We start from the raw sequence: 57,671 nt of genomic DNA, 5'->3' as shown, positions 1-57,671 counted from the left end.
CTTTAGGGGGAGCATATCATCGGATCTTGGGCTTTTTTTGTTTGAAATGGGTGGCTGGAATATTTGGACGACAATGAGAGGGTTTGAGTGATGCGGCCGGTGCGAGGAACTGACAGTGTCGTTTCCACATAGTCAGTCAAAGCCACTTGAGTGACAGTGTCGTTTCCACATAGTCAGTCAAACCCATTTGAGTGACAGTGTCACACCAATCTTCTCTCAAAACCTCTACCCAGACTCCGTTAACAGCACAAAAAAAGCACCTCCGCAAGCGGAGGTGCTTTTTCTTATTCAATTAATCGTCGTCATCATCATCAGATTTACTTGATGACTTACTCGATGATTTGCTTGATGAACGGCCGCCTACTGTATATCGGTCGTCATACGTACGCGTGACACGTCCTCTTAAGTCGCTGTTGGATAGTCCGCTGTCAATCCTTGATCCCATACGGGATTGAATTGCAGTGTCGTTTAACGAGCTCTTATTGGAGAACTGTGTATCTTCTGCGATTAATCCGTTAACTGCTTTGTCCATACTGCTTGAGCAGTCGTCATCCAGTTCCATAGTCAGTGCACAGAATTTTTCTGTTCTGACTGAAGCAGGCTGCTGGAATTCCTCGTAAGCACCAAGCTGCTCCGGAGCGGCGTTTGATAATGCCTGCGCCATATTTCTCCAGTTGTACAGGTGGTAATATTGTTCTGCATCTGTGTCGTATACCTGCGGAATGTTACGGTCATAACCCATCCATATACCTAATGTAACTTTAGGATTAAATGCAACCATCCATGAGTCGACGAAGTTTTCAGATGTACCGGTCTTAGCTGACCAGTCATATACACCCTGAACTGATGCGTAGTAATCTTTAATGTGATAAACAGAGCCGGTAACAAATGATTCTTTAAGCATATCAGCCATCAGGAATGATGTTGATTCTTTAAATATCTGTATCGGATCCTGCTGATGTTCGTAAACCACCTCACCGCTCGGGTCGGTAATTGATTCAATCATATAGCTTTCTGTCATTTGTCCGTCGTTTCCGAATGTAGAGAATGCATCAACGTTCTGTGTAACAGAGATATCATTGGAACCAAGCGGTAATGATAAGTAGCTTAACTGTTCCTGTGATACGTTGAGATTCATCTTATCCAGATACTGTCCCGGATTATGATTTTGTACTTCAGACCACAGTCTTAATGTACTTAAGTTATATGAGTTACTTAGTGCGTGTTTCGCTGAAACCATACCGTACTCTTCAGTAGAGTAGTTCTTCGGCGCATAGCCGTTGTAATCAAACTCTTTATCCAGCAGTACCGTGTCCGGTGCAATTAATCCCTGATCGATTGCCGGAGCAAACGTTGTCAGTGGTTTCATCGTTGAACCTGCCTGGCGTTTAGTCTGTGTTGCGTGGTTAATTTCAGATTCTTCGTAATCGCGTCCGCCGACGAAGCCGAGTATTTTACCGGTAGCATTGTCTTTTAGGACCATGCCGACTTCGTGGTCGAGCATTTCTTCTTCTTCACCTTCAACTGCGTTCAATGCATCAAGACTGCTGCGCTGGCCGTAGTAGCTGAAGCTGTTGTCTTTCGTTTCCTGCATCGTATCGTAAATGTTCTTATCAATCGTTGTCTCAATCCGGTACCCCTCATTACGCATTGCTTCATTCGCTTTTTGAGTGTACTCCTGATTAATTAACGGTGTTGAATCGACGTCTTCACGGCTGATGCCTTCTTCTTCCGCGAGAATGTATTTAATAATTTCCACACCGCGGCGTTCGATTTCATCTGTCAGGAACGGATAGTTCTGATTTGGAACAACAACACTTGAAGCCATCGTTTCATAAATATTGTATTCCATTGCCTGATCGTATTCTTCCTGAGTAATGGCACCTTCAGTCAGCATTCTTGAAAGAACGAATTCCTGGCGGTTTTTACCGGCTTCAAGTAATTCAGCTTCCTTCATTGTACCGTCCTGGTTGAATGGTGTGTAAGCGTACGGGTTTTGCGGGAGTCCTGCCAAAAATGCACTTTCTGCAATGTTCAGCTCTGCAGCGGGTTTGTTAAATACACCTTGTGCGGCAGCTTCGATACCTGCGATATTCTGACCGTTGGCATTACGTCCAAATGATACTGCGTTTAAGTATGCTTCAAGAATTTCTTCTTTAGACAGTATGTTTTCAACTCTGAAAGCAAGCAGTAATTCTGTTGCTTTACGGTCGAATGTCGGATCGTTTGTCAGCATTTGGTTTTTAACAAGCTGCTGGGTGATCGTACTGCCTCCGGAACTTTCTTCTCCGCCTGCAACCTGCTGCAGTGTTGCACGGAGGAATGCTTTCGGAACAACGCCGTTATGTTCGTAGAAGTGTTCGTCTTCGGTTGAAATTAATGCACTTGTTACGTTTTCCGAGATGTTTTCATAATCGACAGTTTCGCGGAGTAAGTCGGATCTCAATGTTCCGAGCTCTTCGCCGGAGCCGAATGATACAGTCGTACTTTCAGTCATTTCGGTAAGGTCGCTGAAAATTTCTTCCTGTGCAAGCACATCCTCATCCGAGACGAGTGCTGCAAAGTAACCGAGACCGATGCTGAAAAGGAATATACCGAGCAGGGTGAATGCTAATAGTAAGAATAAAAATACATTCCATATAGTGTCATATGCTGTGAAGAACGACACCCTGAGCGGAGACCCTGCTTTTTTAAAGCGGGCGACTGTATTATGATATTTGTCCTTCGCTGTTTTTCCATGAACTTTGTCTTTCTTTTTGTCAGGATCTTTGCGCGAGAACATCTTTTTTATATTATCAATAAAGTCATTTTTCTTATTCATGCCAACCTCCTATTAAAAAGATTATATCATATGTTCTTCTTACACTCATAGTGATAAAAGCCGGTGTAAACATATTGTAATTCAATCATATAATCGTATATCAAAATGCCGGAAAGTCAAAACAATATGGATGGGATGATTGCAGGGAACTTGACTTTTTATCATGCTGATAATATACTAGGTTAAAATTTAATGAATAATTTGAACGGTGAGAGAAGTAGTATTGTTGTTTGATTCAGAGAGTCTGCGGGCGGTGCGAGCAGATGATAATAATTTTACGAATACACTCATCATAAAAGTTCAAATCGTAATAGATGACGTATATTCTAATTTAGAGATAAATTGTTTGGTGGTACCGTGTAACGCACCCATACTGTATAAGTATGGGTGTTTTTTTATTCATTAAAATAATATTATTGGAGGAAATTATGACTACATTATTGGAAGACTTACAATACCGCGGTATTGTTTATCAGATGACTGACGAAGAAAAGATTAACGACATGCTCGAACAGGAAAAAATTTCGCTGTACTGCGGTGCGGACCCGACAGCAGACAGTCTTCATATCGGTCACTTAGTACCATTCTTAACAATGCGCCGTTTCCAGCAGTACGGTCATCGTCCGGTAGTATTAATCGGCGGAGGGACGGGAATGATTGGAGACCCTTCATTTAAAGCAGACGAGCGCAAATTGCTGACAGAAGCGGAAGTTGACGCCAACGTTGATTCAATTAAAGGACAGATGGAAAGAATTTTTGATTTCAGCGACGATAACGCAGCAGTTCTTGTAAACAACAAAGACTGGCTTAAAGATATCAGCTTAATTTCATTCCTGCGCGATTACGGTAAACACGTTGGACTGAATTACATGCTGTCAAAAGATGCGATTCAATCACGTCTTGAAACAGGTATTTCGTATACGGAATTCACGTACACAATTTTACAGGCGATTGACTTCGGTCACTTAAACAAAGAGTTCGGTGTTAGAATTCAAATCGGCGGCTCCGATCAGTGGGGCAACATCACAAGCGGTCTTGATCTGATGCGCAGAATGTACGGTACAACAAACTCTGAAGGATTAACGATTCCGTTAATCACTAAAGCAGACGGCAAAAAATTCGGTAAAACTGAATCGGGTAATATCTGGCTGGACAGAAAACGTACATCACCGTACGAATTTTACCAGTTCTGGCTGAACCAGCGCGACGAAGATGTAATCAAGTTCCTTAAACTGTTTACATTCGTTGAGCGTGAAGAAATTGAAAAGCTTGCAGTATCTGTAGCTGAAGAGCCGCACTTAAGAGAAGCCCAGAAACGTCTTGCTGATGAGATTACTGAGTTCATCCACGGCGCTGAAGGACTTGAAGAAGCGAAGAAAGTAACAGATGCATTATTCAGCGGAGACATTAAATCACTTGATGCGGTACAAATTAAAGATGCACTGAAAGACGCACCGTCAGCAGAAGTGGACGGCGGAGACAACAGTCTGGTTAACGTACTTGTAAACGCCGGGGTGTCACCATCAAGACGCCAGGCACGTGAAGATATTCAAAATGGTGCCATTTACGTTAACGGTGAAAGAATACAGGATGTAAATCACGAAATCACTGAAGAAGATAAAATTAACGGTGAGTTCACTGTGTTCAGACGCGGTAAAAAGAAATATACGATTGTCAGCTATAAATAAAAAAAGTCAGCATCCAGACGGATGCTGACTTTTTGCTTATTAGAAAATAAGGAATGCTGCAACGATAATGATTGGTAAAGTGATTACTGTTCTTAATAAGAAAATCATAAACAGTTTGCCGATTCCGAGCGGAATCTTGGAACCGAGAATAACTCCGCCGACTTCAGACAGGTAAATGAGCTGTGTAATACTCATTGCACCAACGATAAAGCGGGTCATATCACTTTGTACGCCTTCAATCAGAATTGCCGGCAGGAACATATCGGTGAAGCCGATAAAGAGTGTTTCACTCATTGCCTGTGCTTCAGGAATTCCGATCATCTCAAGGAGCGGAACGAAAGGCATTCCAAGCCATGAGAAGATTGGTGTGTATTCTGCAAGAATGGTACCAAGTGTACCGATAGCCATAACGACCGGAAGGACACCGAACCATGTATCGAATACTGTCTTGACACCTTCTTTAATTAAAGAAATGACACCCGGTGACTTTTCAGCTTTTTCCATAGCCTGTTTATAGCCCCATGAGAATGGGTTGTGGCCTTCGGGAATTGTTTCTTCAAGTGCCGAGCCGTCATTGTAATACGTATCTTCAATTCTTGATAAAGGCGGAATGCGCGGCATAATAAATGCTGCTGCAACACCTGCAACGATAATTGTTAAGTAGAACTGGCCGAACATGTTCATCAGGCCGATTAAGTCGAGAATTACAATTGTAAATGTAATAGATACAACTGAGAATGTTGAAGCGATAACACTCGCTTCACGTTTTGAGTAAAAACCGTCTTCATACTGCTTACTTGTTAAAATAACACCGACAGTACCATCGCCGACCCATGATGCAAGGTTATCGACTGTAGAACGTCCCGGAAGTGTGAACAGCGGACGCATAATTTTAGCGAAAAGCGTTCCGACGAATTCAAGCAGTCCGTAATTTAACAGAAGCGGCAGGAAGAAACCTGCAATAATGAATACTGTGAATAATGTAGGCTGCAGATCATTTAGGATCATCGCACCTGTATTACCGGAAATAATCATCTCCGGACCGACCTGAGTATACGCCAGAACTGCGAAAACAGCACCGACTGTTCTTAAAATAACCCAGAAATTTGAAGTGTTAAATACATCGTGCATAAAACCTGAACCGGATTTTAAAATCCAACTGTATATAATACTGAAAATAGCCGAGACCACAATCGTGATGACAGTTAACAGCGTAATGACTTCAATTGTGACGAAATTTATAATCGTGTCAGCGAGAAAGGCAACGGGAACAGTAGTTTCTCCATCGATATTCAAGGGTACAAGGAACATGAATATACCGATGACAGAAGGGATGAAGAACTTTAAAAATGTAGAAAAACGCGACATAATATACCTCTTTTTTATTGTTAATTTAATTATTTAATACGATTGTACTAAATAATTATACAAGATGATGAATAATAGTAAAGTAGAAAACGTTTTCATATGTATTAATTTCTATTATAATGGAATCAGAGAGAAAAGGGGAGATATTTATGAATATTATTGATACACATTGTGATGCTTTATTGAAGCTGCAGGGTGATGCACGCGGAACACATGGTTACTTCGGGCAGGAGCGCAGGCTGAATTATTTGAATTCTGATGAACTGGACATGAATATGGAACGGAGAATTGCAGGAAATGTAAAAGTGCAGTTCTATGCAGTGTTTATCTCTCCTGGTATTCCCGATAATGAAAAGTGGCAGCATGCACTGGAACAGATTGATGCATTTTACGAAGAAGTGCTGACGATGGATAATATGGTGCATATCAAACAGCTGTCGGATATTAAAAAATTAAAAGAACATGAATACGGTGCAGTACTGACATTGGAAGGGGCCGATGCATTCGGCAACGACTTAATGAAACTCCGCACACTATTCAGACTTGGAATGCTGTCGCTTGGGCTGGTATGGAATAACGGTAATCTCGCAGCAGATGGTGTCGGGGAGACACGGGGCACAGGATTAAGTGAGTTCGGCTTGAAAGTGGTGGAAGAGTGTAACAAAAATAATGTACTGATAGATGTCAGTCATTTAAACACTGAAGGTTTTAAAGATGTAATAGAACACGGGAAATATGTATTCGCGAGTCATTCGAATGCGCGCAGTATACATGACCATGCCCGCAATCTGCATGATGAACAAATTAAAGAGCTGATTGCAAAAGGCGGGATGATTAATATTGTTTTCTGTCCGCCGTTTATCGGAGAAGGAAAAGTAACTATTGATGACCTGCTGAAACATGTTGATAAAATTATTGAGCTGGGCGGAGAAAAGCATATCGGACTCGGTTCCGACTTCGACGGAATCAATGTATTTGTTGAAGATTTGGAAGACGCTTCGAAATACCCTAATTTAATAGAAGCTTTACGTTCAAAATACGGTGAAGAATTAACAGAAGGTATTGCCTCACACAACTTCATAGAACGGTTTTGTTAAAACGATCCCCGCAGATTATAAAAAATCTGCGGGGATCTTAATTTATTCTGTCTGATTATCGCCAATCAGCTGATTCACTTTTACCTTTGCTGCACTCACATCTTCTTCCTGAGCATTGATATCTTCAAGTGCACTGCTTAATTTCTCATCGATTGAATCGTCTCCTAATGGATTAACGAAAAAGAACTCTTCATTAAAATCGCTGTACAGTTCCATCAGGTCTTCAACCTCATTTAAATAATCAATCATCGCATCCTGCACTGTCACATGATTTTCATCTGTCAGCGTGTAGTTGTTAATCGTCTGGCGAAAGTCGCCGACGCCCGGGATGATATCTTCATTGATCGACTTCAGTGCTTTGTCACGGTTCGCTTCACTGCTGATGTTTTTCGCCGTATCATCGAGCTTCGTATTCAGTTCCGTATCGTTCCGCTCAAAAGCACCGAGCATCTGTGTATAGTTTTCCTGGGATTCACTGCTGCATGCACCGAGGAACAGTAAGATAAAGGGCGCTAAAAACATTATTCTCCTCATAATTACACCTCATATATAAATTAGACACAAAAAGTCATTTGAAACACATCTGTATTAATTGTATAATAATCAAGTTGCCTTTTTAAACTAAATAATCTTAAATGTGGGGAATACATATGAATAAAAAATTAATTATCACCTTTACAGTGGGGATTTTCCTGCTTGGAATGATGGAATTGATTGTCTCCGGAATACTTGAGTTAATGAGTAATGATCTTGGAATCAGTCATGCTTTAACAGGTCAGCTGATTACTGTTTACGCAGTGAGTTTTGCGTTGTTTGGTCCGATACTGATCCGCCTGACTGAAAACATGCCGCCGAAACTGGTCGTGCTGCTTTCACTGGCAGTGTTTATTGTCGGTAACGTAGTGTTCGGTCTTGCCGACACATTCTTAATGCTGTCACTCGGCCGTGTAATTACGGCGATGGCGGCAGCGGTGTTTATCGTTAAGATTCTTGATATGACAGTCGTGCTGTCGGAACCGCATGTCCGCGGTAAAATGCTTGCACTTGTCTATATGGGATTCAGTGCAGCAAACGTGTTCGGTATTCCAATTGGAACAATTATCGGCGCACAGTTCGGCTGGAGAATAATCTTCGGACTTGTAATTATACTTGCCGTTTTAGTCGGAATTGGTGTATTAATGTTCGTCCGTTCGGAAGCACTTGTTGATCAGACACCTGAAGGCGTGCAGAAAAGCAGAATTAAATCGAGAAAGAACGTTGCATTATATATTGGTGTAACACTTGCAGTGTTAATCGGTAACTATATTATTCTCGGTTATATTTCACCGTTAATGACATCACACGGATTCACGCTCGAAAACGTGTCGTTCGCATTATTAATTACAGGAGTCGGCGGTATGACAGGAACGTATCTCGGCGGTAACTTAATCGATAAAATCGGTCCAAAGAAGACTCTTATGGTGAGTATGTCGATGTTCCTTGTAAGTCTTGCAGTAATGCCGTTCCTTTACGATACACCGGTACTGTTCTACATTAATATGTTTGTATGGAGCTTGTTCCAGTGGGCAACATCACCTGCAGTGCAGGGCGGACTTGTAGAAAACGTTGAAGGTTCAAGCTCGAACGTGTTCAGCTGGAACATGTCGGCACTTAACCTTGGAATCGGAGTCGGTGCTGTAATCGGGGGGCTGTTTATCAGCAACTTCGATATCAGCTACGGTCCGTGGTTAGGCTTTGCATTCGTACTTTGCGGCCTGATTGCTGCAACACAAATCAAACCGCAGACTGTGTAAATTCTTGAATAATCCGGTGAATGAATTATAATTAAATGACGATAAGAGGGAGCGGTTAATGTGTTAATGCGTTTAGTAATGATAGTTTTAGCCAGCGTCGCGTCAATATTTGTAATTAACTACACCGGATTTTATATTCTGGATTATACATGGCAGAACATATTGTATGGCGGACTGATTATAATTGCCATCATGATTTTATATAAAATACTGACAAAGTTTTTAAAACTGTTTTTATTTGTAGTTATCGTAATACCTGTACTTGGTATTTGTTTCTACTATTTATATTCATATATTACAGGTGAACCGCCAGCGTTTATGCAGTTCTAATAAGGGAGTCCGGATATCTAAAAAAGATATCCGGGCTTTTTTATTTTGTTGTGCGGGGCTCATGCGGTCGAAAACAGATTATCGACCGCATGTGGCTGGTTCATCGGGTCGAAAGTGACTTACCGGCCGGATGAGACAACTTCATACGGCTTTAGACAATTTATCGGCCGTATGTGGCTCATTCATCGGGTCGAAAGTGATTTATCGACCGCATGTGGCTGTCCAATTGAATCATCAGTTTTAATTTTTCTTCCTTACAAGTATACTTATTGTAAATGGAGGGTGAGTTATGGGAGAGAATAATCCGATAGAGTTTAACAAAAGAGTTTTTGAGATTGACGGCATCCGCGGATTTGCATTACTCGGTATATTGATGATGAATATCATGTCATTTGCCGGCCCGGATCTCGATGACAGTTTTTCAGGTACACGGAGTGAGATTTATACCGGTTTCTGGAATGAGTTATCATTATTTTTTATAAACACGTTTGTCACGACGAATTTTTACACGATGTTTTCATTTTTATTCGGTCTTGGGTTCTTTATATTTTTATCGCGTGCTGAAAAGAAAACACAGTCGACATCTGCTTTGTTTTTAAGAAGGCTCGGACTGCTTCTCGTGTTTGGTTTAGTGCACGGGATTTTGCTGTGGTATGGAGATATACTGTGGACGTACGCAGTTACAGGACTGTTCCTGCTGATCGCGTATAAATTTAAACCGAAAACGAATTTAATCATTGCAGGAGCTCTTTTGATTATTACATCAATCATGGTCATTTTCGCTTCAGCGGCAGTATACATGATGAATGCAGTGGCTGCAGGAAGCGGCCTTGAATCGGAAGGTTTTTACTTTTCACTGAATATGACAGAAACAATTTTAAACGGTACATATGCCGACATTATTAATATGAACGCAACTGTTTTGGGAATGTCTGTTGCAGGTGCTGTGTTTGTAGTGCCGAATGTACTCGCCATGTTTTTAATCGGACTGTATGCGGGACAGAAAGGCTACTTTACAAATTTAAGACAGCATACAAACCTGCTGAGAAAAACAGCGGTTATCGGCATCGGCATCGGTCTGCCGGTAAAAATATTTACAGGATACTTAACAACGTACCAGTCACATGATGATGTGTATGTTCAGCTTTCACAGCTGTCCAGTACAATTGGCGGACCGCTGATGTCACTGGGTTATGTTGCAGCATTTGCATTACTTTTACTGAAACTTCCTAAACTGGTGAGCCTCCTTCAGCCGGTGGGCCAGATGGCGCTGACGAACTATATCGGCCAGACAGTCATTATGCTCGGGATTTTTTACGTCGGCGGACTCTTTAATAGTATTGAAGCAATATGGTTTATCCCGATTGCGCTCGGAGTATTTGCCATCCAGCTGATTTTAAGCCGCATCTGGATGAAGTTTTTTGCATACGGACCGCTGGAATGGATATGGCGCTGCTTTACGTATTTAAAAGTAATGCCGATCAGAAAACGATAGGAGTTTTTTAGATGAAGTTACTTATAATTGAAGATGATCCGGTACTGATGGATGAACTGGCTGCGCGTTTTAAAGAGTGGGATATTGATGCGTACGGTGTGACGGATTTTAACGATGTCATGAATGATTTTATAAAGTACAATCCGGAACTTGTTATCGTTGATATAACATTGCCGAAGTACGACGGTTTTTACTGGTGCCGGATGATCAGAAACGTCTCCAGTGTGCCGATAATCTTCTTATCATCGAGAGACCATCCAGCAGACATGGTGATGAGCATGCAGATGGGGGCTGATGATTACGTGCAGAAGCCGTTTAACTTCGAAGTGCTGAATGCAAAAGTGCAGGCGCTGCTGAGAAGAACGTATGAGTATCAGCATAAGGAAATCGATGTTTTTAAATTCAGGAATGCGGTATTCGATTTTAAAAAGCTGACGGTAACGATAAAAGACGAGAGCCTTGAACTGACAAAAAATGAATCATATATTCTGTCGATATTATCCCAGAACACGGGGGACACGGTGTCCAGAACAGAAATTATTGAATCCCTGTGGGATGATTCGAAATTTATAAGCGACAATACACTCACAGTGAACGTGAACAGACTGCGTAAAAAGCTTGAGTCAATCGGGCTGACTGATGCGATTGTTACGAAGACAGGTATCGGCTATATCTTAAAGGAGTAGATGAATATGTATATAAAAGAAAATATTCCTGTATTCCTGCTGTTTTCAGTCTTTAACCTGGTAATATTATTAATCGGTTTTATCGATAACAGCATTCCGAATATTGCTGTACTGTATATATTTATTTTTAATCTGCTGATTTTTATTATTTATATCGTCTGGGACCTTATCAGAAGAAAACAATTCACAAGTGATCTTGCACACCTGGAATCACTGGATGATGTTGTCGGCATGTCATCAGGCAGCACGCCGGAGCAGCGTATGATTTACGATAAACTCGATGAACTGCGCCGGACTCATCAGAATGAACTGGACCGGGAATCACAGCGCACACGTGAGAATCTGGATGAACTGACACGCTTTATACATGATATGAAGATGCCGGTCACGACGATGAAACTGATGATCGATGATCTTGACGGCGAACCGAAAACGAAACTCGGTGCTGAATGGTCGCGTCTCAACAGCATGCTGAACGAAGTGCTGTATTTAAAACGTCTGCCGAATATTAAGAATGACTTATATATAGAAGAGATTAATCTTGCAGAACTTTTGAATATTTCCATTAAAAAGCTGAGAGATATCTGCATGCAGAAAAACATCGGATTTGATATTGAACTCAGTGAACCGCTTGTTCATACGGACAGAAAGTGGATGCAGTTTGTACTGGATCAGATTATTACAAACAGCGTGAAGTACTCCCGGAACAACGATATTGTCATTAACGGCAATATTATTAATGACCAGGCACAACTGACAATTACCGATTACGGCAGAGGTATTAAGCAGAAAGATATTAATCGGATATTCGAATCCGGGTTTACTTCGACGAGCGATCACGACGATGCTCAGTCGACAGGTATGGGTCTGTATTTAACGAAGGAAGTATGCGATGTGCTCGGTATAAATATCGAAGCAGCTTCACAGTACGGTGAATATACGACTGTAACTTTAACGTTCAATCTGGCGAATGAGTTTACTAGAATCACTATGAAGTGACAAAAATGTCACTTCATAGTGTTTTTTGTTCGCTGAATCAAACGATACCGCATCTAAAACGGTATAAACTGTAGTTAATAAGAAAAACAGGAGGAATCAATTATGCTGTTAAAAGCGACAGATATTAAAAAAAGTTACGGTAATAAATTCAACCGCACAGAAGTGCTTAAAGGGATAGATATTAATTTAAACAAAGGTGAGTTCGTTTCAATTATGGGTGCTTCAGGCTCCGGCAAGACAACGCTTCTGAACGTGCTCAGCTCAATCGACAATGTGACCGGCGGTCACATATACATCGATGGTGTGGATTTTACGACATTAAAAGATAAAAAGCTCGCGGACTTCAGAAAGAACGATCTCGGATTTATTTTCCAGGACTACAATCTGCTCGATACGCTGACAGTAAAAGAAAACATTATGCTGCCGCTGTCAATTCGTTCAATGTCTAAAAGGGAAGCGGAAGCGCAGTTTGACAGCGTAGCAGGACAGCTCGGCATCAGTAATCTTGCAGCAAAATACCCGGGCCAGATTTCAGGCGGACAGGCACAGCGTACAAGTGCGGCACGGGCGTTTATCCATCAGCCAAAAATTATTTTTGCAGATGAACCGACCGGAGCACTGGACTCGAAATCGGCAAGCGACTTACTTAAGAAACTGCAGCAGCTGAACGAAACGCTGAACACCAGTATTTTAATGGTGACGCACGATGCGACCGCAGCGAGTTTCTCACATCGTGTAATTTTCTTAAAAGACGGACAGATTTATACGAGTCTTACACGCGGTGAAATGTCACAGGATGCGTATTACAGAGAAATACTGGATACACAGCGTGTGTTGGGCGGTGTCGTCGATGAAGCTGAATAATTTAGTTCTAAAAAACTTCGTCAGAAACTTAAATAACTACGGCTTATATATCTTTGCACTGATCTTCAGTGTGGCGCTGTTTTTCTCACTGTTAACACTGACAATTGATGAAGCGGCAATGGAAGAAATCACTACGAGCACACCGATGACTGCTCTGTTTTCAGTCGGTTCGGTCACGGTAGTCATTATCATTATTCTGTTTGTAATGTTTGCGAACATGATTTTCATTAAAAGACGTCATAAAGAACTGGCATTGTTCCAGCTGATCGGCATGAACCGCAGAAAAATATTCGGTATACTTCTGCTTGAAAACTTTATTATTTATTTCGGAAGTTTAATCGGCGGTATATTACTCGGATTCTTTATTTCAAGACTGCTGTTAATGCTTCTTCTGCAGATTATGCGCGTTGATATGATGGTCGAGATGCAGTTTTCTCCAACGGCTGCACTGATTACAGCTGCGGTGTTTGTGTTTATCTTTATCGTGCTGATGATTCAGAACTACGTGTTCCTGAAACGTTCATCACTGATAAAAATGCTGAAACTGAATAAAACATCTGAAAGCACAGGGAAACCGATTGGCAAACTGACGATTGTTTTCGGCATTGCCGGGATTCTGATGATTGCACTTGGATACTATATGTCGCAGACGATGTTCGACCGTGCGATGGAAAATCCGGTTATGCTGCCTATTTATATGGTTTCTATTTTATTCCTGACGATTCTCGGTACCTACATTACATTTAAATGTTCAGTCGCATTTGTGTTAAATATGGTCCGTAAAAGTAAAAACGGCCACGTCAATGTAAATGACGTATTATCGGTAACGAGTGTCATGTTTAAAATGCGCTCGAATGCATTTCTGTTAACGGCGATTGCTGTTATTACGGCAATCAGTATTACAGCGATGTCGCTGTCGTATATTACGTATTACTCAACGGATAAAATGCTCGACAGCAGAACACCTTATGATTACACGGTGAACAGCACAGAAGAAATTGATTTCTACGAAGAGCTGCTTAATGAAGAGGGCTATGAAATCGACAGAATGGAAAAATCATTCATGCATTACAATGTCGCCACTACAGAAGAAAATACCAAAGTAGAACTCGACAATTTGGAATCAATTGGACTCGTCATCGCAAGTGATGCGGAATTTGACGGCTTTGATGTTTCGGAAAATGAGACGCACGTTACCGGTACCATGGCAATCCTCGATATGTTTGTATCATTTAAAGAAGGAGACCCGGTCACATTTACAGACGATAAAGGCTTTGAAAGAACTGTAGAAGTGACAAAAACGATGGAAGAAGGAATCCTGCCTGCGTATCTGTCATTCGGAATGCCTGTACTTGTTGTCGATGACGCGGTGTATCAGCAGCTTGCTGAACACCAGCCGGAATCAAATGCTGAATATGAAATGCCTTCTGAACTGTATGCATTTAATATAGCCGGCGGGGATAATCAGGAAGTCTTTGAGCTGATGGATGATGAAGAAAATCCAGAATTTACTTCAAGGATTCAGGAATACAACGAGACGATTCAAATGTCAGGAATGATGGCGTTTATCGTCGGATTCTTAGGATTCGCATTCCTGTTAACATCAGGATGTATACTGTACTTCAAACAGATCGATGAATGTGAAGACGAGAAGGGCAGCTATAAAGTGCTGCGTAAACTTGGATTCTCACAGGGAGAAATATTAAAAGGACTTGCACTGAAAATGATAATTTCATTCGGTATTCCTTTAATAATCGGACTGCTGCACTCACTGTTTGCAGTCAAATCCGGATGGTTTATCTTCGGAATTGAAATGTGGACACCGACGCTGATCGTAATGGGAGCATACACAGTGCTGTACTCAATATTTGCACTGATGTCACTTGGATATTACAGAAAAGTAGTCAGAAACAGTATATAAAATTAGAAAAATCCCGTACGTCTCCAGTGTAGAGCTAACGTACGGGATTTATTTATTTCTACTGTGCCATTGAGGTTGCCTCATTGTCACAGTAACCACGCTACCGTGCCATTGAGTGTGTTTCATTGTCACAGTAACCACGCTACTGTGACAATGAGCGTGTTTCATTGTCACAGTAACCACGCTACTGTGCCATTAAGTGTGTTTCATTGTCACACTAACCCGGCAAACCTATCAACTCAGCTGCTGTGTCACGCTCATCAGCAGTGCGCGTTCTTTGTCGAGCTGTTTACGTGCAATTCCAACCAGCAGATAGACAATCGGTGTGTCCAGCAGTACGATTATTATTTTCGCGATATACTGCATAAAAATCATGCTGATCAGCACGTTCGTCGGAACTGTACCGATAAATGCGATAACAATAAATATACTCGTATCAACAAATTGTGTAATTACTGCCGAGAAATTATTGCGGAGCCATAAATGGCGTCTGCCGTGACGTTCTTTTAATTTATGGAAGATGAATACATCCAGATTCTGACTGACGAGGTAAGATACCAGGCTGGCAATAATTACCTGGAAGCTTCCGCCTAAAATCATTTCGTACTCCGTCTGCATTTCAAAGAACGGTGCAGCGGGTACTTCAATTGCTATGTATATAAAAAATAATACGATAATCTGCGTTACAAATCCTGCTCGTATTGCACGGGCAGCCATTTTCTTGCCGTATACTTCCCCGATAACATCGGTAATTAAAAATGTAGCCATATAAACGATAACGGCGGCAGGCAGGTCAAATCCCAAAACCGTAAACACTTTCACTGCCAGTATGTTGGAAACAACAAGCAGTCCCGCAAAGAGTGCGGTCAAATAAAATATCAATATATTCCCTCCAATTTAAAATGGAAGAAATTCTTAGCCGTCCCCGTTAATCAATTATCTGTTGTCTATTTTCTCCGGGTACATGTCGTGGTTCATCATCCGGTGGTCAGCCATCGCTTCGTATTTAGTTCCCGGTCTGCCGTAGTTCACGTAAGGATCAATTGAAATTCCGCCGCGCGGTGTGAACTTGCCCCATACTTCTATGTATTTAGGATCCATTAATTCAACCAGGTCATCGACAATCATGTTGATGCTGTTTTCGTGGAATCCGCCGTGATTGCGGAAGCTGAATAAGTATAATTTTAATGATTTGCTTTCAACCATTTTCACATCCGGAATGTAGCTGATGTAAATTGTTGCAAAGTCCGGCTGACCCGTCATCGGGCACAGCGTCGTAAATTCCGGGCAGTTGAATTTAACGAAGTAGTCGCGGCCGATATGTCCGTTTTCAAATGTTTCCAGAATTTCCGGATTGTAATCAAATTTATAATCAACATTTTGGTTACCGAGTAAACTTAAATCTTTTGAGTAATCTTCTGTCATGATAAAATCCTCCTTAAAATAAAAAAACACGCGCCAACGAAGGCACGTGTCAGTGTGTCTTAGTTTTTTTAAGAGGGTAGGGCTAAGAACCTCTTCGTAATTTTATTTGCACAGCTCATTATACATCTCCCCCGTATGAATATCCAGATTCTTTATCCTTCATAAAAGTACTGAATATTTGGTACTATTAAAGTAACAAGAGTACGGAGGCAGAGTCGATGGAAATCAAAAAGTTTAAAGTTGGTAATTATCATGCAGAAGTTACAGCACTGTTAGGGGACTCCGGCGTGAAGTTTGAAGCGAAGCCGGCAGTGGTCATTTGCCCCGGCGGCAGCTACATGTACGTATCAAAACGGGAAGCGGAACCGATGGCATACGAATTCCTTGCACAGGGCTATCAGGTGTTTATCCTGCGCTACTCAACGATTGGTTCGATGATTGAAGCAGAAGGCAGAACGGCGGAAAGAGATGAGATGTACAAAATCGCATCGATGGTTGAGCCTGATAAAGTTCTCGGTTCCGAGTTTCCGAACCCTTTAATCGAACTGGCGTTAACGCTGTCGCATATCAGAGAGAACATTCATGAATACAACGTTGATTCTGATAATATCGGCGTGCTCGGTTTTTCTGCAGGCGGTCATCTCGCAGCAAGTCTCGGTGTCCACTGGAATCAGGAGTGGCTGAGCGACTTAACTGGCAGAGAATCAAGGTGGTACCGTCCGAACTTCCAGGTGCTCGGTTATCCGATACTGGATTACGATTTGAACAGAATTATTGCAGAAGAAAGAGGTATCGGCGACCCGCAGTACATGTCGATGGCCAGCCGTATGGTATTCGGCGGCACGATTGAAGACGATGTACTCGATAAAGCAACGGTTAAAAACTATGTATCGGAAAATACTCCGCCGACATTTTTATGGCACACGGGGGAAGATAAACTCGTCTTTATAAAAAACTCACTGGATTTTGCCAATGTACTGGAAACGCACAATGTCCCATGGGAACTGCACACATTCCATAAAGGCGATCACGGCTTAAGCGTTGCTACGAATATTACAGGTAAAGTAAACCCGCACGTCCAGAAGTGGGTACCGTTAATGTTCGAATGGCTGGAAGATATTAAATAAAAAAAACAGCCGTCAATTAACGGCTGTAATCTAAATTGAATTCTAAATATAATTCTGTGTGGTCCGGATATATCAGCTCCACCAATAAATTATCCTCATCAAAGTCACTGGTTTTTCTCATGCAGTTATATATAAAGTTATCAACGGATGTACTTTTTACATCCTTGTCACTTATCAATTTAAAGAACGTTTTATTATTGCTGGAGTTCTGACATTTCACTAATATATTCATTTTACAACAACTCCTCAGTATATTAATAGCCGGACAGCGCACAATCTAAACATCAAATTCAAACAGGAAGGGCGGCATTACAATGAATTTTGTAAAACTTAACTTAAATGATATCGGGGAAATAATGGGTCTGCAGGATTCCGTTTATGAACACCTTGAACAAAAGGAAGTGCTGGAGAAACTTACGAAAGAAGAGTTCGAAAAGTGTCTCGAACAGGGATACGTTGCGGGCGTGTACTTCGAAGATGAACTGATCGCACTCCGCATGATGTACATTCCTTCAATGGACGAGGAGGAACATCTGGCTGACGATGTCGGCGTTTCAAGAGAACGTTCAATTTACTCTGAAATTTCACTGGTTAATCCCGAACACCGCGGACAGAAACTGCAGATGAAAATGGGTGAGTATTTAATAGATCAGGTACGTGAGAGCGGGGACTTCGATTATATTTTCTCAACTGTGATGCCGGTAAATCTTGCGAGCTTAAAAGATAAATTCAAGCTCGGCTTTAAAATTATGAGAACGAGATTGAAATACGGGGGCAAACGCCGCCACGTTTTATATCTGCCTTTAAACGAAGAAGTGGAATGTAAAGGTGAAGTGTTAAATGTGAAATATGATAACTACGACTGGATGATGAACGCCGGCCAGGGCTATATCGGCGATTCGCTGCAGGATGAATTTATCGCTTACTATAAAAAGTAACCATGCACAAAATCTATCACGGGGTGACTGACAATGGAAATCAGTAAAGATATTATTAATGATGCGGTTGAGTTCAGAAGAAAGCTCCATCTTCATCCGGAGTTAAGCACAGAAGAATTTGAAACATCAAAACGCATCCAGGAAAAACTGGACGAATTTAATATTCCGTACCAGAAGGGATTTGCTGAGACAGGTGTACTCGGTATTATTAAAGGTGAACAGGAAGGTAAAGTCATCGGTATCAGAGCAGATATCGATGCATTGCCTATTAAGGAAACTTCCGGAGAAGAGTTTACTTCATTAAATGACGGTGTCATGCATGCATGCGGTCACGATGCTCATACTTCGATGCTGCTTCATGCCGGAAAAATTCTGAACGATAACAAAGACAAGATTAAAGGAACGATACTGCTGATATTTCAGCCGGCTGAAGAGCTGTCGCCGGTCGGCGGAGCGAAACGCATGCTGGAAGATGGTGTATTTAACGAGTATAAACCGGATATGCTGCTGGCGCAGCACGTCTGGCCGGACCTTGAAGTCGGTAAATTCGGTGTAATGGCCGGTCCGATTATGGGGAACTCTGACCGTTTTAAAATTAAAATTACCGGTTCCGGCGGGCATGCCTCAATGCCGCACAGTACAACGGACGCGATTATTGCGGGGAACCAGGTCGTCAGTGCACTGCAGACTATCGTCAGCCGAAACGCTGATCCGATGAAGCCGGCAGTCGTTACGGTCGGAAGATTTGATGCAGGAACAAAGCACAACGTTATTGCTGAAACTGCTGAACTGGAAGGAACAATCCGTACCCAGTCTGATGATACGAAAGAACTGACTAAAAAACGTTTCTTCGAAATCGTCGAACAGGTGACTGCAGCAATGGGGGCAACTGTGGAAATAGAGTTTTACGACGGCTATCCTGCAACAGTGAACGATACGGAGTGGGCAGCACAGCTGAAGAAATCCGTTAATAATCTGTACGGTGAAGAGGCAACGCCTGCACTGCTGCCAAGTCTTGCAGGAGAAGACTTCAGCAGATTTCTTAAGGAATACCCGGGAGTATATTATTGGCTCGGCACTTCTGTCGGCGAAGGACAGAAACCGCTCCATAATCCGGGATTCAGACTGAATGAAGATGCATTTGAATACGGTATTACTGCGATGGTTCATATGGCAATGGATTCGTTAGAAAAGCTGGCGGAGGAATAATATGACGACGATTAAAGAAAATCTGGTTGAAATGCGACGCAGATTCCACCGCTTGCCGGAAGTCGGATTTACTGAATTTATAACAACTTATGAAATTTATAAATTGCTTGAACAGATGGATTACAAGCTCTATCTCGGGGATGATGTGCTTTTAAGAAGTGCGCGGGCCGGAGTTCCTGCAAAAGAGAAGTTTACGAAAAGTTATGAACGAGCAATTAATTACGGTGTACCGGAAGATTTTCTTGAATATGTTAAAGAAGGAACAACCGGAGTTATTGCGACACTCGATACAGGTAATCCCGGACCGCACTTTGCAGCTCGTTTTGATATCGACGGCCTGCCGATTACAGAGTCTGAAGATGAGGATCATATTCCGGGCGAAGAGCAGTTTATCTCACTGCACAAAGGTGAAATGCACGCATGCGGTCATGACGGGCACATTACAACCGGATTATTTTTAGCGGACTATATAAATGCCAGCAAAGATTCTCTTAAAGGCAAGTTCACAATTATTTTCCAGCCGGCAGAAGAGAATGTGCGCGGTGCGAAATCAATCGTAGAAAAAGGCTGGCTCGATGACGTTGATTATTTCTTCTCAGGACACGTCGGTATCAGAAATATGCCGGTTGGTACAGTCAGTGCAGGAACGACTGATTTTCTCGCAAGTTCAAAGTTCGATGTGAAATTCACAGGGAAATCGGCGCATGCCGGAGTGGAACCCGACGCAGGAAATAACTCTCTCCTTGCAGCTTCAAGTGCAGCATTGAATTTAAATGCGATTGCACGCCACGGCGACGGCTCAACAAGAATTAACGTCGGCACGATGAGAGCGGGAAGCGGCAGAAATGTTATTGCCGATACTGCTTTTATGGAAATAGAAACACGCGGCGAGACGACGGAGCTTAATCATTATATGTATGAAAAAGCAAAAACCGTTATTCAGGCTGCCGCCGATATGTATGAAAACGAAGTAGAAATTATCGACATGGGCGAAGCGCCGAATGCAGTCTGTTCGGATGAGCTTATAACAGCTGTAAAACAATCTGTAAAAAACAATCAGCTGATTACAGATTTAAAAGATACCCTGCCGCTCGGAGCATCGGAAGATGTCACGATGATGATGGAAAGAGTGCTTGAAAAAAATGGTAAAGCAACATATATGCTGTTTCCATTTGAGCTGAAATACGGCCATCACCATCCGAAATTCGATTTGGATGAGAGCGTTTTACAGGTTGCTGTATCAACATATATAGATATTGTGAACTCGCTGATGAAAAGGGACTAAATATTTAAAAAATTAACCTGATTTAGTTGGACAATTTAGTAAATAATGTTATCTTAAAAATGCGGAAACAATTTAATAAGTTTTATATATTATTAAAAAACAAAGGAGAATTTATTTTATGATACCGTACAAACACGAACCATTTACAGATTTTTCGTTAGACGAGAATAAAGATGCGTTAAACAAGGGGTTTGAAACAATTAAAAAAGACTTCGGATCGGATTATCCGTTAATTATTAACGGTGAACGTATCCATACTGATAAAAAGCTTGAGTCGTATAACCCGGCTAAGAAATCAGAAATCATCGGTAACATGTCACAGGCTGGTGAAAAAGAAGCATTACAGGCAATGGATGCTGCTAAAGACGCATTCAAAGATTGGAGAAAAACTACATTTGAATTCCGTTCAGATGTTCTTTTCAAAGCGGCTGCAATCGTCCGCAAAAGAAAATTCGAATTCACAGCTATGCTTGTAAAAGAAGCAGGTAAACCTTGGAAAGAAGCGGATGCAGATACTGCAGAAGCAATTGACTTCCTTGAGTACTATGCAAGACAGAACCTTGAATTAAAAGACGGACGCAAAGTTGAATCACGTCCGGGCGAATATAACAGATTCGATTATATTCCTTTAGGTGTCGGCCTTGTTATTTCTCCATGGAACTTCGCATTTGCGATTATGGCTGGAACAACAGCAGCTGCACTTGTTACAGGAAATACAGTACTACTAAAACCATCATCTAAAGCATCAGTAATTGCTTACAAATTTATAGAAGTGCTTGAAGAAGCAGGCATGCCTAAAGGTGTTGTTAACTTCATTCCGGGCTCAAGCCGTGAAATCGGTGACCTGTTAGTTGAACACAAAGATACAGCATTTGTATCGTTCACAGGTTCAAGAGACGTTGGTGTCAGCATCTACGAAAAAGCTGCAATCGTACAGGACGGCCAGGTTAACCTTAAACGTGTTATCGCTGAAATGGGCGGTAAAGATACTATCGTTGTTGACAGCAGTGCAGACCTTGATCTTGCAGCGGACTCAATCGTTAAATCAGCATTCGCGTTCAGCGGACAGAAATGTTCAGCATGTTCACGTGTAATCGCTCTCGATGACATTCACGATGAATTACTTGAAAAAGTAGTTTCAAGAACGAAAGAATTAACAATCGGTGACCCTGAAGAAGATATCTACATGGGGCCGGTAATCGATAACGCTTCAGTTGAAAAAATTGAGAAATACATTGAAATCGGTAAAGAAGAAGGTAAACTTGAAGTTGGCGGCACAGTCGACAATGAAACAGGACACTTCGTCAACCCTACAGTATTCTCAGGACTTAAGCACGATGACCGCTTAATGCAGGAAGAAATCTTCGGTCCTGTAGTCGGCTTTGCGAAAGCATCGAACTTCACAGAAGCAATCGAATTCGCAAACGATACAGACTACGGTCTGACAGGCGCAGTAATTACGAAAAACAGAGAGCACATTGAAGAAGCACGCCGTGACTTCATGGTAGGTAACTTATACTTCAACCGTGACTGTACAGGTGCAATCGTTGGATACCACCCATTCGGCGGATTCAAGATGTCAGGTACAGACTCTAAAGCGGGCGGACCGGATTACCTGCAGTTACACATGCAGGGCAGAACGTCTTCAGAAATGCTTTAAGATTATAAATTCAAAGGATAATCAGTTCTTTATTGGACTGATTATCCTTTTTTCTTTGCAGATTTTGGGATGGTTCTCAGGCAGGTTGAGGCTTAGACTCATATGAACGGGAGTCATCTGAATCCTGACAGGCTTAGACTCATATGAGCGGGAGTCATCTGAATCCTGACAAGCTGGGACTCATATGAGCGGGTGTCATCTGAATCCTGACAAGCTTGGACTCATATGAGCGGGAGTCATCTGAACCCTGACAGGTTTGGACTCATATGAGCGGGTGTCATCTGAATCCTGACAGGTTTGGACTCATATGAACGGGAATCATCTGAACCCTGACAGGTTTGGAGTCAGATGAACACCTGTCATACCAGCCCGGTAAATGAGATAACAAATAAAATTAATTAGTATCCATAGGTTTATCCAATTTTTTTTGCATTAGTCATAAGGGGATTTATGTTCTTTGGAATTATGCAGGATACAGGGATGTTTAATCCGCTTATAACAAGAATGGTTAAGCTGTCAAAAGGAAATGTTATCCTTGTATGCGATGGCTACAGTTATTATTGGCGCAATTGCTCACCTGGACGGTTCAGGAGCATCAACTTTCCTGATTACTATTCCCGCATTGCTTCCTCTATATAAAAAGTTAAATATGAGCCCGTATATGCTCGTCATGCTCGTTGGTATGAGTGCAAGTATTATGAACATGGTACCTTGGGGCGGACCGCTCGGCCGTACTGCAGCTGTATTAGGCGTGGACTCGTCAGAACTGTGGCAGCCGCTTATTCCGCTGCAGGGAGTACAGCTCGTACTGCTTATTGCATCGGCAGCGTTAATCGGCAGTCTTGAGAAAAAGAGACTGCAGAAGAAAGATATGCTGATAGAAGGTGTTAATTTTGATAACTTTAATCTGGATTAGCAAATCGATGCTGAAACAGAAGCATTAAAACGTCCGAAAATGTTATGGTTTAACCTGCTCTTAACACTTGTTGTTGTGGGGACATTGATGTCAGGATTACTGCCGGCAGTAAGTATCGCATTGCCGCTTAACTGCAGAAGGATGGATGTTCAGATGGCCAGAATTAAAGCACACGCACCAAGTGCCTTAATGATGGCATCGATAATTCTCGCAGCAGGGTCATTCCTTGGGATACTTGAAAACACAGGGATGCTTAATTCACTGGCAGAGGATATCGTAGTCATACTGCCTGCATTCCTTATTCCGTATCTGCACTACATTATCGGATTCTTCGGTGCACCGCTTGAACTTGTGCTGAACACTGATGCATACTACTTTGCACTGCTACCTGTAGTGGATCAGATTGTCACAGCACACGGTGTTGACAGTATTACTGCAGCATACTCAATTATGATTGGTAATATTATCGGAACATTCATCAGTCCGTTTGCACCGGCATTATGGCTCGCTGTAGGACTTGCAGGCATCGAAATGGGACGTTATATCCGCTATGCATTCTGGTGGGTATGGGCATTCAGTATACTTGCAATGGCCGTCGCATTCATTATGGGAATCATTTAATAGATAAAAATCAGACCGGTATTGAACAGATTAATGTTCAATGCCGATTTTTATTTTTATAAAATTCCCTTAGTTTTAAAGACAGTATAAATTAGCGAAAGAAAACTAATAAAATATCAAAATCCGGATAAGTACCAACTTGGTCAAAGTTTCCATTAATTGTTTATTCACAGATACTTTTTATCACGTATAATAAACAGACATGATTATTTAATGGAGAGTTGACTAAATGGGTATTATGTTCGGTTTTTTAATTTTTATTGGAACGATTTCCACAGCAGTTTTATTCGGTCTGGCAATGCACGGACACTGGACTGATAAGGAAGATAGCGCATCTTTCTGGAAGCCGGTATTTGTACTGTTAACTGTATCTGGTATTCTGATGATCAATCGCGCATTGATTATAGAAGGTGCCACAATCAATGAAGCATTCTTAATTTTATGGGTCATGGTGTCGATTGGAATGTTCATATCGATGGCATCCAGCCGTTTTTATAATTTAAAGTACAAGCAAAAAGGTAAATTCAGTAAAATTTCACGCAATGGATTTATTATTGGATTTATACTGTTTCTGTTATTTGCATTTACTCTTCCCGGAACTAACGTAGAAGAGGATGCAGCAGCAAAAGTAGAATCAGAGTCTGTACAGACAGCGAAAGAAATTTCTGAAGCGAACGAAGCAGACTCCGAAGTTGAAAAACAGGCGGAGAAAGAGCAGTTGACTGTCGAGAAAGAAAAAGAAGACGCAGCAGTTCAGAAGAAAGCTGAAGAAGAACAGGCTCAGGCTGACAAAGAAAAACAGGAAAAAGTGGAGCGTGAGACAAAAGAGCAGCAGGAAAAAGAAGAAAAACTTGCAGCGGAAAAAGCGGCTAAAGAGAGAGCTGAAAAAGAAAAACAGGCTCAGAAAGAGAAAGAAGAAGAGGAAAAGTTATCTTCACAAATGGACGGTTTGACGGCAGTAGAACTTTATCGTGTGGTGGATGGTGATACTGTTCATGTTATAGACAGTGATAATAATCTGTTGAAATTGCGTCTTTTATTAATCGATACACCGGAAACAGTGCATCCGAATAAACCTGTGGAACCGTTTGGTCCCGAAGCTTCAGCGAGAATGACTGAGCTGATGAACAATGCTGATATTTTGCATATTGAGTATGATGAAGGTGAACAGACGGATCACTATGGCAGACATTTAGTCTATTTATATGCTGACGGTGAGAGTGTTCATGAAGTGCTGCTTGAAGAAGGGCTTGCGAGAGTGGGTTACATATATGAGCAGCAGCGCTACCTTGTTGAATTCCGTGAAAAAGAACAGTATGCCAAAGATAATCAGCTTGGCATCTGGTCAATTCCAGGCTATGTGAACGAAACTGGCGAAGGGTTTAACAGTGAAACGGAAGAAGAAGCAGTTGTTGAAACTGTGCCTGAAACTAATCTGAATCAAAGCAGTGATGCGGGTTCAGGTGCTTCTTATAACTTTGCAAACTGTACTGAATTACGCACTGAATTCCCTGACGGCGTTGCCAGCGACCATCCTGCATATCAGTCTAAAATGGACGGAGATAAAGATAATTGGGCGTGTGAAAGTTAAAATAATTTGATAATTGGGTTGGCTTATTGGTCAGACCATGGTATATTAAGAGTGTAGTTTTTAAGTCAAAGTTTAAATAGTTTCTATTCATATTACTGAAAAAACTCTTTTAAATGTTTAAAACTGCAAAAATAACACGTGCATAAGCACAAGGAGGTTTTTTCAATGAATGAAGGAACTGTGAAATGGTTTAATGGAGAAAAAGGTTTTGGTTTCATCGAGCAAGAAGCAGGAGACGACGTGTTCGTACACTTCTCAGCTATCCAAGGTGAAGGATACAAAACTTTAGAAGAAGGTCAAAAAGTTACTTTTGAAATCGAAGAAGGACAACGCGGACCACAAGCTGTCAACGTTGAAACTGTTTAATAAATAGTTTAATTTTTAAGAGGCACCTCCGGGTGTCTCTTTTTTTGTCTTCTAACTGGAAAAATTACATTTAATTAGTGTATATTAAAAAAAGATAAATATATACATAAAAGGAGCATATCGATGAAAAATTTTAAATTTATTCTAATCGCCGGACTATCTTTTGCTGCACTAAGCGGGTGTTCTTCTGAAGAAGGTATCACCGAAGAAAACAGCGGAAGTATTGAGGCAGCATTCGAAAATGACACAGGAAACGGGAAACTGGAAATACTGACATCAAATATTACAGCTGACAGTAATGAAATTGAAATTAAAATGCAGGATATCGATGAGAGTAAACCTGCATTTATTACTATCGCAAATGAAACTGTTCATGAAGGAGCTGTAGAAAATAATACTGTCTATACATTTTCAATCGATGATATAGAAGATGCAAAAAGAACAGATTATGATCCAAAAGTTCAATTAATACAAACTGATAATGATAAACTTGATGGTGATATTGCTACTTTTAAAGAAGTAAGATACAGCGTAGAAGATTAACCTATTGTTGCAGATGAATTTATTATAAAAGCTGATAAAAAGAATAGAATATTGTTTGTTGGGCACGGCTGGAGATCCCTGTATGGGATTTTGGGCCGTGTTATAGTATGTGGGTGTTGTGAGGACTGAGAAGATGATAACGCCGTTGTCCCGTTGTTATTCCAGCAGCTTCGGTTCACAACGGCGCTGTCCTGTTGTCATTCAACCATGTCCGGATGACACTTTTCACTCGATAAAGCTCAAAAACCACAAAAAAAGACCCGAAACCATTTAATAATGATTTCGGATCTTCCAAAGTTATTATCTTGAGTAGTACTCAACGATTAACTGTTCGTTAATGTCAGCGTGTAATTCGCTGCGTTCTGGCATTCTGTCGAAAGTAACTTCCAGGTTATCTTTGTTGAATGTCAGGTACTCAGGAGTGAAGTTGCTTAATTCAACAGCTTCTGCAATGATATCAAGTTTACGTGATTTTTCACGAACTCCGATAACTTGTCCTGGTTTAACGATGAATGAAGGAATGTCTACACGTTTGCCATCCACAGTGATGTGACCGTGGTTAACTAACTGACGTGCTTGACGTTGTGTGCGGGCAAGACCTGATGCACGAACTACTGCGTCTAATCTAGTCGCAAGTAAGATCATGAAGTTCTCACCGTGAACACCTTTCATTTTACCTGAACGGTTAAATAGTGTGCGGAATTGACGTTCGTTAACGCCGTACATGTAACGAAGTTTTTGTTTCTCCTGTAACTGCATTCCGTACTCTGATAATTTAATTCTTTGTGTTGGACCGTGCTGACCTGGTGCGTACGGACGACGCTCCAATTCTTTACCTGTGCCAGTTAGGGAAATTCCTAAGCGACGTGATTTTTTCCAGATTGAACCTGTAAAACGAGCCATATATAGCTCCTCCTTATGTTTTATAATATATGCAAAAAACATCATAAGGGAATAATCTCCTGCGAGGGTATACGATTTAAAGTGCCTTCGCCTCATAGCATTGGTTACGCAGCACACCAACCGCGGGGATCGCATACTGACTCGCAATGACTATCCGCTACTTATACTGTTCATTTACACAATAATTCATTTTACACCTTCGGTTATCCGAAGTCAATGTTAAATGTGGTTAATTAACGTTTCCACGAATGCTTTCAGACCCGTACGGTCTTCTTCTGTAAAACGGTCATAAATCGGTGCATCGATATCAAGCACACCAATACCTTTTCCGTCTTTATAAAGCGGCAGAACAATTTCTGATTTGCTTGCTGCATCGCATGCAATATGACCCGGGAATTCATTCACGTTATCAACGATAAAGATATCGTTGCCGCGGAATGCTGTTCCGCATACGCCTTTGCCGTTTTCAATGCGTACACATGCAGGCAGTCCCTGGAATGGCCCAAGAACTAATTCATTACTCGTTTCTTCATATAAATAGAAACCGACCCAGTTTATATCTTTAAGGAAAATATTTAACAGTGCCGACGCGTTTGACAGGTTTGCAATTCTGTCTGTTTCATCTTCGATAAGGCTTTTCAGCATTTTATTCAGCGTCTCGTAATCTTTTATTTCTGTATTAGTGAACATGTTATGCCTCCACGCTTTCTATGTATATTGTTGATTTTAAGAAATTATACATTTATATGTTTTGCAACGCAACGATTTGAGCTATAATTGAGTATATATCTAGGAGGTAAAGTGTATGTGGGTGTATATATTAATCGCGATTATCATTTTGGTCATCGTGGCAGCAGCAGTATTGCTGTATTTAAGATCTGTAAAAACACAAATGATTGATACTCAATACAACAGACTGCATGAAGTGAATCAGCTTCCATTTAAACTCGACTTGGTGAAACTGAAAAACTATAACCTGCACGGTGAAGCAAAGGGGCTTTACAACAACTGGCAGGATGAATGGAACGAGACATTAAATACTCATAGTACACATGCAGAAAATGCACTTGAACAGTCTAAAACGAACGTGGAGCAATTTAAATTCTCCCAAAGTACTAAAAACAATGAACTCGCAGGGGAAAATATCGAGATCATTAAAAATAAGTACGATGAACTGACTGAAGAAGTAGCAGGGTTTATCAAAGCTGTGGAAGAGGGGAAGCATCAGAACGTAGAGAGCGAACGTTTATACCGTGAAGCCAAACGCGATGTGCTGGCGAACGGACATAAGTTCGGAGATGCTAAAAAACCGCTTGAGGAAGTTATTAAAGCCTACGAACCGGAAGTTGCGAAGTACGAGAAAATGGTTAATGACGGAGATTATATCCGTGCCAATGAGTTTATCTTCAATACTTACAACGAACTGCTGAACTTAAAAGACAGCATGGACGAAATTCCGAAGCTGATTAAAGAAGTACAAAAAGAGCTGCCGCAGCAGTTCCAGGAACTGCGTTACGGCTGCAGGGATCTGCGTGCCAAAGGGTATGACCTGGACCACATTAAGGTGGAAAACAGATTATCCACGCTGAAAAGCAATTTAAACAGAGTGGAGCCGCTTGTGGCAAAACTTGAGCTTGAAGAAGCGGACTCAATTTTAGATAACATCCACGATGAGCTGGATGATATGTATGAGCTCGTTGAACATGAAGTCAATGCGAAGAACAAGTTCGACGGCGGTAAAGATGTGATTACCGATGAACTGTTTAACGCCAAAGCATTGAACTACACATTGCGTACCGAAATTGATTATATTCAGGAGCAGTACCATATCGATGAGTCGGATGTTCAGAAAGTCATGAACTACGAAAACGAAATTGAAAATCTGATTTCAATTTACAGCGGCATGATTGAAGAAACTGAGAAGAACACGACGCGCTACAGTGCAATTGTGGACAACATCGATTATCTGAAAAATAATGCGCATACGATTCATGAAGAACAGAACAGCATTCAGGAACATCTTGTCAACCTGCGTGAAGATGATGCAGAAGCACGCGAAAACATTCGTTACGTTAACGACCGTAAAGAGAAAGTTTACCGTGAACTGATGTCGTCAAACCTGGTGACACTGCCTGAGCAGTTTATCGTTATGAAACATGAGATTGAAGTTAATATCAGAGAGATAGACAATTACTTCAGCCGCAAACCGCTGAATGTCGAATATGTTAAAGCTAAAGTGAACGACACTGTGCTGATGATGAATAAATTCGAACAGGAAGCTTATGCGGTTATGAGAGATTCACAGCTGACAGAGCTGATGATTCAGTACGGAAACAGATTCCGCAGTACGGATGCGGACTTAAACGCGCACTTAAATGAAGCGGAACGCTTATTTAAAGAAAACCGCTACAAGCGCGCACTGGATGTTGCGAAAGATGCAGTTGAAAGTGTGGAGCCCGGCAGTGCAGCGAAGATCGAAAAACAATTTGATAATAATTAACATAATGACTTAGGATATGTCATATCCTAAGTCATTTTATGTGAGAGGTGAATTTGGATGATATATTTTGATAATGCAGCAACGACAGCGCCTTACAAAGAAGCGCTTGAGACATATATGACAGTAAGTGAAAAATATTTCTTTAACACAGCGAGTATCCATCAGAGCGGTAAAGATGCTTCGAGACTGCTTGAAGCGGCGAGAAATCAAATACTGGACCTGATGGAGCTGAAGACTTATGATTTAGTCTTTACTGCGAGTGCAACCGAAAGCAACAATATTGCGATTCAGAGTATGCTGAAACGGAAAAAACAATTCGGCAGGACGATTTTAACGAGTGAACTTGAACATCCGAGTATCGTGAACGTGCTGGAAGAAATGAAGAATGACGGCTTTAACGTGAAGTATATTGACACGAATGAAGCCGGCACAGTTAATCTGGAAAGCTTAAAATCAATGCTGGACAGTGACGTAGTATTCGTTACTGTCATGGCACTGAACAACATTATCGGAAGTGTGCAGCCGATAAAAGAAATTGTGAAGATGCTTAAAGACTATCCGAAAGTTCATTTCCATGTCGATGCTACACAGGCAATCGGCAAAGCGGATCTGGATTACAACGGAGTCGATACAATCAGTATTTCTGCACATAAGTTTAACGGCGTAAAGGGAATCGGAGGTTTGTTCATCAGAGACCTTGCAACGATAAGACCTGTTTTATACGGCGGGGGACACGAGTATAATATAAGAAGCGGTACTGTGAACCTGCCGGGAATTACAGCGATGGCGAAAGCACTCAGACTGACACTTGGCGAAGCGCGTGAAGTGAATAAACGTTTATCACAGTTTAATATGAAGATACGCGAATCGGTTGAGGGCCTGGAGTTTATCCGGCTGCAGCCGAAAGCAGCACCGTATATTGTAAACATGTCGTTTGTCGGAGCGAAAGGCGAAGTAGTCGTGAATGCACTGTCAAAACGCGGCATCGCAGTATCGACGACAAGTGCATGCGCATCCAAACTTGCAACGCTGAACGAAACACTCCTTGCACTGGATAATGAAGATAACGTAATCGAAGGCAGTATCCGTATCTCGATGGGACGGAGCACGACTGAAGACGATGTAAATAAATTAATCACAGCATTAAAAGAGGTTTATGAAGAATTAGGAGATGTACTGAAATGAAATTTGATCACATATTAATCCGTTACGGTGAATTGACGCTGAAAACGAAAAACAGAAAGATGTTTGTTAATGCACTGCGCGACCGCATGATGAAAGCATTGAAACAGTATGATGTGCAGATTAAAGCGAACCGCGACCGTGCGTATATTGTTATAAACGGTGAAGACCCTCATGAAATTATCGATAAACTGACGAATATCAGCGGTATTTTAAGCATGTCACCTGTAGTAAGACTGGAAAAAACGGACGAAGCAATGAAAGAAACTGCACTTAAATTTGCAAATGAAATTGAAGAAGGCCATTCATTTAAAATAGAAGTTAAACGTGCAGACAAACAGTACCACCTGGATACTTACGGCGTTCAGCAGCTGCTGGGCAACCACGTTGTAGGGAACACTTCACACCTGACAGTTGACGTAAGAAAACCGGATTATAAAATTCTTGCTGAAATCCGTCCGGATGCAATTTATATGTACTATGAAACGATTAAAGGTCTCGGCGGACTGCCGCTCGGTACCGGCGGGAAAGCATTATTAATGCTTTCAGGCGGAATCGATTCACCGGTTGCAGGTATCGATATTATGCGCCGCGGAGTGGAAATCGAAGCCATTCACTTCCATTCACCACCGTATACGAGTCCGCAGGCAACTGACAAAGTAAAAGCACTTGTCGATATTATGAGCGAGAGAACAGGATACGATATTAAACTTCACATCGTACCGTTCACAGAACTCCAGACAACATTATATGACCGTATCCCGGACAACCTTTCGATGACATCAACGCGACGTATTATGCTGAGAATTGCTGAGAAATTAACGATGAATATCGGCGGGGAAGCAGTAGTGAACGGTGAAAACCTGGGTCAGGTAGCATCACAGACATTAACAAGTATGTTCGCAATCAATGAAGTCACAACACTTCCGGTACTGCGTCCGTTACTGACACTGGAGAAAAACGATATCGTTAATATGGCGAAACAGATGGGCACTTACGAAACATCAATTCTGCCATTTGAAGACTGCTGTACTATATTCAAACCAAAAGCACCGAAGACGAAACCTTCGTTGGAATCAGTGAAGAAATTTGAGAAAGCAGTAGACTTTGAACCGATGATTGAAAAAGCGATGGAAAATATAGAAGTATACATGCCGTCGAAAAAAGAAGAAACAACAGACGAATTCAGCGATCTGCTGTAAAAATAAAAAGAGACCGTCCGGTCTCTTTTTTTGTTTTTCAAATTGGTTTGAGTGACAGTGTCATTTCTACATTGTCAGTGAAGTGAGTTTGAGTGACACTGTCGTTTCTACATTGTCAATGAAGTGAGTTTGAGTGACAATGTGGTTTCTACATTGTCAGTGAAAGGGGTTTGAGTGACAATGTGGTTTCTACATTGTCAGTGAAAGGGATTTGAGTGACAATGTGGTTTCTATATTGTCAATGAAGTGGGTTTGAGTGACAGTGAAATTATCCGAGCTCTTTAATCTTATTATAAGTTTTTATCAATGAAATATACATGCAGTTTAATTTCAGAAGAAAATATTATATAGTGGAGAATTAGATACAGCGCACCGTTACTTATTGGAACGGTGATTTACTTTATCGGTTACAATAAATTTATGAAGATGGAAAACAGAACTGAAAGTTGATTAAGGAGAGATAAATTTTATGAAATTTTTAGGATTTGTATGTCTGCTCGGCGTAATTGTATTATTCGCGACGCTGGCAATGGATTTACATGATTTCGGTATATTGACATACGGACTGGGATTAGTTTTAACGATTTTAAGTATATTCTTCTTTAGAGCATCGGTGGAAGCCGGGCAGAAATAGGCGATATATGAAGTAGATTCACAACCCCGACCGCCATCCAATAACTCCGCATAAACCAAATAAAAGTCAGATCCCGGATCTGACTTTTATTTTTAACTATACATCCCATCGTTCAGGTAGAAGTTCGCTCAGCTTCACAACTCTTTCGCCGGGCAGGTGGACACAGCAGTCATAATTCTCATTATGGATCTGCACGATAAATTCCCGGCATCTCCCGCATGGCGGAAGAACGCGGCCGTCACGGTGTACCGCAATGATTTCTTTAATACGTGTTTCACCGGCTGTCACCATTGCTGCAATCGCAGAGTGTTCTGCACAGAAACCTATCGAACAGGCAACATCTATCGCCACTCCTGTATAGACATGATTGTCTTTAGTGAGTAAAGCTGATGCAACATATCCTGCCCTGCCGTTTCACGCAAGTTTTCTCGGGCGCAGCGTATTCGTTGCTATTGTATGTAAATCGTATTTTATCGTCATCTGAACCGCCGCCTTTACAGGAAGTTTCTCTGGGCTTTGTGCCAGAATGTATTATTGTGCAGTCTGATTGTGTTAATCGTTTTATCGCTTAATTTAATACGGACTGTTTCCGTATTCTGCACACTCAGTGCCTCGTTGTCCATACTCATAATGGGGTAGTAGTCATTCGACTGGTCGATTGCAAGTGTAATCGGGCGTGCTTTCGACAGCAGGAAACTCGTACCGAGTGTCCGGTGGTTATTATTGTTGACACTCCCGAGTTCCGTTACCTGCATTGCGCTGATTAACGGATCGACAACAGCACCGCCGAGTGATTTATTATAGCCGGTTGAACCGGTCGGTGTGGAAATGACGATACCGTCTCCGTTAAAGTGCTCAAACAGAAAGTCGTCTATGTAAATATCCATCATAATCGTGCGGACAAGACTCGTGCGCAGCGTAAATTCATTCAGACAGTAGTTCGGCTGATTGTTATTCACTTTCACTTCGATAACAGGGTAGCTGCGTGTTTCAAAGCCATTTGTTTTAAAAACCTGTCTGATTTCAGACAGATTATGGTAATTAAAGTCCACGTACATATAATTCTTTTCTTCAATGCCGATGCCGATGTACATGCAGTCGCTGCGGAAGTCATTTTTTCTTACCGCCTGCAGAAATGCACCGTCTCCGCCAACCGATGCAACGATGCTTGCATCATGACAGCTGTCGACAGTAGTAATGCCGATTCCTGCGAACAGATTAACGAGATCTGCCGTAATCTTTTTTGAGTTCTTATTGTTTGGTTCAAAGAAATAAATAGTGTTATTTGTCATATATAACGTACTCCTATATCAAAATAATTCATTTATACATTTAAATGTCTGACAATAATTACCGCATTCAATTAAAGTCTTAATAATTCAATTATTTCAAATTATAACCCAGTGAATGATTTTATGCATGACTATCGCTGAATGATGAGGAATTTTACCGGTCTGACTGATGAAGACAAGCGCTTTGATGCCTTTTTTAAAATCAGGATAAAACCTTCACCAGAATTTGATAATATAATTCCCGGCTGCGGGGCGAAACGCATCGGGAAAAGTGTTATCATAAAACTGACTTTTAAAATAGGAGGATATTTCATGAAAAGAATAATCGCTTTAGTATCAGCAATTGCGCTGGTCATCCTGGGCCTCGGTGCGTCATTTATGACATCGCTGTGGGCGAGTGACTGGGAAGATATGTTCAATGAATTTTCCGGTGTAAATGCACCGATGAGCCAGGTACTCGAAGAGGGGGATGCCGGCAGTAAAATTGCGGTCGTCAACTTTGATGGTGTGATTCAGGATACAGGCACGACAGGCGGCGGCATGTTCGCGACTGAAGGCTATGATCATCCGATGACAATCCAGGCATTAAAAGATATTGCAGCTGACGATTCATACAGCGCAGTACTGCTTAACGTTAACTCACCGGGCGGCGGTGTCTTTGAAAGTGCGGAGATACATAAAGAGCTGATGGCAGTTAAAGAAAGCGGCAAGACAATCTACAGCTCGATGGGCAACATGGCAGCTTCAGGCGGCTATTACATCTCAGCGCCGTCTGACCGGATTTTTGCTACTTCTGAAACAATTACAGGTTCAATCGGTGTAATTATGCAGAGCATGAACTACACTGAGCTTGCTGAAAACGTCGGAATTTCTTTCGATGTATATAAGAGCGGCAAGATGAAAGACATGATGTCCGCTTCACGCGAAGCAACTGACGAAGAACAGGATTACCTACAGGAAATCGTCGATACGATGTTCCAGGACTTCGTTGATGTCGTTGCAGACGGACGCGGTATGAGTGAAGAGGAAGTAAGAAAACTTGCTGACGGCAGAATTTACCTCGGCGGGGAAGCAATTGAGAACGGACTTGTTGACCAGGAAGGTTACCTGGATGATGCACTTACTGCATTGAAAGAAGAAGTCGGCGGTACACCGCAGGTTGTTGAATTCGGCGGCACACCGTCAACATCATTCCCGTTCGGCGTTAAGATTCAAAATGCTCTAGAAGGAATTACAGGCGGCGGAGAAGTGAAAATGGTTCAGGAACTGATTAACAACCGCCAGGGCGCAGAGCCGATGTATCTTTATGAATAAGGAGGGGTATCGATGGAAGAGAACAACGGAATTGTAAGAAAAGATACCGATTATATCCAGCAGCTGGATTACATGACACATGCTGCCTTTTTCCCGAGATTCATCAGCTACATTATAGATGTGATTGTACTCTGGGCAGTTGCTCAGCTGACGATTATACCGATTTTAACGGTACTTGAAGTCAGAGGCGTCTATTTTGGCATTGAAGCATTGTCGATTGAAAACATTGCGACAACACTGCTGTACTTCTTATACTTTACTCTGATGACCTTCTTCTTGAAGCAGACATTGGGCAAAATGATATTAGGCATCAGCGTAATTTCTTCAAAAGGGACGAAGCTGACATTCAGCCAGGTGTTCTTCAGGGAGACAGTCGGGAGAGTCATTTCAAATACATTACTGTACTTACCGTATCTTGCAGTATTATTTACCGACTCAAAAATCGGGCTGCATGACTTTATCGGTGATACGTACGCGGTAGATAACAAGTACAAAGAATACGGCGATGTGATTAAACACGAAATGCATCCGCATACTGAACGCAAATTAAAAGAAAAAGAAGACTTCAGACAGACAGCGGACAGAACTTTCGACTAAGAGCCGATGTTAAGTGTTTGAAGCGGCGACAGTGATATAATATAATCAAGGTAACTAGGACTATCCTATACGGATAGTCCATATTTTGTTTAAAGAGGGATATTTAATGGCGAAAACTACGATGGAACAAGTGTATGAAGAACTGATTAAGAGAATAGATGAGATTGTTAAACACGATGAAAAACCGAGACTGGAAGCACTGGCGGAAAGTCTGCTGCAGGTCAACGCTGAAGGTTCGATGAGCGAGCTTAGAAAAGCGTTCCAGTTTGCTTACCTTTATCAGGTAAAAGAAGAACCTGTTCAGAGCAACCATCAGCTGACTCCGGATGCGATCGGCTACCTGGCTGCACACATTATCGATCTGTTCACTGAAGGCAAAGAAACTGAACTGCTTGATATCGGAAGCGGTACGGGGCACCTTGCAATGACAATTAAAGAAATGGTGGATAACGTAAACCTGTCAGGTGTTGAAGTTGACCCGGCACTTGCTGAAATTAATGCGAACTTGTGCGAGTTCCTGAAAGTACCGATGTACATTCACCCGCAGAACGTCATTGAACCGAGCAGAATACCGACGAGCGACATTGCTGTCGGCGACCTGCCTGTCGGTTATTACCCGCTGCCGGCTGCAGACTATAAAACAGCATTTGAAGAAGGGCAGAGCTACGCGCACCTGCTTATGCTTGAAGCGGGCATGAATCTTGTTAAAGACGACGGGCTCGGGGTGTTTATCGTACCGTCAAATATGCTTGAAGAAAATAATGAAACCATTAAGAAATATATTTCTGAAGATGCGACGCTGTTAATGTTCTTAAACTTACCGGCAACCATCTTCAAAACAGAGAAACAACGCAAATCGATTATCGTTCTGAAAAAAGGCTTCTCGCCGATTGTGAACAACGAAGTATTAATCGGAGATGTGCCTGATTTTAAAAATGCTCAGAAGATGCAGGAGTTTTTACGTCAGCTTAATGATTGGTATGAAGAATACAGCAGAAAGCAGTGATTACAACATGACTAAGATTATTGCGATAAACGCCGGGAGTTCGTCATTTAAATTTGAATTGTTTGAGATGCCTGAAGAAACGGAAATTGCCCGCGGACTGATTGAGAGAATCGGTCTCGGAAAAGGCAAGTTTACGCTGAGCTACAGCGGCGGGCGTGAGACGCTTGAACGTAATTTTAAGACGCATACAGAAGCGGTTAACGTCATGCTTGATGCATTGGTGGAAAAGAAAATTATCAAGTCGATTAATGAGATAGAAGGCACGGGACACCGTGTCGTACACGGCGGTGAGACATTCACTGATGCAGTGGTTATTGATGATTCGGTCATACAGGAAATTTCGAAACTGGCTGAATTCGCACCGCTTCATAACCCTGCAAACTTAATGGGAATTGAAGCAATGATGGAACTGCTGCCGGACGTCACGCACGTTGCTGTGTTTGATACATCATTCCATCAGACGATGCCGGAAAGCTCGTATTTATACAGCCTGCCGTACAAATATTATAAAGACTACCGTATCCGTAAATTCGGCTTCCACGGGACGAGTCATAAATATGTAACAGGCCGTGCGGGTGAACTGCTGAAACGTCCGATTGAAGAATTGAGACTGATCAGCTGTCACCTGGGTAATGGAGCAAGTATCGCTGCAGTAAAAGCAGGGGAATCACTGGATACATCTATGGGCTTCACGCCGCTTGCGGGTGTAACGATGGGAACGCGTTCGGGAAACATTGATCCGTCGCTGATTCCTTACATAATGGAAAAAACAGATAAAAGTGCAGTGGAAGTACTGAACGTGCTGAACAAAGAATCGGGACTGCTCGGTGTCAGCGGATTCTCAAGTGATTTAAGAGACATTACCGATGAAGCAAGAAAAGGAAATAAACGCGCAGAACTTGCATTGGAAGTATTCGGTTCGAGCATCCATAAATATATGGGATCATATGCCGCACGAATGGGCGGAGTCGACGCAATTATTTTCACAGCAGGCGTGGGGGAGAACTCTGCGCTGATCCGTGAGAAAGTATTGGACAGCCTTGAATTCATGGGCGTTTATCTGGATAAAAAAACAAATAACGAAACGATAGGCGTAGAAGCAACAATCAGCCACTCTTATTCACCGGTTAAGGTGCTGGTAATTCCAACCGATGAAGAAGTGATGATCGCGAGAGAAGTGCTGAAACTGGCGGAGTAGTTGAATATATCTGTGTAAGCAGCTGTACTATAATGCAGCTGCTTATTTTATGAAGTTTACTCAGCAGAAAAGGTCAGGTGTGAGTGTATGTTTGAATCAGTAGAAATGATTAATAAAATTTTGAATAAATTAGAACTGAATCAGGTTAGCGAAATGTGTATAGAGCCATTAAATATTAATTATGAAAGCTGTATTTTCAAAATAAACAAAGAGAAGTATAGAAGCAGAAAAGCTAAAAAGACGCCATCAAAAAAAGGTTATTTTACAGTGTTCTGGCTTAAAAATGAGAATGATAAAAACAGGCCCTACACTTTAAATGAAACACCGGAGAAGTTAATCATTACAATTATTGATGGTAAGAAAATAGGACAGTTTGTATTTCCGAGAGAAGTTTTATTAAAACAAGATATTTTGAAAACAGAAAGAGTTAAAGGGAAAATGGCGATGAGAGTATATCCTGACTGGGAAACAGAACTAAATAAAACAGCTGAACACACCAGAAAATGGCAGAGCGATTACTTCATCGATTTTACGGATGAAATAAATAAAGATAAGTTAATAAGGTTGTATTAAGGAGATTTTTATCATGAAAATCAGAGCACTTGAAGAAACGGATCTGGAGTTTGTTCATCAGCTGAATAATGAGTATTCGATTATGTCGTACTGGTTTGAAGAGCCGTATGAATCACTGACTGAACTGAAGTATTTATATAAAAAACATCTGATGGACGATGACGAGAGAAGATTTGTTATCGAGGATGATGGTATGCTGGCGGGTATAGTTGAGCTGGTTGAGATTAATTATATTCACAGAAATTGTGAAATTCAGATTATCGTCAAACCGGAATTCAACGGCAAAGGTTACGCGAAGTTTGCGTTCGACAGATGTCTCGCATATGCGTTTAACATTCTGAACATGAATAAAGTGTATCTTTATGTTGATACTTCCAACGAAAAAGCTGTTCATATTTATGAAAGAAGCGGCTTTGAAATTGAAGGTACGCTGAAAGAACAGTTTTATACAAAAGGTGAATACCAGGATGCCTATCTGATGGGGCTGTTAAAGCGCAATTGGAAACGGGTTAACTAAGCAGCTCATTCGGGCTGCTTTTTATTTTGGAGATATTGGGTATAGATAAAGTATAATTGAAATTTTTCTGACAGGATGTGTAAAGATACTTATTGTTATAGATGCTCAGAATGATACTTTCGACAGAAGAGGTACGAACTTTGCAGAATGGGCAAAAGTAATTGAAGATGGTCTGGCAAAAAGAATTGATCTCGCGATAGAGAACAACGAATCGATTCTCTATACGAAAAATTTGTATCCTGACTTTGAATACAAAGAACGCTCTGCCGAATCCATTAAATTTGATGAAGCGATATACCCGGGATTTTATACCCGGCTTGAGAAACACGGTGACGAATACACGAAAACCTTTTACGGTATACCGCCGACAGAGGCGAAAAATATTTATGAAAATTATAAAGATGAAGTCGAGACGAATCAGATGATTGAATTCATTGGTGTTGAAACTAACGTCTGTGTGCTTGCTAATATAATGGTCATTCAGAATATATTTCCGGAAGCGAATATTACAATCAATAAAAACCTCGTCGCAGCAGCAAGTGATGACCTGCACGATAAAACGCTTGAGATTCTTTCGAACATGAACGTATTTATAGCTGAATAAAGACTCGGGGCATGGAAATGCCGCGAGTTTTTTGTTGGGAAATTAGAAACTTGATACACTTCGTGGCTTTAACATGGTGACTCGAAGTACTTTGATTTACGATGTCGTCTCAACATGGTCACTCAACACACAAAAAGAGGATGTCCCGGGACATCCTCTTTTAAATACTACATATTTCTCTCTGCTTTAATCTTCGTAACACCATCTCTGACCAAAGGTGCAACTTTTTCACCAAACAGTTCGATTGTTTTTATCACCTGATCGTGTGGCATTGTACCTACAGGTGTTTGCAGTGTAAAGCGTTCAATACCCATATGTTCATACAGTGCGATAATTTTTCGTGCAACTGTTTCCGGGCTGCCGACGTACAATGCGCCTTCCGGATCGCACATGTTATCGAATGTTTCTCTCGTATATTGTCCCCAGCCGCGTTTGCGGCCAAGTTTCGTCATCGATATCGAGATGGCAGGGAAGAACAGGTCGCGTGCTTCGCCGTCTGTATCCCAAATGAATCCGTGTGAGTTCGTTGCGACTTTCAGCTTACTTTTATCGTGTCCTGCGGCTGCACCAGTCTGCCGGTAAAAGTCTGCGATTCTTGCAAACTGGAACGGGCTTCCGCCGATAATCGCAAGCACTAACGGCATGCCGAGTTCTGCAGCGCGTTTTGCCGATTGCGGTGTACCGCCGCTCGCTATCCAGATTGGAATTTCATTCTGGACTGTTTTTGGGAAAATTTTTGCATTTTCCAACGCCGGTCTGTGTGTACCTGACCAGTTAATTTTTCCGCCTTTTTGCAGCGTCAGCAGTAAATCCAGCTTTTCATTAAACAATGTATCGTAATTATTCAAATCATAACCGAACAGCGGGAATGATTCGATAAACGAGCCGCGGCCGGCCATAATTTCAGCACGGCCGTTTGAAATACCGTCTAATGTGGAGAAGCGTTCATAAACGCGTACCGGATCATCCGAAGACAAGACTGTCACTCCGCTAGATAACCGGATGTTTTTCGTCACAGCAGCACCTGCTGCAAGTACAACATCCGGTGCACTCACTGCGTAGTCGTCGCGGTGATGTTCACCAATTGAGAATATATCAAGACCGACACGGTCTGCCGTTTCCATTTCATGCACAAGTTCCTGCAGACGTTCTGCGTGGGAAATTGTTTTGCCTGTCTGGGGGTCAAAGACCGCATCACCAAACGTATTAATTCCAAGTTCCATAAGTAAACCTCCGAAAGTGAATTTGAATTCAGTGCAGACGATAAAGTGCAAATAAAAAAGTAATGTACCCGTCAGGCACATTACTTTTTTACAGTAACCGCTATTTAGATATTAGCGGCTTTGTTCAATAAACTCTTCAGTAGCTACCAGCGGCTCGAAGTCAGCAGGTAATGTCTCAGTACGTACTACCAGTACGTCACATTTAGCATTTCTTACAATTGCTTCGGAAACCGATCCGATGATGAAGCGTTCAACCGCATTCAGACCGGTCGATCCGCAGGCAATTAAGTCTGCGCCGATTTTTTCTACAGCTTTTTTAGGAATAATTGATTTCGGTGAACCATAGTCGATGATTTTCTCTACATGTTCAACACCTTTGTCTAATGCAACTTTTTCATATCCGTCCAGTAATTTTTGAGCAAATTCGTTCGCACGTGCTGAAATTGAACGGTCGTAAGCTTCAACAGACGCGAAAGAGCGAGTGTCAATAACGTTAATAATCGAAAGTTTAGCATTGTTACGTTTCGCAGCTTCGACTGCTTTCTGGAATGCCCATTCTGCTTCGTGTGATCCGTCTACTGCAACTAAGATGTTTTGATATTGTAACATTAAGAATCAACTCCATTTCCTCTTCTTAGTTATATTATACCATATGGTTGCGCTTCCAAAACTTTAAAAATTGAGATAATTGTAGACTAATTTGTGACTTTCTGTGATACAATATATTTGTTTGAATAAAGGGGGATTTAGAAATGATTATTGGTATACCGAAAGAAGTAAAAAATAACGAAAACAGAGTGGGTCTGACACCGGGCGGCGTTTACGCGTTTGTGCAGGCAGGACATACTGTTCTCGTAGAAAAAAATGCAGGCAGCAAATCGTATTTCGAAGATTCAGCGTACACTGAAATGGGTGCGGAAATCGTCGATACGGCAGCAGAAGCCTGGAATGCTGAAATGGTAATTAAGGTAAAAGAACCGTTAGCCGAGGAATTTGATCTTATTAAAGAAGATTCAATCCTATTTACATACTTACACCTTGCACCTGAAGAAGCATTAACTCAAGTTTTAGTCGATAAAAAAGTAACTGCAATCGCGTATGAAACAATTCAGCTGCCGGACGGTTCACTGCCGCTTCTTGCACCGATGAGTGAAGTCGCAGGACGCATGTCGGTACAAGTTGGCGCTCAGCACTTAATGAGCATCAACGGCGGTAAAGGAATTCTCCTGAGCGGTGTACCCGGGGTGGAAAAAGCTAAGGTAACTGTCGTCGGCGGGGGAGCTGCAGGTACGAACGCTGCCAAAATGGCAATCGGCCTTGGCGCAGACGTAACTATTTTAGACTTAAACCCTAAACGTTTAAGAGAGCTGGATGACTTATTCGGCGCACGTGTGCAGACATTAATGTCTACACCGTTAAACATCAAAATGGCTGTTGAAGCAAGTGACTTAGTTATCGGCGCAGTATTAATTCCGGGAGCGAAAGCACCTAAATTAGTATCTGAAGAAATGATTAAGAACATGGCACCGGGATCAGTTATCGTTGACATTGCAATCGACCAGGGTGGTATTTTTGCTACGACCGATAAGATTACAACACACGATAACCCTACATATGAAAAGCATGGCGTCATTCATTACGCAGTAGCTAACATGCCGGGAGCTGTGCCGCGCACATCAACAAACGCACTGACAAACGCAACACTTCAGTACGGACTGCTGATTGCAAATAACGGTTACAAAGAAGCAGTGGTTAAAAACCCTGTAATCGCAGGCGGATTTAACACATTCCAGGGCCACGTAACTTATAAAGCAGTTGCGGAAGCTCAAAACAGAGAATACAAAGACATCCACGATTTACTAGGATAAATTAAAAAGAAAAAGCAGGCCCGCGGGTCTGCTTTTTTGTTTATGTATGGGTGTTTATCGTGTGGGTGAGCCGATGTGGCTTGGACATAGTCACTGAAACCCACTTGACTGACAGTGTGGCTTGGACATTGTCACTGAAACTCATTTGACTGACAGTGTGGCTTGGACATAGTCACTCAAACCCATTTGACTGACAGTGTGGCTTCGACATAGTCACTCAAACCCATTTGACTGACAGTGTGGCTTCGACATAGTCACTCAAACTCCAAAAACCCAAAAATCTACTAGTCAATTACTGCCACTTCAAATGGAATACTCTTTTTGAGATCTTTGAGCTGCTCGGGACGAATCAGCGGGATAATCGAGAGACGTTTCTTGACATGCATTTTCAGTTTTGCCAGCGGCTGCAGCTCTCTAAAGTTTCTAATATCAATATTACGCAGGTCGTACATCACACCTGACACATCATTTTCGATAAAGAGCTCGGCGAGCCGGCTGTGAAGAAAGTACGGTACTTTCGTAAATGACGGACCGATTATAAAGTGCTTGTTGCGGATTTCATTAGACAACGTTTCAAGCAGCACTGTATTAACATCGTGGAAGTCGCGTATAAATATCTGATCGATAATAAAACCGTCGGCAACAGATTCTCGGCGGATTGTTTCAATCATCGTATTCTCGATCATAAAGTCATTCGTTTCATGAAAGTTGTTGACCGTTATGTAAATTTCATTATCCGGAGTGAGTGCACGCTGCATTTCCGCCAGTGTTAAGTTCGGTGTATTAAAATCCGGATACGAAAATAAAACTGCTTCCGATTCCATTTTTAGCGAGTGTGTTAAATAAATGTGTTTCATCGGTTTATCTCCTTATATATAAAATATCGTTTTAATGATTATTTAAAAGTTTTTCAGGGAATAGACTATTATTAATAATTTAAACAGGAGTGGTAATTTTGACTGTAAAATATCATGGACATGCGGTACTTTCTTTTAATAATAATGACACGGATGTCATTATCGACCCGTTTATTAACGGCAACGATTTAACTGATCTGACAGTTGATAATGTTAAAGCTGATTATATTATACTAACACACGGTCACAATGACCATGTTGGCGACACGGTTGAAATCGCCAGAAAAAATAACGCGACGGTAATTGCACCTGTGGAACTGGCGGCTTATCTTGAAAGCCAGGGCGTTGAAAATACTATCGGCATGAACGTCGGCGGAGAAGGAGAGTATGAATTCGGCAAAGTAAAATATACTCATGCATTCCACACATCAAGCTACACTGACGATGATGGCGTGACGCACTATACAGGCGAGCCGATGGGCTTAATTTTAACGCTCGGCAGTAAGAAAATTTATGTAACAGGTGATACCGGCCTGTTCGGTGATATGGAACTGATTGCGAAAAGAAACGGACCAATCGATGTCTGCTTCATTCCAATCGGTGACCACTTTACGATGGGAATCGACGACGCGGTATACGCGGTGAACGAACTGATTAAACCGACAGTCGTTGTGCCGGTGCACTTCAACACGTTCCCGCCGATCAAGCAGAATCCTGAAGAATTCAAAAACAAAGTCAACACAACATGCCAGGTACTTGAGGCGGGCGAAGCAGTTGAATACTCTTAAAATAATATAAGTGAAAAGTTTTTTGATAAAACCCGTACAGCAGATCTCCACATAATCTGCTGTACGGGTTAATTTTTCCTTTTTCTTTTATACACATCAATTATTCGTGCTATGATAAATTTAATTGGAAATAAAGAAATTGGGTGAAGACATGTCGAAACATGAAGATATTTTAAAATATATAAGAGGTCTTAGAGAAGGCAGCAGTCTGTCGGTGCGACAGATTTCCGGCTATATGGGCGTGTCTCTCGGCACGAGTTACCGCGCGATTAAGCAGGCGGAACAGGACGGTCTGGTTAAGACAATCGAACGCGTCGGAACTTTCCGTATCGTGCAGCGTGAAGTGAAGAGTCACGGTAAAATTATGTTCAGGGAAGTTAACCGCGTCATTCAGGGTACTGTGCTGTCCGGCGATAACTATCTCGATAAAGAAATCTCACGCATTCTGATCGGTGCAATGCAGACTGAAGATCTCGTTAAATATTTGGAGCCGAGCGGCCTTTTAATAGTAGGTAACCGCGAACGTTCCCAGAGAAAAGCACTCGAAAACGGTGTGGGGCTGCTTATTACAGGCGGTTTCGGCACGGGTGGGGAAATACTGAAACTGGCTGAAGAAAAACAGCTCCCGGTCATTTCGACGACACATGATTCATTTACATGTGCGTCAATTATTCACAGGGAAGTCTACAGCCTGTCGCTGTCACAGAATATTGTTACCGCGGGCAGTCTGATGGTGAAGCAGGAACAGTATACAATCGATATTAATGACCTCGGCACTGAAGTGCATCCGGAAGATAAAAATATGATTCTCTTAAACGGCAACCGTTTCGTCGGTGCAATCCGTTCGAAGTTTTTAAATGAGATGACTAAAGATAATTACACATCATATCTGCTGCCTGACTACAGTGCAGAAGAAGATACGACGCTGCTGTCGCTGAGACAAATTATGAGCTGGCATCAGCTGAATATTATTCCGGTAGTGGAATCAGGAGATTACCGCGGTATCGTGCACCGCAGGGAAGTATTTAAAAATATATCTTCAAGAAACTTAAAATCCGGCATGTCGACAGATCAGCTGATCGACAGAGAAATTAAAATCGACAGCAATAAAATTAATATAAGAGTAATGCCGTTTATGGCCGATGAGTTCGGTTCACTGTCACAGGCAAACTTTATGAGACTTGCAGAACGTCTCATTCTCGTCGTGCTTCAGGAGAACCATATTCACAGTTACCATATCGACACTTACAACATAATGAACTTTAAAATAGTTCAGCTCTATCAGGAAATTGAGCTGACGGGTGAAATAATCGACAGGGGCGAGCAGTTTATCCGCCTGGAGATTGTATTGAATGTGCAGGGAACAGCGTACTCGAAAGCGACATCCATGATTCAGCACTTCAACGAAAAATAAAAAAACATCCTGCTGTTATTTACAGCGGGATGTTTTTATTATGTAATGCTAGCGTTTTTTGCGTTTGGCTTTATTTGCCTTCATCGCTTCAAACTCTTTCCATGCCTGTTCTTCAATCGGCAGATTGCCTTTGAAATACTTTCTTGCCTGATTAAAGTGGTACGCCTGATATCCTCCGAAGAGTACAAATATACCGCCGATAATGTAAGCCACAAGTGTGTGGAACTGAAGCATAGTGTTTAAACCGAAAGCGACGAGAAACAGACCGAGCCAGATTCTCGCAATACTGTTATAATACGCGCCTCTCACATCGCGGACTGTACGTATCTTTCTAACTTTGAAGACTACAAAAAGTATGAAAGTAGCGACAATCGCTGTGACGAGAAATGACACGGCAAACGTGAATAAGAATTCCATACGTTACAACTCCAATCTCTTATGTAGTATAATTGATTGATGAATGTAAGTAAATTAATATTGAGGAGTTTCGCCATTGTTTAATAAATTAACCGGACATTTAAATGACTTAAAAACATATGCAAGCGACGTACTTGAACTGATAGAATCACACGATGAAATCGTCATCCTGAGACACCGGAAACCGGATCCTGATGCTTACGGTGCACAGCTCGGTCTCCGTGCCTATTTGCAAAATAAGTATCCGGATAAAAGTATCGCGGCACTCGGGCACGAAGAACCGTCACTCAGCTTTTTAGGTGAGATGGACCGCGTATCAACGATTGAACGTCCATTGGTAATTGTTGTGGATACAGGCAACCGGGAGCGTATTGACGGTACGCTGGATTACGCTGAGAAAATCGTTAAAATCGATCACCATCCGAACGTGGAATTATACGGTGACGTGTCGATTGTTGAAACAGAAGTATCATCGGCAAGCGAGCTCATTTATCTGTTAATCGATATTTGGGACCGCTCGGCAATGAATGATGAGGCAGCGGCGCTGTTTTACATGGGAATTGTCGGAGATACAGGCAGATTTCTGTATAACAACACAAGTACACTGACACACGCAGTCGCATCGAAACTGAAAGAGTTTAACTTCGATGCAGCAAACTTAAATAACCAGATGCACAAATCATCTAAAAATAAATTTAAATACAAAGGCTATTTAATTCATAATGCGGTATTCACTGAATCGGGGATCGCATACGTGTACGTGCCGAAGTCAGTAATGGAAGAATATGATTTAAGCGTCAGCGAAGCGGGTCTTGACGTCAATATCTTCAGAGAAATTGAAGATGTGAAAGTGTGGTTTATCGCACTGGAAGGCGACGGTGAAATCCGTGTCAGACTCCGTTCGAAAGAAGTCGTCATTAATGACGTGGCAGCTATGTTTGACGGTGGCGGACATCCGCTGGCATCAGGTGTACGTGTGAAAGACATGAATATGCTGGACGAACTGATTACAAAAATTGAAGAAAAATTGTAACGAGTAGGTGTTTCAATGCTTAATTTAAATGTGCACAGCTCATTTGATTTTTTGAATTCAAATATTACATTGGAGCGGCTCTGCGAAAAACTGAAAAGTGACGGCCAGCATGCTGTTGCGGTAACAGACTTAAACCGTATGCACGCAGTTTACCGCCTGATGGCACTGGCGTCGGAGTACGATATTAAAGCGGTGCCCGGCATGGAAATTATTATCGAGGACGGTATGAACGGTGTGCCGCTCGTACTGCTCGCTAAAAACCGGCAGGGCTATCTGGAACTTGTGCGCACCAGCGCGATGCTGTCGTACAGAAGTTTAACAAGAACATCGTTGAAGTTCGCGGAGGATAACATTAAAAACTGTATCGCCATCGGCAAAACGGCAGATGCACCTGCAATTTTAAGCGGGCTGAATATTGCTGAAGAGGATAAATATCTCTCACATGACACGGACGGCGATTACGGGAAAGTATTTATGAAAGCCGCACATTACGTCAACAGCAATGAACGCGGATCATTAAAAGTACTGAACGCTATTCGCGACAATCAGAAGCTCAGCATCGACAGTGTTCAGAATCTCCACGGTGATGCATGTCTTCAGACTCACGATACGGTGCCTGAAGATGCACGTATGTATTTAAAAAATAATGAAGAAATTATTAATAAATGCAATGTACCGATTCCATCTGTTCAGCACACATTGCCGAAATTTAAAAATCCTGAAGATATCAGTTCCAGGGATTATTTGTGGCAGCTGTTAATGGAACGTTTTGAAGAAAGAAACTTTAATGTACCGGATAAATATTTGGAACGCCTGAAATTCGAATATGACATTATTACCAATATGGGTTTTGAGGACTACTTCCTGATCGTTCAGGATTTAGTAAACTATGCAAAATCCAACGGTATATATGTCGGGCCGGGCCGGGGGTCGTCCAGTGCGAGCCTTGTGTCATTCCTTTTAAATATTACCGAAGTTGATCCGCTGGAATATAATTTGCTGTTTGAACGTTTCCTAAACCCGGAACGTGTCAGCATGCCGGATATCGATATCGACTTTGAAGACTCAAGACGCGATGAAGTCGTCGAATACTTAATTAAACAGTACGGTGATATGCAGGTTGCGAATATCATTACATACGGAACGCTGAGCGCCAAAATGGCTGCGCGCGATGTAGGGCGTGTTTTTGGATTTTCCGATGACGAATTAAAGCTCTTATCAAATCTCGTTCCGGATGAACCGAACGCATCATTATCAGATGCATTTGAGAGCAGGCGGTTTAATACGCTGCTTGAGGCGGACGATAAGTACAAAACGTTTATGGATATTACATTGAAAATTGAAGGGCTGCCGCGTCATACTTCAACGCACGCTGCAGGACTGCTCCTGAGCAGTGAAACACTGACGAACAGCGTGCCGGTTATTTTTTCTGAAGGACATGTCATGAGCCAGTGGCCGATGAAAGATGTTGAAGCGGCGGGACTGTTAAAAATAGATTTACTGGGGTTAAAAAACCTGTCGCTAATCCGCTATATGGTGCAGAGCATCAGGCGGATCGACAAAGGATTTTCGCTGGACCGTATTACTGAAGATAAGCGCGTCTATAAAATGTTGTCGAAAGGACTGACGCTGGGTATATTCCAGCTCGAGTCCGCAGGTATCAGACGCGTCATTGAAAATTTCAAACCCGGAAGCCTGAAAGACCTTGCAGCGGTGCTTGCACTGTACAGACCGGGTCCAATGAAGGAAATCGATAACTTTATATACAGAAAAGAACATCCGGAAACGATTGAATATCCTCATCCGGACCTCGCGGAAATTCTTGAAGAAACATTCGGCGTTATCGTTTACCAGGAACAAATTATGCAGATTGCCGGTAAAATTGCCGGATTCAGTTACGGTGAAGCGGATATTTTACGCCGTGCCATGGGTAAAAAAGACCGTGCAGCACTGACGAACGAACGCCAGCACTTTATAGACGGCGCGGTGAAGAAAAACTATACGGCGGAACTTGCGGAAAATATCTTCGATTTGATTATGGAATTCGCTGACTACGGTTTCGTTAAAAGTCATGCCGTCGCATACGGCAAAGTAGCCTATACGATGGCCTACATGAAGCTTCATTTTCCCGAACATTTCTACGCGGTGATTTTAACACATCACCGGAGCAACGATGAAAAGATCAGCCAGCTTTTAAACGAGCTGAAAATGATGCGTATCCAGCTCCATCCGCCGGATATTAATACATCCGTGTGGCAAAACTCACAGGGTGATGGGATACGCCTCGGCTTCTCGATGGTTAACGGTGTATCGAAACCGCTGTACGATGCAATCGCGGCAGCCCGTAAACAGGAAGGGCCGTTTCAGGATATATACGATCTCGTATCCCGCACCGATTTTAAATTTAACGAGAAGATTTTAAGAAACCTGATTATTTCAGGTGCACTGGACAGTTTTAAAGAGAACAGAAAAACAATGCTGCAGACGATACCCGATACTTTATCCACGGTGAGCGATGGTTACCAGCACGACTCGTTCTTAAGCTCCCTCGGTTTTAATCTTAAAAAAGAATACCGCTACGCTGACGAAATGGACGGCACCGAGATGATTGAAGGCGAGAAAGAGGCGCTCGGGTTTTACATTTCCACACATCCGGTGCTACTGAAGCATCAGGAGCTTGAGTTTATTCCGTTTTCCCTGATTCATCATAAGCGGAAACATGGAACCTATCTTCTGCATATCGAGGATTTCCGTACGATAAAAGTGAAGAAGACCGGACAGAACATGGCCTTTCTGACATTGACCGACGGTCATTCGAATGTCGACGGGGTGCTGTTCGCAAAAGAGTATTTTAAATATCATCCTTTGTTAAAAGAATCTATTGTGGCAGCGGAAGCGACATACGGTATGCGCCAGGGCAAACCGCAGCTGGTCATTGACCGTTTGTACAAACCTGAAGATTATGTCAGCACGTATATTGAAAAGACCCGGAAAATATATATAAGAGATGTTAACATCGATGAGATTTCAGAACTCCTCTCGGAACACGGCGTGCCGATTCACGATTTCAACACCGGGCAGGTTGTCGGATATATAAAAATCAGCGAAATTAGAGCATTGATTTCGAAAATCCATTTCGAAAATATCCGTTTAATTGTATAAATCTGTTGTAAAATAAAAAATAAAATGATAATATACCGTGGTATGACCACTAATAGGAGGAACTGATTTGTCTTTAAAAAGCGATGCATTAGAACTGCACAAAGTTAACCAGGGAAAGCTTTCCGTAAATTCAAAAGTACCATTAAAGGATAAAGAGGCGCTCAGCCTTGCATACTCTCCGGGAGTTGCTGAGCCGTGTAAAGAAATTTATGAAGATGAACGTAAAATATTCGATTATACAATTAAAGGTAATACTGTCGGTGTTGTTACCGACGGTTCGGCTGTACTCGGACTCGGCAACATCGGTGCTGCAGCAAGTCTGCCGGTTATGGAAGGCAAGAGCGCACTGTTAAAGAGTTTTGCAGGCGTTGATTCATTCCCGATCGCTTTAAAAACAAATGATGTTGATGAGATCGTCAATACAGTCAAACTGATGACTCCTGTTTTCGGCGGAATTAACCTGGAAGATATTTCAGCTCCGAGATGTTTTGAAATCGAGGAAAGACTGAAAAAGGAAACTGATATTCCCGTCTTCCATGATGATCAGCACGGTACGGCTATCGTGACGCTTGCCGGTCTGATTAACGCAGTTAAATTAACGGGTAAGACACTGTCTGCAGTTAAAGTTGTGCTGAACGGCGCAGGTGCAGCAGGTGTTGCGATTGTTAAACTGCTTCACAGCTTCGGCGTGAAAGATATGATTATGTGCGACTCGCGCGGTGCGATTTACGAAGACCGCCCGGCGGGCATGAACGCGATTAAAGATGAAGTAGCCAAATTTACGAACATCGACAACAGGGAAGGCAAGCTGCAGGATGTTCTTGCAGGTGCAGATGTATTTATCGGTGTATCGGTTGAAAATGCGCTGACTGAAGAAATGGTCCGTTCGATGAACGAAGACCCGATTATTTTTGCGATGGCGAACCCGACACCTGAAATTATGCCGGATATCGCACTTGCAGCCGGTGCTAAAGTAGTGGGCACAGGACGCAGTGATTTCCCGAACCAGGTGAACAACGTGCTTGCGTTCCCGGGGATTTTCAGAGGGGCGCTTGACGTTCAGTCGACGCACATTAACGAAGAAATGAAAAAAGCGGCAGTGCTTGCTATTGCTGAAATCGTTACGGAAGAAGAGCTGAATGCCGATTACGTAATACCGGGCGCATTCCATCCTGAAGTCGCACCAACAGTCGCAGAACGCGTTGCCGAAGCTGCGATGAATACAGGTGTGGCACGCAAAAAAGTTGAACCCGGATATGTATACGATAAAACTAAAAGACTAATAAATGAACTGAACGGTTAGAGATGGAAAATAAAAAAGGTCTTCAAACAATACTTGAAGAGATTAATAAAATTATTCAGGATCAGAATATTGGCATAGGCGAGAAAATTCCAAGCGAACGCTATTTGAAAGAGCGTCTTAACGTCAGCAGACAGAGTGTGAGAGAAGCACTCCGGGCGCTGGAACTCATCGGTGTGATTTACGTCAAACGGGGTGAAGGCACATACCTTGCAAATATTGACAGCCACCAGCTCTATACACTAATAGCTAAATATCTGCTCCGTACAGACAAACAATATGAAGAGTTGGTTGAACTGATGCATATGATCGATTATTATTACGAGCATAAATACGGCGGCATGCAGACCGTCGAATCGTCGGATAATGAAGTTGTGCAGAGAATTTATAAACTGCTGAAGAAATATGCGGACGGATACGAACATTAACTTCGATGGGGTGTAAAAATGTTAAAAGATATATTTTTTAAATTAAATAAAAAAGCAAGCGATGAAAAAGCGGAGAGCGGCGCTGAGAAACAGGAAACAATTATGACGAAGTGCCCGAGCTGTAAAAAGATCCTTTATTCGAAAGATCTGCACAAGCGTCTGAACGTCTGCTCAAACTGCGACCATCACATGCCGATTATAAGCACGGACCGTATGGACGCGCTGCTCGATATCGACAGCGGCAGGAAACTGTTTGAAAATATTACATCGGTCAACCCGCTGAACTTCCCGAACTACGAAGAGAAGCTGGCTTCAGATAAAGAAAAAACAGGACTTGAAGAAGCATTGATTGTCTCACATGGTAAAATAATGGGTAATGAAGCAGTAGTTGCTGTAATGGACCCGAGATTCCGTATGGGAAGCATGGGTTCGGCACTTGGTGAAAAACTGGCGCGTACATTCCAGTATGCAACAGAACACAGACTGCCGGTCATTGTCTTCACAGCAAGCGGCGGTGCCCGCATGCAGGAAGGGATTTTATCGTTAATGCAAATGGCGAAAGTCAGCGTGGCAATCGAAAGACATAACAAAGCGGGATTATTATATATCGCGTACATGACTAACCCTACGACAGGCGGAGTTTCAGCATCATTCGCTTCTGTCGGTGATATTAACCTGGCTGAAACCGGCGCGTTAATCGGGTTTGCAGGACGCCGCGTTATCGAAGAAACAATTAAGGAAAAGCTGCCCGATGATTTCCAGACGGCGGAATTTTTACTCAAGCACGGGCAGCTTGATGAGGTCGTCAACAGAGTGAACATGAAACGTTATTTAGGCACGATTTTAAAGATGCATAAAGAGGTTGTGTAATTATGGTATTTGAATTCGAAAAACCGGTTACTGAACTGGAAAATAAAATTAAAGAGCTTGAAAAATATGCCCATAAAAACAAGCTGGATCTGACGACTGAAATCAGCTTTTTGGAGAGAAAAGTGAAGGATAAAAAAGAAGAAGTATACTCACAGCTGACACCGTGGCAGCGTGTTGAAATTGCACGCTACATAAAACGTCCGACTTCAAAAGAATATATTGCGGCTTTATTCGATGACTTTATCGAGTTTAAAGGCGACCGTGCATACGCGGACGACAATGCAATTATCGGCGGTATTGCTATGTTCCGCGGCCGTCCGGTGACGGTTATCGGCAACCAGCGCGGTATGGATACGAAAGACAACATTGCGCGCAACTTCGGTATGGCGCACCCTGACGGATACAGAAAAGCGCTTCGTCTGATGAAACAGGCGGAGAAATTTAAGCGTCCGGTCATCTGTTTTATCGACACGAAAGGTGCATACCCCGGTAAAGCGGCAGAAGAACGCGGCCAGAGCGAATCAATTGCACGCAATCTGGTTGAAATGGCGGGACTTACTGTGCCTGTAATCAGTATTGTTATCGGTGAAGGCGGCTCAGGCGGTGCACTTGCGCTTGGAGTCTGCAACAAACTTTACATGCTTGAAAACGCAACTTATTCGGTGATTTCACCGGAAGGTGCGGCAAGTATTCTGTTTAAAGACGCTTCGCTTAAAGAAATCGCAGCGGAATCGCTGAAGATTACAGCAGCGGACTTACTCGAACTTGGCGTCAGCGACGGCACAATCAAAGAGCCGGCAGGCGGTGCGCACCATGATAAAACTTTCGTGTTCAACGAAACGGATCAGGTGCTGCAGGACGCATTGGCAGAACTTGTACCGATGGACGGCGATGCACTTGTTGACCAGCGTTACGATAAATACATGGCAATCGGCCAGTTTAGTGAATAAGTTTAATCAATTTGAGAATCGCACTTGCCCGTATGGAGGCGGGTGCGATTTTTTGGTTTAGTGTGACAAAGAACGGGGTTCATTGACCGACTAACGCCTTTAGTCATTCAAAAAACCAAACCAATATCCAATACTCATCCCGCACACGGATTTACTCACATTTCATCGTCAAATAGATAGACCGTCAAACCATAATTATGCTATGTTTAAAAGGACTAATAGGTGGGTGATGGACATGAGGAAAATAGCGGTTTTAACGAGCGGCGGCGATGCGCCGGGGATGAATGCCGCGATACGTGCGGTTGTGCGTAAAGCGATTCATGACGGTATGGAAGTTTACAGTGTGAAACACGGCTACAATGGTCTGATTAATAATGATATTAATAAAATGGGTCTTGGTGATGTCGGAGATATTATTCACCGCGGCGGAACTTTTTTATATTCCGCGCGATGCGAGGAGTTCAGGACTGATGAAGGCAGACAGCGCGCGGCTGCAAACTTAAAAGAGCTCGGTATTGAAGGGCTCGTTGTTATCGGCGGAGACGGTACTTACATGGGTGCTGCCGAACTTGGCAGGCTCGGTGTGAAAACTGTCGGTGTGCCTGCAACAATTGATAATGATATTGTCGGCACCGATGTTACAATCGGCTACGACACTGCTTTAAATACTATCGTCGATATGATCGACCGCATCCGCGACACGGCAACGAGTCACGAGCGGACGTTTATCATAGAAGTGATGGGCAGGGATTCCGGTGAGCTTGCACTGAACGCAGGGCTTGCGGCCGGAGCGGAAACAATTTTTATTCCGGAACGCGATACGAAGATGAAAGATGTTGCTGAACGTATTCAGGCGGGGCTTGACCGGGGCAAGAAACATTCCCTGATTGTGGTGGCCGAAGGAGTTATGTCTGCAGAATATTGTAGCAATGAACTGGCAAAGTATATTAATATAGAGACAAGAATCAGTGTTCTTGGACATATTCAGCGCGGCGGCAAACCGAGTGCTTCTGACAGAGTGCTCGGTTCGAGACTTGGTGCGTATGCAGTGAGCTTACTGCAGGACGGCCGTTCGGGTGTCGGCGCAGGTATTTCCAAAAATGAATTAACAGCCACAGATTTTACGTACGTACGTGTACACGATAAGCAATATGACAACAGTATTTACCTGCTTTCAAAAGAGCTTTCAATTTAGGAGGAACAGAAGAATGAGAAATACAAAGATTGTATGTACAATAGGGCCGGCTTCAGAATCTGAAGAGGTACTGGAAAAAGTAATCATGGCGGGAATGAACGTTGCGCGTTTAAACTTTTCACACGGTGACCACGCGGAGCATCAGGCGCGTATCGAAACGATTAGAAGAGTGTCAGAACGTCTTGGTAAAACAGTAGGTATTCTTTTAGATACCAAAGGTCCTGAAATCAGAACCCACTCTATGGAAAACGGCCAGGTTGAACTTGTCCGCGGACAGCAGATTGAAGTGTCGATGACTGAAGTACTCGGTAACAAAGACCGCTTCTCGGTATCTTATGAAGGTTTAATCGACGACGTTGAGCCGGGAGACTTTATTCTTCTTGATGACGGTCTGGTTGAACTTCAGATCGATGAACTGAACAAAGAAACAGGAATTATTACAACGACTGTTAAAAACAACGGTCTTTTAAAGAATAAAAAAGGTGTTAACGTACCCGGTGTCAGCGTAAAACTTCCAGGTTTAACTGATAAAGACAAAGATGATGTGAAGTTCGGCATCGAGCAGGGTGTGGACTTTATCGCTGCAAGTTTCGTGAGACGCTCTCAGGACGTTCTTGAAATCAGGGAACTGCTTGAAACAAACAACGGCGAATTCATTAAAATTATTCCTAAAATTGAAAACCAGGAAGGTATCGATAACATCGATGAAATCCTGAAAATTTCTGACGGTCTGATGGTTGCCCGCGGTGACCTTGGTGTGGAAATTGCACCTGAAACAGTACCGATGATGCAGAAAGAATTAATCAGAAAATGTAACCTGCTGGGTAAACCGGTTATTACGGCAACTCAGATGCTTGATTCAATGCAGACAAACCCGAGATGTACACGTGCTGAAGCGAGTGACGTGGCGAACGCAATCTACGACGGTACTGACGCGGTAATGCTGAGCGGTGAAACTGCTGCGGGTGCTTACCCGGTTGAAGCGGTTCTGACGATGGCGAAAATTGCTGTCTCTGCTGAAGAAGCTCAGGATTATAAGAAATTATTATCTGACAGAACGAAATCAACTCAGACAAACATGGTAACTGCGATTGGTGTATCTGTTGCACATACTGCGCTTAACCTGCAGTGTAAAGCAATCGTTGCAGCAACAGAGAGCGGGCACACAGCGAGAATGATCGCTAAATACCGTCCTCATGCAAACATCGTAGCGGTAACACCTTACGGACATGTTGCACGCCAGCTTAACCTTGTGTGGGGTGTGAACCCGATCGTCAAAGAAGCTGAAAAAGATACGGATGACCTGTTAAATACTTCAGTTATGGCGACACTTGAAAAAGGCTATGCCAATGAAGGCGACCTGATTATTATTACTGCAGGTGTACCGGCAGGCCGTGCGGGTACGACAAACTTAATGAAACTGCATGTTGTCGGAGATACGCTGATTAAAGCTCAGGGTATCGGCGATAAAACAGCAGTCGGGGAAGTGGTCACTGCCAGAAACTATGAAGAATTACAGAGCAAAGATACGACAGATAAAATCGTCGTTGTCCAGTCAGTTGACGCACTGATGACACCGCTGTTAATTAAAGCAGCAGGACTGATCACAGTAGAAGGCGGACTGACAAGCCAGGGGGCAATCGTCGGATTGAACCTGGAACTTCCGACAATCGTCGGTGCACAAGAAGCGCTTGAAGTGCTGGAAGACAACATGCTCATTACGATTGACAGTGAGCAGAGCGTCGTATACAGCGGACATGCGCACGTGTTATAAGGATTAGAGGTGTGTTGGATGAAAAAAACGCTCGCTGCATTATTCGGAAGTATATTAATTTTATCAGCATGCTCTGACAATCCGGAAGAACCGGTTTCTGAAGAAAACGGAACGGAAGAAGAAGCCG

55 protein-coding genes and 1 riboswitch (1 of these 56 only partly in view) are annotated in these 57,671 nt (G+C 42.3%); of the genes, 42 read left to right on the top strand and 13 right to left on the bottom strand.

Translation table 11 applies throughout. The features are described 5' to 3' along the window. Window positions 1-292: 292 nt before the first annotated feature. Window positions 293-2,821: a transglycosylase domain-containing protein gene (locus HNR41_RS05495; protein WP_184282503.1), complete on the bottom strand. Its 2,529-nt coding sequence runs from the start codon at window positions 2,819-2,821 to the stop codon at window positions 293-295. A gap of 425 nt (window positions 2,822-3,246) precedes the next feature. Here HNR41_RS05495 and tyrS point away from each other — a divergent pair, with 425 nt between their 5' ends. Then, on the top strand, window positions 3,247-4,509 hold the full coding sequence (gene tyrS / locus HNR41_RS05490; RefSeq protein WP_229714946.1) for a tyrosine--tRNA ligase: 1,263 nt from the start codon (window positions 3,247-3,249) through the stop codon (window positions 4,507-4,509). A gap of 39 nt (window positions 4,510-4,548) precedes the next feature. Here the strand turns inward: tyrS and HNR41_RS05485 are convergent, their stop codons facing one another. Beyond that, window positions 4,549-5,877, bottom strand: coding sequence for a YjiH family protein (locus HNR41_RS05485; protein ID WP_184282499.1), 1,329 nt, complete (start codon window positions 5,875-5,877; stop codon window positions 4,549-4,551). A 149-nt stretch (window positions 5,878-6,026) separates the two neighbouring features. Here HNR41_RS05485 and HNR41_RS05480 point away from each other — a divergent pair, with 149 nt between their 5' ends. Beyond that, window positions 6,027-6,974, top strand: coding sequence for a dipeptidase (locus tag HNR41_RS05480; protein WP_184282497.1), 948 nt, complete (start codon window positions 6,027-6,029; stop codon window positions 6,972-6,974). A 42-nt stretch (window positions 6,975-7,016) separates the two neighbouring features. Here HNR41_RS05480 and HNR41_RS05475 read toward each other — a convergent pair whose 3' ends face one another. Next, complete coding sequence (locus HNR41_RS05475) at window positions 7,017-7,508, bottom strand: hypothetical protein (RefSeq protein ID WP_184282495.1); 492 nt, start codon at window positions 7,506-7,508, stop codon at window positions 7,017-7,019. 116 nt (window positions 7,509-7,624) lie between these two features. On the opposite strand from HNR41_RS05475, the gene HNR41_RS05470 reads away from it, so the two are divergent. The 7 genes from HNR41_RS05470 (at window position 7,625) to HNR41_RS05440 (ending at window position 15,062) form a co-directional block, all read left to right on the top strand. Then, window positions 7,625-8,767 carry an MFS transporter gene (locus tag HNR41_RS05470; protein ID WP_184282493.1) on the top strand — a complete coding sequence of 381 codons (1,143 nt, stop codon included), beginning with the start codon at window positions 7,625-7,627 and terminating at the stop codon, window positions 8,765-8,767. Between the two features lie 60 nt (window positions 8,768-8,827). Then, the gene (locus HNR41_RS05465; protein ID WP_188357526.1) at window positions 8,828-9,097 is read left to right on the top strand and encodes a hypothetical protein; all 270 of its coding nucleotides are present in this window, start codon (window positions 8,828-8,830) and stop codon (window positions 9,095-9,097) included. A 289-nt stretch (window positions 9,098-9,386) separates the two neighbouring features. Further along, a complete protein-coding gene (locus tag HNR41_RS05460; RefSeq protein ID WP_184282489.1) occupies window positions 9,387-10,592 on the top strand; it encodes a DUF418 domain-containing protein in 1,206 nt (401 codons plus the stop codon). An 11-nt stretch (window positions 10,593-10,603) separates the two neighbouring features. Beyond that, window positions 10,604-11,278 carry a response regulator transcription factor gene (locus HNR41_RS05455; RefSeq protein ID WP_184282487.1) on the top strand — a complete coding sequence of 225 codons (675 nt, stop codon included), beginning with the start codon at window positions 10,604-10,606 and terminating at the stop codon, window positions 11,276-11,278. 6 nt (window positions 11,279-11,284) lie between these two features. Next, complete coding sequence (locus tag HNR41_RS05450; RefSeq protein ID WP_184282485.1) at window positions 11,285-12,277, top strand: sensor histidine kinase; 993 nt, start codon at window positions 11,285-11,287, stop codon at window positions 12,275-12,277. A gap of 99 nt (window positions 12,278-12,376) precedes the next feature. Beyond that, entirely contained in the window at window positions 12,377-13,141 is a 765-nt protein-coding gene (locus tag HNR41_RS05445; protein ID WP_229714947.1) for an ABC transporter ATP-binding protein, read from the top strand. Continuing rightward, window positions 13,128-15,062 (top strand): FtsX-like permease family protein, encoded by a 1,935-nt coding sequence (locus HNR41_RS05440; protein ID WP_184282481.1) that lies wholly within the window; start codon window positions 13,128-13,130, stop codon window positions 15,060-15,062. Before HNR41_RS05445 ends, HNR41_RS05440 begins: the two co-directional genes overlap by 14 nt. 234 nt (window positions 15,063-15,296) lie before the next feature. On the opposite strand, the gene HNR41_RS05435 is transcribed toward HNR41_RS05440, so the two are convergent. Together HNR41_RS05435 and queF are read right to left on the bottom strand one after the other, a co-directional pair. Continuing rightward, window positions 15,297-15,944, bottom strand: coding sequence for a queuosine precursor transporter (locus tag HNR41_RS05435; protein ID WP_184282479.1), 648 nt, complete (start codon window positions 15,942-15,944; stop codon window positions 15,297-15,299). A 54-nt stretch (window positions 15,945-15,998) separates the two neighbouring features. Then, window positions 15,999-16,487 (bottom strand): preQ(1) synthase, encoded by a 489-nt coding sequence (queF, locus tag HNR41_RS05430; RefSeq protein WP_184282477.1) that lies wholly within the window; start codon window positions 16,485-16,487, stop codon window positions 15,999-16,001. Between the two features lie 53 nt (window positions 16,488-16,540). After that, window positions 16,541-16,586, bottom strand: a riboswitch (PreQ1 riboswitch). A 119-nt stretch (window positions 16,587-16,705) separates the two neighbouring features. Between queF and HNR41_RS05425 the strand changes: the two genes are divergently transcribed. The 10 genes from HNR41_RS05425 to HNR41_RS05385 all read left to right on the top strand — a co-directional run bounded on the left by HNR41_RS05425 (window position 16,706) and on the right by HNR41_RS05385 (window position 26,743). After that, window positions 16,706-17,614: an alpha/beta hydrolase gene (locus HNR41_RS05425; RefSeq protein ID WP_184282476.1), complete on the top strand. Its 909-nt coding sequence runs from the start codon at window positions 16,706-16,708 to the stop codon at window positions 17,612-17,614. Window positions 17,615-17,928: 314 nt separating this feature from the next. Then, window positions 17,929-18,552: a GNAT family N-acetyltransferase gene (locus HNR41_RS05420; RefSeq protein ID WP_184282474.1), complete on the top strand. Its 624-nt coding sequence runs from the start codon at window positions 17,929-17,931 to the stop codon at window positions 18,550-18,552. Window positions 18,553-18,585: 33 nt separating this feature from the next. Next, window positions 18,586-19,761 carry a M20 metallopeptidase family protein gene (locus HNR41_RS05415; protein WP_184282472.1) on the top strand — a complete coding sequence of 392 codons (1,176 nt, stop codon included), beginning with the start codon at window positions 18,586-18,588 and terminating at the stop codon, window positions 19,759-19,761. Window position 19,762: 1 nt separating this feature from the next. Beyond that, entirely contained in the window at window positions 19,763-21,046 is a 1,284-nt protein-coding gene (locus HNR41_RS05410; protein WP_184282470.1) for an amidohydrolase, read from the top strand. Window positions 21,047-21,164: 118 nt separating this feature from the next. Further along, complete coding sequence (gene pruA / locus HNR41_RS05405; RefSeq protein WP_184282468.1) at window positions 21,165-22,706, top strand: L-glutamate gamma-semialdehyde dehydrogenase; 1,542 nt, start codon at window positions 21,165-21,167, stop codon at window positions 22,704-22,706. Window positions 22,707-23,250: 544 nt separating this feature from the next. Next, the gene (locus HNR41_RS11385; RefSeq protein ID WP_229714911.1) at window positions 23,251-23,622 is read left to right on the top strand and encodes an SLC13 family permease; all 372 of its coding nucleotides are present in this window, start codon (window positions 23,251-23,253) and stop codon (window positions 23,620-23,622) included. A gap of 39 nt (window positions 23,623-23,661) precedes the next feature. Next, window positions 23,662-24,243 (top strand): SLC13 family permease, encoded by a 582-nt coding sequence (locus HNR41_RS11380; RefSeq protein WP_229714912.1) that lies wholly within the window; start codon window positions 23,662-23,664, stop codon window positions 24,241-24,243. 229 nt (window positions 24,244-24,472) lie between these two features. Next, window positions 24,473-25,834 carry a thermonuclease family protein gene (locus HNR41_RS05395; protein ID WP_184282466.1) on the top strand — a complete coding sequence of 454 codons (1,362 nt, stop codon included), beginning with the start codon at window positions 24,473-24,475 and terminating at the stop codon, window positions 25,832-25,834. Window positions 25,835-25,999: 165 nt separating this feature from the next. After that, a complete protein-coding gene (locus HNR41_RS05390) occupies window positions 26,000-26,200 on the top strand; it encodes a cold-shock protein (protein ID WP_035785698.1) in 201 nt (66 codons plus the stop codon). A gap of 123 nt (window positions 26,201-26,323) precedes the next feature. After that, window positions 26,324-26,743: a hypothetical protein gene (locus tag HNR41_RS05385; protein WP_184282464.1), complete on the top strand. Its 420-nt coding sequence runs from the start codon at window positions 26,324-26,326 to the stop codon at window positions 26,741-26,743. A gap of 300 nt (window positions 26,744-27,043) precedes the next feature. Here HNR41_RS05385 and rpsD read toward each other — a convergent pair whose 3' ends face one another. Beyond that, on the bottom strand, window positions 27,044-27,646 hold the full coding sequence (rpsD, locus tag HNR41_RS05380; protein WP_184282462.1) for a 30S ribosomal protein S4: 603 nt from the start codon (window positions 27,644-27,646) through the stop codon (window positions 27,044-27,046). A 219-nt stretch (window positions 27,647-27,865) separates the two neighbouring features. Then, window positions 27,866-28,336, bottom strand: a complete 471-nt coding sequence (gene msrC / locus HNR41_RS05375) for a free L-methionine (R)-S-oxide reductase MsrC (protein ID WP_184282460.1) — start codon at window positions 28,334-28,336, stop codon at window positions 27,866-27,868. Window positions 28,337-28,451: 115 nt separating this feature from the next. Here msrC and HNR41_RS05370 point away from each other — a divergent pair, with 115 nt between their 5' ends. The 4 genes from HNR41_RS05370 (at window position 28,452) to HNR41_RS05355 (ending at window position 33,164) form a co-directional block, all read left to right on the top strand. Then, window positions 28,452-30,146, top strand: coding sequence for a septation ring formation regulator EzrA (locus HNR41_RS05370; protein WP_184282457.1), 1,695 nt, complete (start codon window positions 28,452-28,454; stop codon window positions 30,144-30,146). A 57-nt stretch (window positions 30,147-30,203) separates the two neighbouring features. Next, window positions 30,204-31,331 (top strand): cysteine desulfurase family protein, encoded by a 1,128-nt coding sequence (locus HNR41_RS05365; RefSeq protein WP_184282455.1) that lies wholly within the window; start codon window positions 30,204-30,206, stop codon window positions 31,329-31,331. Further along, window positions 31,328-32,530, top strand: a complete 1,203-nt coding sequence (gene thiI, locus HNR41_RS05360; RefSeq protein WP_184282454.1) for a tRNA uracil 4-sulfurtransferase ThiI — start codon at window positions 31,328-31,330, stop codon at window positions 32,528-32,530. The genes HNR41_RS05365 and thiI overlap by 4 nt, the downstream gene beginning before the upstream one ends. Window positions 32,531-32,999: 469 nt before the next feature. Beyond that, the gene (locus tag HNR41_RS05355) at window positions 33,000-33,164 is read left to right on the top strand and encodes a hypothetical protein (protein ID WP_184282452.1); all 165 of its coding nucleotides are present in this window, start codon (window positions 33,000-33,002) and stop codon (window positions 33,162-33,164) included. A gap of 96 nt (window positions 33,165-33,260) precedes the next feature. On the opposite strand, the gene HNR41_RS11375 is transcribed toward HNR41_RS05355, so the two are convergent. Next, window positions 33,261-33,515, bottom strand: a complete 255-nt coding sequence (locus HNR41_RS11375) for a cytidine deaminase family protein (RefSeq protein ID WP_229714913.1) — start codon at window positions 33,513-33,515, stop codon at window positions 33,261-33,263. 143 nt (window positions 33,516-33,658) lie between these two features. Beyond that, the gene (locus tag HNR41_RS05345; protein WP_184282450.1) at window positions 33,659-34,456 is read right to left on the bottom strand and encodes an NAD kinase; all 798 of its coding nucleotides are present in this window, start codon (window positions 34,454-34,456) and stop codon (window positions 33,659-33,661) included. A gap of 312 nt (window positions 34,457-34,768) precedes the next feature. Between HNR41_RS05345 and sppA the strand changes: the two genes are divergently transcribed. The 7 genes from sppA to HNR41_RS05310 all read left to right on the top strand — a co-directional run bounded on the left by sppA (window position 34,769) and on the right by HNR41_RS05310 (window position 40,265). Then, the gene (gene sppA, locus HNR41_RS05340) at window positions 34,769-35,770 is read left to right on the top strand and encodes a signal peptide peptidase SppA (protein WP_184282448.1); all 1,002 of its coding nucleotides are present in this window, start codon (window positions 34,769-34,771) and stop codon (window positions 35,768-35,770) included. Between the two features lie 12 nt (window positions 35,771-35,782). Next, window positions 35,783-36,367, top strand: a complete 585-nt coding sequence (locus HNR41_RS05335) for an RDD family protein (protein WP_184282445.1) — start codon at window positions 35,783-35,785, stop codon at window positions 36,365-36,367. Window positions 36,368-36,473: 106 nt separating this feature from the next. Then, window positions 36,474-37,373, top strand: coding sequence for a class I SAM-dependent methyltransferase (locus HNR41_RS05330; protein ID WP_184282442.1), 900 nt, complete (start codon window positions 36,474-36,476; stop codon window positions 37,371-37,373). A gap of 7 nt (window positions 37,374-37,380) precedes the next feature. Next, window positions 37,381-38,571 (top strand): acetate kinase, encoded by a 1,191-nt coding sequence (locus HNR41_RS05325; RefSeq protein WP_184282891.1) that lies wholly within the window; start codon window positions 37,381-37,383, stop codon window positions 38,569-38,571. A gap of 87 nt (window positions 38,572-38,658) precedes the next feature. Beyond that, on the top strand, window positions 38,659-39,144 hold the full coding sequence (locus HNR41_RS05320; RefSeq protein WP_184282440.1) for a MepB family protein: 486 nt from the start codon (window positions 38,659-38,661) through the stop codon (window positions 39,142-39,144). Window positions 39,145-39,157: 13 nt separating this feature from the next. Next, window positions 39,158-39,661, top strand: coding sequence for a GNAT family N-acetyltransferase (locus HNR41_RS05315; RefSeq protein ID WP_184282438.1), 504 nt, complete (start codon window positions 39,158-39,160; stop codon window positions 39,659-39,661). A gap of 52 nt (window positions 39,662-39,713) precedes the next feature. After that, window positions 39,714-40,265 carry an isochorismatase family protein gene (locus tag HNR41_RS05310; protein ID WP_311770121.1) on the top strand — a complete coding sequence of 184 codons (552 nt, stop codon included), beginning with the start codon at window positions 39,714-39,716 and terminating at the stop codon, window positions 40,263-40,265. Window positions 40,266-40,432: 167 nt separating this feature from the next. Here HNR41_RS05310 and HNR41_RS05305 read toward each other — a convergent pair whose 3' ends face one another. Together HNR41_RS05305 and HNR41_RS05300 are read right to left on the bottom strand one after the other, a co-directional pair. Further along, window positions 40,433-41,488 carry an LLM class flavin-dependent oxidoreductase gene (locus HNR41_RS05305; protein WP_184282436.1) on the bottom strand — a complete coding sequence of 352 codons (1,056 nt, stop codon included), beginning with the start codon at window positions 41,486-41,488 and terminating at the stop codon, window positions 40,433-40,435. A 111-nt stretch (window positions 41,489-41,599) separates the two neighbouring features. After that, the gene (locus HNR41_RS05300; protein ID WP_184282435.1) at window positions 41,600-42,097 is read right to left on the bottom strand and encodes a universal stress protein; all 498 of its coding nucleotides are present in this window, start codon (window positions 42,095-42,097) and stop codon (window positions 41,600-41,602) included. 143 nt (window positions 42,098-42,240) lie between these two features. Between HNR41_RS05300 and ald the strand changes: the two genes are divergently transcribed. After that, window positions 42,241-43,356, top strand: a complete 1,116-nt coding sequence (gene ald / locus HNR41_RS05295; RefSeq protein WP_184282433.1) for an alanine dehydrogenase — start codon at window positions 42,241-42,243, stop codon at window positions 43,354-43,356. Between the two features lie 284 nt (window positions 43,357-43,640). Here ald and HNR41_RS05290 read toward each other — a convergent pair whose 3' ends face one another. Next, window positions 43,641-44,213 carry a hypothetical protein gene (locus tag HNR41_RS05290; protein WP_184282431.1) on the bottom strand — a complete coding sequence of 191 codons (573 nt, stop codon included), beginning with the start codon at window positions 44,211-44,213 and terminating at the stop codon, window positions 43,641-43,643. A 98-nt stretch (window positions 44,214-44,311) separates the two neighbouring features. On the opposite strand from HNR41_RS05290, the gene HNR41_RS05285 reads away from it, so the two are divergent. Both HNR41_RS05285 and HNR41_RS05280 read left to right on the top strand, forming a co-directional pair. Next, on the top strand, window positions 44,312-45,001 hold the full coding sequence (locus tag HNR41_RS05285; RefSeq protein ID WP_221432850.1) for a metal-dependent hydrolase: 690 nt from the start codon (window positions 44,312-44,314) through the stop codon (window positions 44,999-45,001). Between the two features lie 124 nt (window positions 45,002-45,125). After that, window positions 45,126-46,415, top strand: a complete 1,290-nt coding sequence (locus HNR41_RS05280; RefSeq protein WP_260399574.1) for a DRTGG domain-containing protein — start codon at window positions 45,126-45,128, stop codon at window positions 46,413-46,415. A 48-nt stretch (window positions 46,416-46,463) separates the two neighbouring features. On the opposite strand, the gene HNR41_RS05275 is transcribed toward HNR41_RS05280, so the two are convergent. Beyond that, a complete protein-coding gene (locus HNR41_RS05275; RefSeq protein WP_184282427.1) occupies window positions 46,464-46,832 on the bottom strand; it encodes a YtpI family protein in 369 nt (122 codons plus the stop codon). 76 nt (window positions 46,833-46,908) lie between these two features. Here HNR41_RS05275 and HNR41_RS05270 point away from each other — a divergent pair, with 76 nt between their 5' ends. The 9 genes from HNR41_RS05270 to HNR41_RS05230 form a co-directional block, all read left to right on the top strand. Further along, entirely contained in the window at window positions 46,909-47,865 is a 957-nt protein-coding gene (locus HNR41_RS05270; protein ID WP_184282425.1) for a DHH family phosphoesterase, read from the top strand. 15 nt (window positions 47,866-47,880) lie between these two features. Further along, window positions 47,881-51,027 carry a DNA polymerase III subunit alpha gene (locus HNR41_RS05265; RefSeq protein WP_184282422.1) on the top strand — a complete coding sequence of 1,049 codons (3,147 nt, stop codon included), beginning with the start codon at window positions 47,881-47,883 and terminating at the stop codon, window positions 51,025-51,027. Between the two features lie 67 nt (window positions 51,028-51,094). Further along, window positions 51,095-52,330, top strand: coding sequence for an NADP-dependent malic enzyme (gene ystJ / locus HNR41_RS05260; RefSeq protein ID WP_184282420.1), 1,236 nt, complete (start codon window positions 51,095-51,097; stop codon window positions 52,328-52,330). Between the two features lie 2 nt (window positions 52,331-52,332). Continuing rightward, the gene (locus tag HNR41_RS05255; protein WP_184282418.1) at window positions 52,333-52,755 is read left to right on the top strand and encodes a FadR/GntR family transcriptional regulator; all 423 of its coding nucleotides are present in this window, start codon (window positions 52,333-52,335) and stop codon (window positions 52,753-52,755) included. A gap of 18 nt (window positions 52,756-52,773) precedes the next feature. Next, window positions 52,774-53,625: an acetyl-CoA carboxylase, carboxyltransferase subunit beta gene (gene accD, locus HNR41_RS05250; protein ID WP_184282416.1), complete on the top strand. Its 852-nt coding sequence runs from the start codon at window positions 52,774-52,776 to the stop codon at window positions 53,623-53,625. 2 nt (window positions 53,626-53,627) lie between these two features. After that, window positions 53,628-54,575 carry an acetyl-CoA carboxylase carboxyltransferase subunit alpha gene (locus tag HNR41_RS05245; protein ID WP_184282414.1) on the top strand — a complete coding sequence of 316 codons (948 nt, stop codon included), beginning with the start codon at window positions 53,628-53,630 and terminating at the stop codon, window positions 54,573-54,575. 235 nt (window positions 54,576-54,810) lie between these two features. Further along, window positions 54,811-55,770, top strand: coding sequence for a 6-phosphofructokinase (gene pfkA, locus HNR41_RS05240; protein ID WP_184282412.1), 960 nt, complete (start codon window positions 54,811-54,813; stop codon window positions 55,768-55,770). Window positions 55,771-55,783: 13 nt separating this feature from the next. Next, window positions 55,784-57,544, top strand: coding sequence for a pyruvate kinase (pyk, locus tag HNR41_RS05235; RefSeq protein WP_184282410.1), 1,761 nt, complete (start codon window positions 55,784-55,786; stop codon window positions 57,542-57,544). An 18-nt stretch (window positions 57,545-57,562) separates the two neighbouring features. Beyond that, window positions 57,563-57,671, top strand: partial view of a hypothetical protein gene (locus HNR41_RS05230; RefSeq protein WP_184282408.1) — the start only. It continues 659 nt past the right edge of the window; the window shows 109 of its 768 coding nt (coding positions 1-109); its start codon is at window positions 57,563-57,565; the stop codon falls past the right edge of the window.

The organism is Jeotgalicoccus coquinae, from assembly GCF_014207425.1.
Lineage (GTDB): Bacteria > Bacillota > Bacilli > Staphylococcales > Salinicoccaceae > Jeotgalicoccus > Jeotgalicoccus coquinae.
The sequence above is the reverse complement of the archived record's forward strand: the minus strand, read 5'-3'. Positions and strand labels throughout refer to the sequence as shown.

Bases quoted from the DNA above. Each gene is read 5' to 3' on its own strand.
- HNR41_RS05495 (WP_184282503.1), bottom strand. From the start codon at position 2,821: ATGAATAAGAAAAATGACTTTATTGATAATATAAAAAAGATGTTCTCG.
- HNR41_RS05485 (WP_184282499.1), bottom strand. From the start codon at position 5,877: ATGTCGCGTTTTTCTACATTTTTAAAGTTCTTCATCCCTTCTGTCATC.
- HNR41_RS05480 (WP_184282497.1), top strand. From the start codon at position 6,027: ATGAATATTATTGATACACATTGTGATGCTTTATTGAAGCTGCAGGGT.
- HNR41_RS05475 (WP_184282495.1), bottom strand. From the start codon at position 7,508: ATGAGGAGAATAATGTTTTTAGCGCCCTTTATCTTACTGTTCCTCGGT.
- HNR41_RS05470 (WP_184282493.1), top strand. From the start codon at position 7,625: ATGAATAAAAAATTAATTATCACCTTTACAGTGGGGATTTTCCTGCTT.
- HNR41_RS05460 (WP_184282489.1), top strand. From the start codon at position 9,387: ATGGGAGAGAATAATCCGATAGAGTTTAACAAAAGAGTTTTTGAGATT.
- HNR41_RS05455 (WP_184282487.1), top strand. From the start codon at position 10,604: ATGAAGTTACTTATAATTGAAGATGATCCGGTACTGATGGATGAACTG.
- HNR41_RS05450 (WP_184282485.1), top strand. From the start codon at position 11,285: ATGTATATAAAAGAAAATATTCCTGTATTCCTGCTGTTTTCAGTCTTT.
- HNR41_RS05440 (WP_184282481.1), top strand. From the start codon at position 13,128: ATGAAGCTGAATAATTTAGTTCTAAAAAACTTCGTCAGAAACTTAAAT.
- queF (WP_184282477.1), bottom strand. From the start codon at position 16,487: ATGACAGAAGATTACTCAAAAGATTTAAGTTTACTCGGTAACCAAAAT.
- HNR41_RS05425 (WP_184282476.1), top strand. From the start codon at position 16,706: ATGGAAATCAAAAAGTTTAAAGTTGGTAATTATCATGCAGAAGTTACA.
- HNR41_RS05420 (WP_184282474.1), top strand. From the start codon at position 17,929: ATGAATTTTGTAAAACTTAACTTAAATGATATCGGGGAAATAATGGGT.
- HNR41_RS05415 (WP_184282472.1), top strand. From the start codon at position 18,586: ATGGAAATCAGTAAAGATATTATTAATGATGCGGTTGAGTTCAGAAGA.
- HNR41_RS05410 (WP_184282470.1), top strand. From the start codon at position 19,763: ATGACGACGATTAAAGAAAATCTGGTTGAAATGCGACGCAGATTCCAC.
- pruA (WP_184282468.1), top strand. From the start codon at position 21,165: ATGATACCGTACAAACACGAACCATTTACAGATTTTTCGTTAGACGAG.
- HNR41_RS11385 (WP_229714911.1), top strand. From the start codon at position 23,251: ATGGCTACAGTTATTATTGGCGCAATTGCTCACCTGGACGGTTCAGGA.
- HNR41_RS11380 (WP_229714912.1), top strand. From the start codon at position 23,662: ATGTTATGGTTTAACCTGCTCTTAACACTTGTTGTTGTGGGGACATTG.
- HNR41_RS05395 (WP_184282466.1), top strand. From the start codon at position 24,473: ATGGGTATTATGTTCGGTTTTTTAATTTTTATTGGAACGATTTCCACA.
- HNR41_RS05390 (WP_035785698.1), top strand. From the start codon at position 26,000: ATGAATGAAGGAACTGTGAAATGGTTTAATGGAGAAAAAGGTTTTGGT.
- HNR41_RS05385 (WP_184282464.1), top strand. From the start codon at position 26,324: ATGAAAAATTTTAAATTTATTCTAATCGCCGGACTATCTTTTGCTGCA.
- rpsD (WP_184282462.1), bottom strand. From the start codon at position 27,646: ATGGCTCGTTTTACAGGTTCAATCTGGAAAAAATCACGTCGCTTAGGA.
- msrC (WP_184282460.1), bottom strand. From the start codon at position 28,336: ATGTTCACTAATACAGAAATAAAAGATTACGAGACGCTGAATAAAATG.
- HNR41_RS05370 (WP_184282457.1), top strand. From the start codon at position 28,452: ATGTGGGTGTATATATTAATCGCGATTATCATTTTGGTCATCGTGGCA.
- HNR41_RS05365 (WP_184282455.1), top strand. From the start codon at position 30,204: ATGATATATTTTGATAATGCAGCAACGACAGCGCCTTACAAAGAAGCG.
- thiI (WP_184282454.1), top strand. From the start codon at position 31,328: ATGAAATTTGATCACATATTAATCCGTTACGGTGAATTGACGCTGAAA.
- HNR41_RS05355 (WP_184282452.1), top strand. From the start codon at position 33,000: ATGAAATTTTTAGGATTTGTATGTCTGCTCGGCGTAATTGTATTATTC.
- HNR41_RS05345 (WP_184282450.1), bottom strand. From the start codon at position 34,456: ATGACAAATAACACTATTTATTTCTTTGAACCAAACAATAAGAACTCA.
- sppA (WP_184282448.1), top strand. From the start codon at position 34,769: ATGAAAAGAATAATCGCTTTAGTATCAGCAATTGCGCTGGTCATCCTG.
- HNR41_RS05335 (WP_184282445.1), top strand. From the start codon at position 35,783: ATGGAAGAGAACAACGGAATTGTAAGAAAAGATACCGATTATATCCAG.
- HNR41_RS05330 (WP_184282442.1), top strand. From the start codon at position 36,474: ATGGCGAAAACTACGATGGAACAAGTGTATGAAGAACTGATTAAGAGA.
- HNR41_RS05325 (WP_184282891.1), top strand. From the start codon at position 37,381: ATGACTAAGATTATTGCGATAAACGCCGGGAGTTCGTCATTTAAATTT.
- HNR41_RS05320 (WP_184282440.1), top strand. From the start codon at position 38,659: ATGTTTGAATCAGTAGAAATGATTAATAAAATTTTGAATAAATTAGAA.
- HNR41_RS05315 (WP_184282438.1), top strand. From the start codon at position 39,158: ATGAAAATCAGAGCACTTGAAGAAACGGATCTGGAGTTTGTTCATCAG.
- HNR41_RS05305 (WP_184282436.1), bottom strand. From the start codon at position 41,488: ATGGAACTTGGAATTAATACGTTTGGTGATGCGGTCTTTGACCCCCAG.
- HNR41_RS05300 (WP_184282435.1), bottom strand. From the start codon at position 42,097: ATGTTACAATATCAAAACATCTTAGTTGCAGTAGACGGATCACACGAA.
- ald (WP_184282433.1), top strand. From the start codon at position 42,241: ATGATTATTGGTATACCGAAAGAAGTAAAAAATAACGAAAACAGAGTG.
- HNR41_RS05290 (WP_184282431.1), bottom strand. From the start codon at position 44,213: ATGAAACACATTTATTTAACACACTCGCTAAAAATGGAATCGGAAGCA.
- HNR41_RS05275 (WP_184282427.1), bottom strand. From the start codon at position 46,832: ATGGAATTCTTATTCACGTTTGCCGTGTCATTTCTCGTCACAGCGATT.
- HNR41_RS05265 (WP_184282422.1), top strand. From the start codon at position 47,881: ATGCTTAATTTAAATGTGCACAGCTCATTTGATTTTTTGAATTCAAAT.
- HNR41_RS05255 (WP_184282418.1), top strand. From the start codon at position 52,333: ATGGAAAATAAAAAAGGTCTTCAAACAATACTTGAAGAGATTAATAAA.
- accD (WP_184282416.1), top strand. From the start codon at position 52,774: ATGTTAAAAGATATATTTTTTAAATTAAATAAAAAAGCAAGCGATGAA.
- HNR41_RS05245 (WP_184282414.1), top strand. From the start codon at position 53,628: ATGGTATTTGAATTCGAAAAACCGGTTACTGAACTGGAAAATAAAATT.
- pfkA (WP_184282412.1), top strand. From the start codon at position 54,811: ATGAGGAAAATAGCGGTTTTAACGAGCGGCGGCGATGCGCCGGGGATG.
- pyk (WP_184282410.1), top strand. From the start codon at position 55,784: ATGAGAAATACAAAGATTGTATGTACAATAGGGCCGGCTTCAGAATCT.